The sequence below is a fragment of the Kitasatospora sp. NPDC086009 genome, assembly GCF_044540385.1.
In the GTDB taxonomy this organism is placed as follows: domain Bacteria; phylum Actinomycetota; class Actinomycetes; order Streptomycetales; family Streptomycetaceae; genus Kitasatospora.
Genome location: NZ_JBITSA010000004.1, coordinates 549,616 through 607,286, shown reverse-complemented (window position 1 = coordinate 607,286; position 57,671 = coordinate 549,616). Strand labels below are relative to the sequence as shown.

Below are 57,671 nucleotides of genomic sequence, written 5' to 3'. Positions count from 1 at the left end.
AAGGAACAGGTCAGCGATGCGGTGGCCCCACCGGGGTGGCCGAGCAGAATGCTCGTGTGCTCGTCCACGCCTTCCGGCGTCAGCTGGGCCCGCGCGTGGACGCGGTCCGGGCTGCCGAGCAGGAACTGCGCCAGCGCGACGGGGTAGACGCCGACATCGAGCAGGGCGCCGCCGCCCGCCGCAACGTCGCGAAGCCGATGCCCTCGGTCGACCTCGGCCCGCCAACCGAGTTCGGCGTGCAGGGATCGGACCTCACCGATCGCACCGTCGGCGAGCAGGTCGGCCGCCTTGCGCAGGGCGGGATTCAGGAGCATCCACATGGCTTCCATCAGGAACGTCCCGCGCTCGCGGGCGAGAGTGATCAGCCCCCGCGCCTGCGCGCTGTTCACGGTGAGAGGCTTCTCGCAGAGCACGGGCCGCCCGGCGTCCAGCAGCATCTCGACGGCCTGGTGGTGGTACCCGTGCGGCGTGGCCACGTACACCACGTCCACGTCCGGATCGTCCGCCAGGTCCCGCCACGATCCGTGAGCTCGCGGGATCGCGTGCCGGGCGGCGAACGCGCGCGCCGTCCCCGCGTCGCGGGAGGCGACAGCCGTGACCACCGCGCCCGGAGTCCGGCGAAGATCCTCGGTGAACGCCGTGGCGATCCCCCCGGTGGCCAGGATGCCCCAGCGGATGGGACGTTCATGAGCCGAGTCCACAGACCACCTCTTGTCTAGACCAATGATGCGTCGCGGCAGTACGGTACGGGAGGCTCCACGGACCGGCAACCATCACCCGGACCTGCCGTTCAGTACCCGCAACCCGCGCACCGCCCGCCTCAGCTCGCCATGGTCCACCCCGTGAGCCCGTCAGGCAGCTCCCGCGGCCCGGCGCCGGGCGGGCGTCGGTGCGCAGGTCGGCGTCCGCCCGCTGCCGGTGGCGTGCTCGGGTGGTGTCGCGCGTGGGGCGCCGGGGCGGTTGCCGACCTGGTCCGGTGCGCCGGTCCGGGTGTCAGCCCACGGGGTGGTTCGCCCAGAGCGCCGGATCGTTCACATTGTCCTTGGTCACCAGGGGCGCGGGGAGCTGGTCCTCCAGGCCGTTGGGCAGCTGGATGATGGTGGACTGGTGGTCGGTGGGACCGGTCTGGAAGGACTTGCCCTGGGCCGCGGCCCGGGCGTAGAAGAGGGCGTACTTGGCGTAGAGGTCAGCGGGCTGGGAGACCGTGGCGTCGATCTGACCCTCCCGGATGGCGGCGAGCTCGGTCGGGATGCCGTCGTTGGAGACGATGGTGATGTGGCCGCTCTGGCCCGCGGGCTTGAGTAAGCCCTTCTGGCGCAGGACGTCGAGGGTGGGCTGGAGGAACACCCCGCCGGCCTGCATGTAGATGCCGTTCAGGTCGGGGTGGGTGGCCAGCGTGGACTGGAGCTTCGCGGCGGCGACATCGCCCTTCCAGTCGGTCGGCAGCTCGATGACCTGGATCTTGGGGTAGTTCCGCTTCATGCAGGTGGCGAACGCCTCGGAACGGTCGTAGCCGTTGACCGAGTTGAGCGCGCCCTGGAGTTCGGCGACCTTGCCCTTGCCGCCGAGCTGCTTGCCGAGGAACTCGCAGGCCTTGGTGCCGTAGGCCTTGTTGTCGGTGCGCACCACCATGTAGACGTTGCCGTGTTCCGGCTCGGTGTCGACGCTGATCGCGTTGATGTTGGCGGCGAACAGCCCGGAGAGCGTGACATCGGTGGTCACGGTGTTCTGCGGCGCCATCACGATGGACTTGGGGCGGCGGCGCTGCAACGCCTGGATGTTGGCGGTGAACTTCGCCTCGTCGCCCTCGGAGTGGGTGAGCGGCAGGACGTCCAACTGCTGGGCGCCGATCTCCTGCTGGAGGTACTTCGCGTAAGCCTTCCAGAAGTCGGAGTCGGTGCGGGGGATGTCGATGCCGATCTGCTGGGCGGAGCCGCTCGGCCCGCCGGAGCTTCCGCAGGCGCCGAGGCACCCGGCGAGGAGCACGACGACGCCGCCCGTGCAGGCGGTCCGGGTGGTACGTGTCTTCATGTGGCGAAACGTCCTGGGTGGTAGGGGTCCGGCGGATCGGGGCGAGGCGCCGGGGGCCGGGATCTCGGCACGTCGCTGTCAGGCGGTGGTGCCGGGGCCCCGGAGGTCGGTGGTGGTTCCGGTGGCGAGCCAGTCCTCGACCGCCGCCACGTGCACGGTGCTGGCGCCGGCGGCGCGCAGGGCGTCGCGGTCGACCAGGGCCCGCCAGAGGGCCTCGTGCTCCAGGTGGGCCTGCTCGCGGGCGGGGGAGATCCGGGTGCCCGCGGGCGAGGACCGAGGGACGGCGCCGCGCACGATCCGCAGCCGCTGGGTGTGGGTGGAGAGGATGCCGAGCAGGGCGGACAGCACCGGATTGCCGACGGCGTCGGCGATGACGCGGTGGAACTCGATGTCCAGCTCGACGAACTCCTCGATGCCGATGTCCGTGGCGCTCCGGTCGAGGATCGCCCGGAGCGCCAACAGCTCGTCGTCGGTGAGCCGGCCGGCGGCGAGGGCGGTCACCTGGGGTTCGAGCAGCCGTCGGACCTGGAGGAGCTGCCGGGCGGTGCGGCCGTGGGAGACGTCGGCGGCGAAGGCCAGGGCTTCGAGGAGCAGGTGCGGCTCCAGCCCGGAGACGTAGGTGCCGTCGCCCTGTCGGGGGACCAGGATCCGCATCGCGGTGAGCGCTCGCACGGCCTCGCGCAGCGAGCTGCGGGACAGCCCGAGCTGGTCGGCCAGGTCGGCCTCGTTGGGCAGCCGGTCACCGGGCTGCAGGGCGCCGGAGACGATCATGCCCTTGATCTTCTCGATGGCCTCGTCCGTCACCCCGATGGTGATCGCCTCCTGCGTCCGGGTGTTCGCGCCTACGGGGGTCGGGCGAGGCCGCGGCGGCATGGCCGACCGGACCCGGTCCCGGCCGCGCCGCCGCGGCTCGCAGGCCGTACGACCCGTCACTCCTGCTTCTCGCCGGAGGCGAAGCGGGAGATGATCAGCGCGACGATGATGATCGCGCCGTTGAGGAACTGGTTCCACAGCGGCGGCACGCCCGCGAGGGTCATCACGTTGACCACGAGCTGGAGGGTCAGCACCCCGGTGAGCGCCCCGAACAGGGTGCCGCGCCCGCCGTTGAGGCTGACGCCGCCGATGACGGTGGCGGCGAAGACCTGGAAGATCCAGCCGTTGCCCTGGTCGGCGGAGATGGACCCGTAGTGTCCCGTGTAGAGGACGCCGGCGAAGGCGGCCACCAGACCGCCGAGGACCAGCACCGTCCAGGTGATCCGGTCGACCCGGATGCCGGCGGCACGGGCGGCCTCGGGGTTGCCGCCGATCGCGTACAGCGCGCGGCCGTGGCGCAGCCAGGCGAGCGCGCACCCGCCGGCGAGGAAGAGCAGGGCACAGATCCAGATCGCCGCCGGGACGCCCAACCAGCGGGCGCCGCCCAGGTAGGTGAACGAGCCGGGCAGGTTGACGATCGACTGGCCCTGGGAGACGGCGACCTGGAGCCCGCGGAGCAGGGTCAGCGCGCCCAGCGTGACGATGAAGCCGTTCAGGCGCAGCTTGAGGATCAGGAAGCCGTTGACCGCGCCGATGAGCGCGCCGACCGCCAGGCACAGCGGGACGGCCGTCCAGGAGGGGAACAGCCCCAGGCCGTTGAAGCGCGCGCCGTGGTCGGGCAGGACCAGCCAGACCGCGATGACCGGGGCCACACCGATCGTGGACTCCAGCGAGAGGTCCATCCGGCCGGCGATCAGGATCAGCGCCTCGGCCAGGACGAGCAGGCTCAGCTCGGTGGCCTGCTGACCGACGCCCAGGAGGTTGTCGGAGGTCAGGAAGGCCGGCGAGACGGCGAAGCCGATGACGCCCAGGACGAGCAGGACCGGCACCAGTGACAGGTCGCGGTAGCGGGCGAGGGTGAAGCGGCGGTCGGCGGGCGCGGTGACGGCACTCGCCGGGCGCGCGCGGACCTCAGTGGTGGGAGACATCGCGTTCCTTCGTGTCGGTCGGGCCGGCCAGGCCCTCCATGGCTGCGACCAGCTGTTCGTCGCTCCAGCCGTGTTCGAACTCGGCGACGACGCGGCCGTGGAACATGGCCAGGACCCGGTCGCAGACCCGCAGGTCGTCGAGTTCGTCGGACACGATCAGGGCGCTTCGCCCGGCGTCGGCGACCTGGCGGACGGTGCCGAGCAGGGATTCCTTGGACTTCACGTCGACGCCGTTGGTGGGCCGGACGGCGATGAGGACGTGCGGTTCGGTGGCCAGCGCCCGGGCGATGACCACCTTCTGCTGGTTGCCGCCGGACAGCGCGGACACGGGGGCGGCCGGCCCGGGCGTCTTGATGTCGAGTTCGTCGATCATCCGCCGGGCGAAGGCCCGGGTGCGCGAGGGCAGCACGGTGCCGAACGGGCCGAGCTGGTCGGTGACGGTCAGGGTGGCGTTCTCGGCGACGCTGCGCTGCGGAATGAGGCCCTGGAGGTGCCGGTCCTCGGGAACGAACCCGATGCCCGCGGCGAGGGCGGCGGGGACGCGCCCGGTGCGCACCGGGCGGCCGGCCACGGTGATGGTCCCGGCCTGGGGGCGGTGCAGGCCGGCCACGCTCTCGCCGAACCGGACGTTGCCGCTGGCGGCCGCGCCGGCCAGGCCCACGACCTCGCCGGCCCGCGCGGTCAGGGTCACGTCCTGGTAGGCGCCGGCCAGGGTCAGGCCGGTGACGGTCAGCAGCGGGGCGCGGTCGGTGCCCGTCCGGCCGGTCACCGACCAGGACGGCTCGCCGCCCCGGGCGCTCTCCCCGGTCATCGCCTCCACCAACGCCTGCCGGTCGAGTTCGGCGACCGGCGCGGTGACGATGTGGCGCGCGTCGCGGTAGACCGTGACGGTGGAGCAGAGGTCGTAGACCTCCTGCAGATGGTGGGAGATGAACAGGAAGGCGACGCCCTGCTCCTGGAGCGAGCGCAGCTTGTCGAAGAGCAGCTCGATGCCGCGGGCGTCGAGCTTGGCGGTGGGCTCGTCCAGGATGATGAAGCGGGCACCGAAGGACAGCGCCCGGGCGATCTCGACGAACTGGCGCTGTTCGACGGTCAGGTCCTCGGCGCGAGCGGTCGGGTCGACGTCGACGCCGTACTCGGCCAGCAGCTCGGCGGCGCGCCGGCGCAGCCGCTTCCAGCCGATCGGCCGCAGCGCGCCTCCGTCGTCGGGGCCGTGCCGGTTCAGGAACAGGTTCTCGGCGACGCTCAGCGCGGGGATGACGGTGGAGCGCTGGTACACGCAGGCGACCCTGGAGCGCCAGGCAGCGGTGTCACCGGGTGCCGGGGCGGGCTCGCCGCCGAACCGCAGGGTGCCGGTGTCCGGGCTCTGCAGGCCGGTGAGCACCGAGACGAGCGTGGACTTGCCCGCGCCGTTGCGGCCGACCAGGGCGTGCGACTCGCCGGGCGCGACCGAGATGCGGGCGTCGCTGAGGGCGACGGTGGCGCCGAAGCGCTTGCTGATCCCGTCGGCCTCGACGACGGGGCCCCGTCCGGGGCTGGGGTCCGCCATGGCGGGGTCCTTTCCGAGGGCTCCGGTGAACGGCGGCGGGTGGCCGCAGGCTCGGCCGGCACCGCCGTTCACCGGGGGCGGGGACTACTTGCCGACGTTGTTGCCCCAGAGGCTCTGGTCGTCGACGTTCTCCTTGGTGACCAGCGGGGCGGGGAGCTGGTCCTCCAGGCCGTTGGGCAGCTGGATGATGGTGGACTGGTGGTCGGTGGGACCGGGCTGGAAGGTCTTGCCCTCGGCCGAGGCCTGCGCGTAGTGCAGGGCGTACTTGGCGTAGAGGTCGGCCGGCTGGGAGACCGTCGCGTCGATGTCGCCCTTGCGGATCGCGTCGAACTCCTGCGGGATGCCGTCATTGGAGACGATCGCGATGTGACCGGGCTGGCCGACGGGCTTGAGCAGGCCCTTCTGCTGCAGCAGGGCCAGCGTCGGCTGCAGGAACACGCCGCCGGCCTGGAGGTAGACGCCGCCCAGGTCCGGGTGGGCGGCCAGGGTGGACTGGAGCTTCGCGGAGGCGACGTCACCCTTCCAGTCGGTGGCCAGCTCGATGACCTCGATGCCGGGGAACTTCTCCTTCATGCAGGCGGCGAACGCCTCGGAGCGGTCGCGTCCGTTGATGGAGCTCAGGGCGCCCTGGAGTTCGGCGACCTTGCCCTTGCCGTCGAGCTGCTTGCCGAGGAACTCGCAGGCCTTGGTGCCGTACGCCTTGTTGTCGGCGCGCACCACCATGTAGACGTTCCCCTTGTCGGGGCGGGTGTCGACGCTGATCACCGGGATCTTCCGGGCGGACAGCTGTTCCAGGGTGGAGGCGATCGCACCGGTGTCCTGAGGTGCCATCACCACGGCCTTGGCGCCGGTGTTCTGGAACACCTGGACGTTGGCGACCAGCTTGGTGACGTCGTTCTGGGAGTTGCTCACCGGCAGGGTGTTCAGGCCCTGGGCGGAGGCGTCCTGCTTGACGTACTGCGCGTAGGAGTTCCAGAAGTCGGAGTCCGCGCGCGGCAGGTCGACGCCGATCGCCGGCTTGCCGCCGGCGGAGGAGTCCGAGGCGCTACCGCGGTTGCAGGCAGTGGCGAACCCCGCCAGGACGACGACGGCGGCGAGCGTGGCCGCGGTTCCGGAGGAGCGGAACTTCATGGTGCAGATCTCCTTGGCTGGGATTGGCCGGGTCCTCCACGGGGGTGAGGGGAACCGGCGCGGCGGGAGGGGTGCGAAGCCCGTCCCGGTGAGGCGAGGCGGGAGGGGAAGCCGGCCGCCTTCTCCGGCCCTGGTCCGGGAGGGGAGCCGGTTCCTGGTCGCGGCGATCGGGGCGGCAGACGACACCGGAGCGCGCGTCCCGTAGTCATGGGATGCCTTGCGATACGGAGGACCTTATGAGCCTGACAGCTGACTGACAAGAGGAAACCTCGGATGATTCACAACCGTGACATCCGAGTTTCCCGGATGTGTCACGACGTACCGTCATATCGGCTCTGAGCTGCAAGGTTTGGAAGCTTCTGACGGGGCCTCACCCGGTGTCGCCAGGAAGACATCGGAGGACTTCTTGCGATATGCGAGGTCGCTCCGTATCGTCTGGGCATCACTGATTCATCCGATGTATCGGCCCGTGGAGAGCCACGGCCTCCGGAGTGACCTGGGAGAGACAGCATGAGGTTCCTGCGGATCGGGCCGGCGGGGAAAGAGGTTCCGGCGGTCCTGGGCGAGGACGGGCGGGTGTTCGCGCTCTCGGCCCTGACCGGTGACATCGACGGGGCGTTCCTCGCCTCGGGCGGGATCGACCGCGCCCGGGCGGCCCTGGCCGCCGGGGAGCTGACGCCCCTCGACCCGGCCGGCCTGCGGACCGGCGCCCCCGTCGCCCGCCCCGGCAAGGTCGTCTGCATCGGCCTCAACTACCGCGATCACGCCAAGGAGACCGGGGCGGCCGTCCCGGACCGTCCGGTGGTCTTCCTGAAGGACGCCTCCACCGTGGTCGGCCCCTACGACCGGGTGCTGATCCCCCGGGGCTCGACCAGGACCGACTGGGAGGTCGAACTCGCGGTCGTCATCGGCCGGGAGGCCCGTTACCTGGCGAGCCCGGCCGACGCGGCGGACCACATCGCCGGTTACGCGATCAGCAACGACGTCTCCGAGCGGGAGTTCCAACTCGACTACTCCGCCCAGTGGGACCTCGGGAAGTCCTGCGAGACGTTCAATCCACTGGGTCCGTGGCTGGTCACCCCGGACGAGGTCGGCGACGTGCGGGCGCTCGGCCTGCGCCTGGCCGTCAACGGCGAGGTGCGGCAGGACGGCGACACCAAGGACATGGTCTTCGACGTGCCCTACCTGGTCTGGTACCTGAGCCAGTACATGGTCCTGCGGCCCGGCGACGTCATCAACACCGGCACCCCGGCCGGCGTCGCGCTGGGCCTGCCCGGCACCCCCTACCTGCGCGCCGGCGACACGGTCGAACTCGGCATCGACGGCCTCGGCACGCAGCGCCAGACCTTCTCCCACGCGTGAAAGGCACCGAGTTGTCCGCAACCAGAGCGCGGATCACCGCCGTCGACACCTACGACATCCGCTTCCCCACCTCGCGGGAACTCGACGGGTCCGACGCCATGAATCCCGACCCCGACTACTCCGCCGCCTACGTCGTCCTGCGCACCGGCGCGGACGGCCACGAGGGCCACGGCTTCGCCTTCACCATCGGGCGCGGCAACGACGTCCAGGTCGCCGCGATCGACGCGCTGCGCGAACACGTCGTCGGACGCCCCGTCACCGGGCTGTGCGCGGACCCCGGCTCGCTGTACCGCGACCTGATCGGTGACAGCCAACTGCGCTGGCTCGGCCCCGAGAAGGGCGTGATGCACATGGCCGTCGGCGCCGTCGTCAACGCCGTGTGGGACCTCGCCGCCAAGCGCGAGGGCAAGCCGCTGTGGCAGCTGCTGGCCGACGCGGACCCGGCCTGGCTGGTCTCTCAGATCGACTTCCGCTACCTCACGGACGCGCTGACTCCCGAGGAGGCGCTGGAACTCCTGCGCAACGGCAAGCGCGGCGCACCGGCGCGGGCCACCGAGCTGCTGCGCCTCGGCTACCCCGCCTACACCACCTCGCCCGGCTGGCTCGGCTACAGCGACGAGAAGCTCACCCGCCTCGCCAAGCAGGCGGTCGCCGACGGCTTCACCCAGATCAAACTGAAGGTCGGCGCCGACCTGGCGGACGACACCCGCCGCTGCCGCGCCGCCCGCGAGGCGGTCGGGCCGGACATCCGGATGGCGATCGACGCCAACCAGCGCTGGAACGTCGACGAGGCGATCGAATGGACCAACGCCCTGGGCGAGTTCGACCCGTACTGGATCGAGGAGCCCACCAGTCCGGACGACGTGCTCGGCCACGCCGCCATCCGGCGGGGGGTCCACCCGATCAAGGTCGCCACCGGTGAGCACGTGCAGAACCGGATCATCTTCAAGCAGCTGCTCCAGTCCGGCGCCATCGACGTCCTCCAGCTGGACTCCGCCCGGGTGGCCGGCGTCAACGAGAACCTCGCCATCCTGCTGCTCGCCGCCAAGTTCGGCGTCCCGGTCTGCCCGCACGCCGGCGGCGTCGGACTGTGCGAACTCGTCCAGCACCTGTCGATGTTCGACTACGTCGCGCTGTCCGGCACGGACGAGGACCGGGTCATCGAGTTCGTCGACCACCTCCACCAGCACTTCCTCGATCCGGTGGTGATCGAGAACGGTCGCTACCGGGCCCCCACCACGCCCGGGTTCTCCGCGACGATGCACCGGGCCACCATCGACACCTACACCTACCCGGGCGGCGCGTTCTGGGCCGCGGAACCGTCGGAACCGTCGGAGCCGGCGGCGCAAGGGGGCCGGACATGACCACCGACCTCGACGGGCTCACCGCCCTGGTCACCGGCGGAGCCTCCGGCATCGGCCTGGCCACCGCCCGACTGCTCGGCGAGCGCGGAGCGGACGTCGCCGTCCTGGACCTCGACCCGACCGACGCCCGCCCCCCGCTGCGCGGCTTCACCGCCGACGTCGCCGACGACCGCTCGGTGCGCTCGGCCGTCCAGGCGGCGGCCCGGGCGCTCGGCGGGATCGACATCCTGGTCAACAACGCAGGCGTCGGCGCGGTCGGGACGCTGGAGGACAACCCCGACGAGCAGTGGCACCGCGTCCTGGACGTCAACGTGCTCGGCATCGTCCGCACCACCCGCGCCGCCCTGCCCCACCTGCGCCGCTCGCTGCACGCCTCCGTGGTCAACACCTGCTCCATCGCCGCCACCGCCGGCCTGCCGCGGCGCGCGCTCTACTCGGCGAGCAAGGGCGCCGTCCTCTCGCTCACCCTCGCGATGGCCGCCGACCACGTCCGCGAGGGCATCCGGGTCAACTGCGTCAACCCCGGTACCGTCGACACCCCGTGGGTCGCGCGACTGCTGGGCGCCGCCGACGACCCGGCCGCCGAACGCCTCGCGCTGAACGGCCGTCAGCCGACCGGACGTCTGGTGGCCGCCGAGGAGGTGGCCGCCGCCATCGCCTACCTCGCCTCCCCGGCGGCCGCCAGCGTCACCGGCACGGCCCTGGCGGTCGACGGCGGCATGGCCGGCCTGCGGCTGCGACCGGAGCCCCGCCCGTGAAGCCGCGCCGCCGCCCCCTCGGCCGCACGCCGGTCCAGGTCACCGAGCTCGGCTTCGGCGCCGCCGGAATCGGCAACCTGTTCACCGCGGTCGGCGACGACCGCGCGGAACAGGCCGTCACCGCCGCCTGGGAGTGCGGCGTACGGTACTTCGACACCGCCCCGCACTACGGTCTGGGCCTGTCCGAGCGCCGGCTCGGCGCCGTGCTGCGCACCCTGCCCCGGGGCGAGTACACGCTGTCCACGAAGGTCGGCCGGCTGCTGGAGCCGACCCCCGCCGGTGGGGGCGACGACCTGGCCGACGGCTTCGCCGTCCCCGCCACCCACCGCCGCGTCTGGGACTTCAGCGCCGGCGGCGTGCGCCGTTCCATCGAGGACAGCCTCCGACGCCTCGGCCTGGACCGGATCGACGTCGCCTACCTGCACGACCCCGACGACCACGCCGAGCAGGCGCTCGCCGAGGCCTACCCCGAGCTGGAACGCCTGCGCGCCGAAGGCGTCCTCGGGGCGATCGGGGTCGGTATGAACCAGGCCGAGATGCTGGCCCGGTTCACCCGTGAGACGGACCTCGACGTCGTCCTGCTGGCCGGCCGCTACAGTCTGCTCGACCAGCGCGGACTGGCCGAACTGCTGCCGCTGGCCCACCGGCGCGGCGTCGGCGTCGTCGTCGGTGGCGTCTTCAACTCGGGCCTGCTCGCCGACCCGCGCCCCGGCGCGACCTTCGACTACACCGCGGCCCCCGCCGAGCTGCTCGCCCGCGCCACCGCGCTCAAGGCCGTCTGCGCGGAGCACGGCGTACCGCTGCGCGCCGCCGCCCTGCGGTTCCCGTTCGGGCACCCGGCCGTCGCGAGCGTGCTGGTCGGCACCCGCAGCGCCGAGGAGGTCCGGGACGCCGCCGCGCTGCTCGACCACCCGGTTCCGGCGGCGCTCTGGGCGGACCTCAAGGAGCGTGGTCTACTGCCGGCGGACGTCCCCACCCCGGCGCGGGAGAGCTGATGCGCATCGCCCTGTTCATCACCTGCTTCAACGACACCCTGTACCCCGGCACCGGCCGGGCCGTGCTGACCGTCCTCGAACGCCTCGGGCACACCGTCGAGTTCCCGCGGGACCAGACCTGCTGCGGGCAGCTGCACTTCAACACCGGCTACCGCCCCGAGGCCGTACCGCTGGTGGCCCGCTTCGCCCGGGCCTTCGGCGACTACGACGCCGTGGTCACCCCCTCCGCCTCCTGCGCCGGCATGGTCCGCGACCACCATCCCCTGCTGGCCCGGGAGTACGGGAACCCCGGCCTCCAGCGGCAGGTCGAGGACCTGGTGCCCCGGGTGCACGAGTTCACCGAGCTGCTCACCGACGTCCTGGGCGTCACGGACGTCGGGGCCCGCTTCCCGCACCGGGTCGCCTACCACCCCACCTGTCACTCGCTGCGCGGCCTCCGGCTCGGGGACCGCCCCTCGCGCCTGCTGCGCGAGGTCGAGGACCTCGACCTGGTCGACCTCCCCGCGGCCGACTCGTGCTGCGGCTTCGGCGGCACCTTCGCCGTCAAGAACGCCGACACCTCGGCCGCGATGCTCGCCGACAAGGGCGACGCGGTGCTCGACAGCGGGGCCGAGGTGCTGTGCGCCGCCGACAACTCCTGTCTGATGCACATCGGGGGCGGACTGTCCCGCCGGCGCGCCGCCGTGCGCACCATGCACCTGGCCGAGATCCTCGCCGCCACCGAAGGAGCCGCGCCGTGAGCGACCACCGTGACCGCGGCGTCGTCTGGCTGGGCGCCCCCTCCTTCCCCGACGCCGCCCGCGGGGCGCTGAAGGACACCCAACTGCGCGCCAACCTCAGGCGTGCCACCGCCACCATCCGCGACAAGCGGCTCGCGGTCGCCTCCGAACTCGACGACTGGGAGCAGCTGCGGGACGCCGGCGCCGCGATCAAGAGGCGCACCTCGCGGCACCTGGACCGCTACCTGGTGCAGTTGGAGGCATCCGTCACCGCGGCGGGCGGCATCGTGCACTGGGCCGCCGACGCGGCCGAGGCCAACCGCATCGTCACCGAACTGGTGCTCGCGACCGGCGAGCGCGAGGTGGTGAAGGTGAAGTCGATGGCCACCCAGGAGATCGGGTTGAACGAACACCTGGCCGAAGCCGGCATCACCGCCTACGAGACCGACCTGGCCGAGCTGATCGTCCAACTCGGCGACGACCGGCCCTCGCACATCCTCGTCCCCGCGATCCACCGGAACCGCACCGAGATCCGCGACCTGTTCGCCGCCGAGATGCGCCACTGGGGGCGGCCCGCTCCCGAGGGCCTGACCGACGAACCGGCGGACCTCGCGGAGGCGGCCCGCCGCCATCTGCGGAGCAGGTTCCTCACCGCCAAGGTGGCCGTCTCGGGGGCCAACTTCGCCGTCGCCGACACCGGTACGGTCGTCGTCGTGGAGTCCGAGGGCAACGGCCGGATGTGCCTGACCCTCCCCGAGACGCTGATCACCGTCATGGGCCTCGAAAAGGTCGTCCCCACCTGGTCCGACCTGGAGGTCTTCCTCCAGCTGCTGCCGCGCTCCTCCACCGGCGAGCGGATGAACCCCTACACCTCCACCTGGACCGGCACCACCGACGGCGACGGCCCGCGGACCTTCCACCTGGTCCTGCTCGACAACGGCCGCACCGACACCCTCGCCGACCGGGTCGGACGGCAGGCCCTGGCGTGCATCCGCTGCTCCGCCTGCCTCAACGTCTGCCCGGTCTTCGAGCGCACCGGCGGCCACGCCTACGGCTCCGTCTACCCGGGCCCGATCGGTGCCGTCCTCACCCCCCAGCTCGTCGGCGTCGAGAACGCCGCGAGCCTGCCGTTCGCCTCCACCCTCTGCGGGGCCTGCTACGACGCCTGCCCCGTGAAGATCGACATCCCGGAGGTGCTCGTCCACCTGCGGGCCGAGGTCGTCGAGAGCGGGACGGGCGGTGCGGAGGCGCCGGCCATGAGGGCGGCCGCCGCCGTCCTCGACTCCCCACGACTGCTCGGCGCCACCCAGAAGGCCGCCGCCCTCGGTGGCCGGGCCCTCGCCCGCCACGGCCGCATCGGCCGGCTGCCGGGCCCGCTGCGCGGCTGGTCCGACACCCGCGACACCCCCGTGCCCCCGGCCGAGTCCTTCCGGACCTGGTGGCGCAAGAACCGGGAAGGCGAACGATGAGCAGCCGTGAAGCAGTCCTCGGCCGCATCCGGGCCGCCCTCGCCGACGTCCCCGCCGGCGAGGACCCGGACGACGTCCCGGTGCCCCGGGCCTACCGCCGCCGGCACACCGAACCGGGCGAGGACGTCGTCGCCCTGTTCGCCGAGCGGGTCGCCGACTACCGCGCCACCGTCACCCGCACCGACCGGGCGGGCCTGCCGGCCGCCATCGCCGCCGCCCTCACCGCCCGCGCCGCCGTCCGTCTGGCGCTGCCCGACGGCTTCCCCGTCGAGCTGCTGCCGCCCGGCGACTGGCAGTGGCACCCGGAACCGCTGGACGTTCCCGAGCTGGACGCCCTGGACGGCGCCGTCACCCTCGCCGCCGCCGGTATCGCCGTCACCGGGACCGTCGTCCTGGACACCGGCCCCGGCCAGGGCCGCCGTGCGCTCACCCTGATCCCCGACTACCACCTGTGCGTCATCCGGGCCGGCCAGATCGCCGACGACGTCCCCGAGGCCCTCGCCCGCCTCGATCCGACGCTCCCGCTGACCTTCGTCTCGGGCCCGTCCGCCACCAGCGACATCGAACTCGACCGGGTCGAGGGCGTGCACGGCCCCCGCACCCTGCACGTCGTCATCGTCGACCCCACCCGACCGGACCCGGAGCCGTCATGAGGATCGCCCTGCACACCCGCGTCCGCGAGGACCGGATCGAGGAGTACGAGGCCGCCCACCGCGCGGTGCCCGCCGAACTCACCGCCGCCATCCGCGCCGCCGGCGTCAACTCCTGGACCATCTGGCGCAGCGGCTGCGAGCTGTTCCACCTGCTCGAATGCGAGGACTACGCCCGGCTGCTCGGCGAACTGGAGCGCCTTCCGGTCAACGTCGCCTGGCAGGCGCGGATGGGCGAACTCCTCGACGTCGCGCACGACTACGGCGAGGGCGGTGCCGCGGCCGGGCTCCGGGCGGTGTGGGAGCTGTGACCGGCCCCGGGACCGTCGACGCGCACCACCACCTCTGGGACCTCGCGGCGAGGCCCCAGCCCTGGATCACCGGTGCGGCCCTCGCCCCGCTCGCCCGCTCCTTCCACGTCGAGGACCTGGCTCCGCGGGCCCGCGCCGCCGGTGTGAGCGCCACCGTCGTCGTCCAGACCGTCTGCGTCCCCGGGGAGACCTCCGAGCTGCTGGCCCTCGCCGCCGGCGGCGGCCTGGTCGCCGGCGTCGTCGGCTGGACCGACCTCACCGCCCCCGACGTCGCCGACGCGCTCGCCGCCCTGCGTGAACGACCCGGCGGCGACCGGCTGGTGGGCATCCGGCACCAGGTCCAGGAGGAGCCCGACCCGGGCTGGCTGCTGCGGCCCGACGTGCACCGCGGGCTCCGCGCGGTCGCCGGGGCGGGCCTCGCCTACGACCTGGTCGTCAGGCCGCACCAGCTGCCCGCCGCCACCGCCGCGGCCGCCCGGCTGCCCGGTCTGACGTTCGTCCTCGACCACCTGGGCAAGCCGCCGATCGCCACCGGGGCGCTCGAACCCTGGGCGGGGCACGTGCGCCGTCTGGCCGCCCTGCCCAACACCGTGTGCAAGCTGTCCGGCCTGGTCACCGAGGCCGCGCCCGGCCGCTGGGGGAGCGAGCACCTCGGGCCGTACGCCGACACCGTCCTCGACGCCTTCGGCCCGCGGCGGCTGCTCTTCGGTTCCGACTGGCCGGTGTGCACCCTTCGGGCCGGCTACTCCGACGTCGTGCGGACCGCCGAGCAGCTCGTGGCCGGGCTGAGCCCGGGCGAGCGGGACGCGGTGTTCCGGCGCAACGCGGTCCTGGTCTACGGCCTCGACGTACCCGTTCCGGGCGTCGCCGCCACCTGAACCGGGGCCCGCGCCGCCGCCGTGACACCGGCCGCCCGTGACACCGGCCGCAGGTGGCGCCCTGCCGCGGCCGACGGGCCCCGGGCCGGGAGGGGCGGGGTGACTATGCTGTGACGATCAGGACCAGGGAGGCGACACCGTGCCCGTCACCGACGAGGCGATCGAGAAGATCAAGGCCATGATCGTCAGCGGTGAGCTGCGGCCGGGCGCGCGGCTGCCCAAGGAGGCCGACCTCGCCGAGCGGCTCGGCCTGTCACGCAACTCCCTGCGCGAGGCGGTCAAGGCGCTCTCGCTGATCAGGGTGCTGGACGTGCGCCAGGGCGACGGCACGTACGTGACCAGCCTTGAGCCGCACCTGCTGCTGGACGCGCTCGGCTTCGTCCTCGACTTCCACCAGGACGACACGGTGCTGGACTTCCTGGAGGTCCGCCGCATCCTGGAGCCCGCCGCCGCGGCCATGGCCGCCCGGGTGATGTCCGAGCAGGACATCACCGCCCTGGGCGAGGTGCTGGAAGGCCTGCGCGACGACTCGGCGCTGGAGGAGCTGATCGACAACGACGTCGAGTTCCACCGCCGGATCGCGGCAGGCTCGGGCAACTCCGTGCTCTGCTCGCTCATCGACGGGCTGTCCGGCCCGACCGCGCGGGCCCGGACCTGGCGCGGCCTCACCGAGGAGGGCGCCGTCGCCCGGACCCGCGAGCAGCACCGCGCCATCTTCGACGCCATCGCCGGCCGTCGCCCCGACGTCGCGCACGCCTGGGCCACGATCCACGTGGCCGGCGTCGAGCAGTGGCTACGCAACATCCTCGGCGCCCCCGGGTCCGCACTCGGCTGACGGCCGCCCATCCGCCGGCCGCCGATCCTCCTGTCCGCCGATCCGCCGGCCGCCCCGCGCGGGTCCGTGCGACGGGCGTGTCCGTCCTGCGAACAGAGCCGTCCGCCACGGGCCTGTCACGGCTGCCGGCGAGTGCCTGGCGTCGTTCCGCTCCCGGTGGTGAACGGATCGCCCTTGCGCGGGTTCATCCGGATCGGGGTGGAGTCGAGCGGCTCGGGGGTCAGGGCGCGTCCGTCGAGGGCGGCGCTGCCGGTGGCGCCGTTCATGAACCCATCCTGGCCGGCGGCTTGGCCTACCTGACGGCCAGCCCGACCGTCCAGCTCGGAGGGCGGTGCCGGTGACCGACCGGACCCTCACCGCGGACCAGCCGACGCCCGACCTCAAAGAGCAGGACACCAGGAGCAGCCGAGGGTAGGACCGACGGGGCGAGTGGGCGCTGCCGACCCGTACGGTCCTCGCCGCGGACTCCGGGGTGGAGGACCTACTGGTCGAGCACCTCACGGCCGAGCACCGGGCGCCGCCACCGAATCGGCGACGAGCGAGTCCACGTCCTCCTGCACCCCCTCAAGCCGGAGGAGGCCGCCGTCGCCACGTGACGGGTCCCGCTGGTGCGGCACCGGGGGGAGGTAGGACGGGGCGCCCGTCCCGTCCTGCTGGAGCGAGACCGTCCGCGTAGGCGCGGGGATCGAGATGCCTTCCGTCCGGTACCGCTGGTGCAGGCGCTTGATGAACTCGTGCTTGATCCGGTACTGGTCGCTGAACTCGCCGACACCCAGGATCACCGTGAAGTTGATCCTTGAGTCCGCGAAGGTGTGGAAGCGGACGGCGGCCTCGTGGTCGGGCACGCCGCCGCTGATGTCAGCCATCACACTGTCGACGACGTCGAGGGTGACTCTCTCCACGTGCTCCAGGTCGCTGTCGTATCCGACCCCGACCTGGACCAGGATCGACAGCTTCTGCTCGGGCTGGGAGTAGTTCGTCATGTTCGTCCGCGCCAGGCGGCCGTTGGGGATGATCACCAGGTTGTTCGACAGGTTGCGCACCACGCTGTTGCGCCAGTTAATGTCGACGACGTACCCCTCCTCCCCGCTGGTGAGCCGGATGTAGTCACCCGGCTGGACCGTCTTGGAAGCGAGGATGTGCACACCCGCGAAGAGGTTGGCGAGGGTGTCCTGCAACGCCAGCGCGACCGCGAGACCGCCCACGCCGAGGGCGGTGACCAGCGGGGCGATGGACACCCCGAGGGTCTCCAGGGCCACGAGGACGCCCATCGACAGCACCACGATCCGGGTGATGTTGACGAAGATGGACGCGGATGCCGCGACACCCGTTCGAGAGGCGGCCACGGACTGCACCAGCCCGGCCACCACCCGGGCCGCGCTGAGCGTCGCGATGACGATGAACACGGCCATCAGCGACTGATCGACCAGTCCCCCGGTCCGCGCGGTGAGCGGAAGCGCCGAAGCGGCCACCGCGACCCCGGCGAGCACGGCCGCCCAGGGAACGATGGTGCGCAGCGCGTCGACGATGACGTCGTCACCGCTCCATTTGGTCCTGGTCGCGTGTTTGCCCAGCCATTTCATCAGGGCCCGCAGCAGGAGACCGGCCGTGCAGCCGGAGGCCAGCGTGATGCCGGCCACCATCCAGTCGTGCAGGACCAGGTCCCGGGTCACCGCGCCGCTTCCACAGCGTGGGGAGGGAGGGAACGGGCCGTGGCCGGCCGCTGTATGTGTTGTGTCGTCACCTTGTTGCCTGTCAGATTGTTCTGTTCATAGCCGCGTCGGAGCGGATGTACGCATTCCGAACGGACTGCCATCCTGCCCCATGGGCAGGCCGCCGCTACGAGCAGCCCGCCGTGCAGCCGGTCGACCGCACCCTGCCCGCCCCACGAACGGCCGACGATCACCAGAACCGAGCGCCGGTCGGGCCCGCGGGCTCCCCCGCGCCATGGGGAACGATCGGTGGAAGGTCGCTACGCCGCCGCCAGCTCGAGCGCTCGGCCCGCCGGGGATGACCCGCCCGCCGCTCCGCGGCGGTGCTGCGCCCCCAGGGCGTGCGTGCCGGTGTGCGGCCGCCGCCGCGGGGCCATCCCCGCGGGCGCGGCGAGCAGCCGGCTGCTCATGGTGGTGTCTCCTGTGGTCAGTTCGCGTCCTCGGCAAGCACCAGGACCAACTCCTCCCGTCTGACGCCGCCCTCCCGAGCCGCACGTCCGAGAGTCCGAGCCGGGGAAGGGGCGTCACCGATGGAGAGGTTCACCCGCAGCAGTTCCTCCACGCCCGCGCCGACCAGGTCGCGGCGGGCCCGCAGCAAGCTGTTGATCGCAGGCTCGACGGTGTTGCGCTTCGTCGTCACAGGTGGGAGACCAGCATCCATACGGCAATGGCGAGGAACGCGATCCCGACCACACGCTGCATCAGGTAACCCCTGCGCGTGGGCTCACTGGCATCAGGGTCCTTCACCCACCCCCGCTGGAGCCGCCGGTTCATCCCCCACAGGAGCTGTGGCCGCAGCGCCTGAAGAAGCCCCATCGCGAACACCGCGCACGCCACAATGATGAACATCCGTCCTCCTCGTCTGGCCACCGCGGGCGTTCCTCTCATCTGACACCCGCTCATCCAGCGGCTGCCCTCGGTGCCTCGCATGAAACAGGGTCTGCAACCCGCAGTGCGCCACCACCCGCCGGGCTGCTGATCGTGACGTTGACGCGCCGCCACGTCGACGACACGCAGCTGCTCTACTCCGAGTTCGCGGACTACGACCTCGGCCAGGCCGTCGCGCACCTGACCCTCCAGGCCCAGGCCCTGGGACTGGCCGCCCGCCAGTTCAGGGCCTTCGACCTGGAGGGCCTGACCGAGGAACTGCGCCCGGACCCGGGATGGGCGGTGGTCTCCATGATCGCGGTCGGCGGGGCCGCCGGCGCACCGTCGGAGCCTCGTGCCCGGCGCAGCGCCGGTGATCTGCGTTCCGCCCCCTGGGCGTTGCCGCGGTAGCGCGGTGACCGGGGGCGTCCCAGTCCGGACGGCTGGTGCGAAGGGCTTGGGTAGGTGTCCCGGTTCGTCGCGGAGCTGGTCGGCGACGTGCCGGATCCGGGGCCGGGCACGCGGGAGGCCCGTCAGTTCGCGGTCCGCTCCCCGCCGGAACCGGTGAGGTCGGCCACCACCAGCCCGGCCGCCCGCACCGGGTCCCCGCCGGCGCGGGTGAGAAGCGGTGCCACGTCGTAGTCCGCGTCGGCCCCCTCCCGGTGGGTCGCTCGCAGGGTCAGTCGCATCCGGTGCACCGACTCGTAGCGCGGTGAGCTGAGCGCCGCGCCGATGCCGGGGCGCAGCCGCTCCAGCTCCGTCACGACCATCCAGGCGTCGTCCTCCATCCGGGCCCGCCGCACCGGGTCGCAGGCCGCGACGGCCCGGTCGGTCTCGGGCGAGTCGGGCTCGCAGCCGGCCAGAGCCGGCAGGAGTTCGGGAACGCCCAGGATCTCCGCCGCGTCGAGGGTGAAGGAGTGGGACCAGCCGTCGCATTCCAGCAGTCCCGCGATCAGCGGGACGGCCCGGGGGTCGTGCCGTCTGGCGAGCCCACGCGCGCCCTCCTCCCGGACCTCGCCGCACTCGTCGGTGGCGCACCTCCACAGGGCGTCCCTGATGGCGGTCGTGTCCTGCTCCAGTTGGAATCCCAACGTGAAGGCCGCCCAGTTGCGGACGTCGGGGTCCTGGTCCCGCATGAGCCGGATCAGCGCCTGGACATCTGGCCCGTCGGGCAGTCCGCTGTTGACGAAGGTGAATTCCGAGGCGACCAGAGTCCGCAGGTCGGCGTCCTCGTGCCGGGAGAGCCTGACCAGCACGGGAACGGCGCGCCGGTCCCGCGTCCGGCCCAGGCCGCAGGCGAGGGACGACAGCACGCGGGTCTCCGTCTCCGCCTCGGCCAGCGCCATCAACGCGGTCGCCGCCTCGCTCCGCACGGACTCGTGCGTGTCGGCCGCGTTTCCCAGCAGATCGCAGCCCACCTTCCGCTCCAGGGCATCGGCCGACCCCAGCAGCCCCGACCCGCAGCGCAACGCGGTCTCCCCGTTCTCCTCCTGCGCCGTCTCCAGGACCAGCGCCCAGTAAGCGTGCTCGTCGCGGTCGGCCTCCGAGTCCCGCGCCAATCGCGCCGCCGCCACCAACCGTCCCGCCGGCCCCACCACGTTGTCCATGTCCGCATTCTGGCCCGACGGCCCGGTGCCGGGCACCGGATTTCTTCACCGGAGGGTCTGTCAGGACCCACACCGCCACCCCGGCCGCCCGCTTCGGCAGGAGGCGCCGGCCGGCGCGTGAGGGTTGTCACGGTCGGTGGATCAGTGTCGGCGACGGGTGCGGCGGGCGGTGAGGAGGAGCGGGGTGCCGGCGGCGGTCGCCGTGTCGGTGACGCGCCCGGCGCCCACGTCCGCCTGCGTCACCCTGCTCCCCTTGGTTTCTACTCACCCTGGACGCCGGCGGAGGCGAGGTGCGGCGAGTGAGGGATCGGCAGGCGTGCCCTCCGGAAGCGAGGGCAGGCGGGCAACCGACATCACAGACCCGGCCCTCCCGTGGGCTCGCGGGCAGGCGTCGGCACAGGGGTTGCCGAGTAAGTCCGGGGGGGGTCAGGAGTCGGGGAGGTCGAGGGTGGCGAGGGCTCCGCCGTCGGGGGCGTTCGCGAAGGTCAGCCGGGCGTTGAGGACGAGCGCCTGCCCGGTGGCGATGGTGAGGCCGAGGCCGTGTCCTTGGCCTCGTTCGGCGGCCCCGGTGCGGAAGCGCTGCGGCCCGTCGGCGAGGAGGGCGTCGGGGAAGCCCGGTCCGTGATCGCGTACGGTGATCCGGCTGCCGGTGACGGTGACCTCGACGGGGGCGGTGCCGTGCCGGTGGGCGTTGGCGAGAAGGTTGGTGAGGATCCGCTCCACGCGGCGCGGGTCGGTGCGGACGGTGGCGGGCCTCGTCAGCCGGAGGCGGACATCGCCGTCGTCCCTCTCACTCACCTCGGCGACGAGATCGCCCAGGGGGACCTCGTCGAGTCGGGCGCTCTCGGCGCCGGCGTCGAGGCGGGAGACCTCCAGCAGGTCCTCGACCAGGGCGCGCAGGGCGCGGACCTGTGTGCGGACCAGGCCGGCGGCCTCGTCGTCCTCGGGCAGCAGACCGGCAGCCGTGACCAGGCCCATCAGCGGGGTACGCAGTTCGTGGGCGACGTCGGCGGTGAAGCGCTTCTCCGCGGCGAGCCGGCCCTGGAGTGCCCCGGCCATCTCGTCCACGGCCGTGGACATCTCGGTGATCTCGTCCCGGGCGCGGCCCCGGCGGCCGATCCGAGCGTCGAGGTCGCCGTCCGCGATCCGGCGGGCGGTCCGGGACCCGTGGCGCAGGCGCCGGTTCATCCGTTCCGCCGCCAGCACGGTGAGGGGGACGACAACGGCCAGGGCGGCGAGGGCTGCCTTGACGATGCTGCGGTCCAGCAGCTGGAGGCTGCGCACGGTGGCGCTCATGTCGCTCCGCACGGTGAGCACCTGGCCGTCGCCGACCGGGACGGCTGCCCACATCCAGTACCAGTTCGGTGCTTTGACGTCGTACCACAGGGTGTACTCCCCCGGAGCCTTCGGGCCTTCGAGGGCCTGGGCCAGCGGCTGGGGCAGGCCGGTCCGGGGTTCGAGGGAGGCGTTGTCGGGACGGCGGCCGGTGCGGGAGAGCTCCTGCTCGGCGGCGCCCAGTCGCGCGATCGCCTGGTCGCGCCCGGTCCGCTCGCCGCGCTCCGCGGTCGCCCGGTGGACGAGCACGCCGATCACCACCGCGACCGCGGCGCAGGCGAGCACGACCAGGGCGGTGATCTTCCAGCGCAGGGAACGCGGGTCCAGGGGGCGCGGGCCGGTGCGTGGTGCGGTCATCGCGTCAGCTCCGCAGGAGTTTGTAGCCGAAACCCCGGACGGTCTCGATCCGCTCGGCGCCGATCTTCTTGCGCAGCCGTACCACGCACAGGTCGACCACCCGGGTGTCGCCCTCCCAGCCGTAGTCCCACACCTCGCGCAGCAGGCGGCGGCGGTCCAGGACCGTGCCGGGACTCTCCGCGAAGACCAGCAGCAGGCGCAGTTCGGTGGGCGTGAGGGCAACGGCACGCCCGTCCAGACGGACGTCCAGGCCGCGCGGGTCGATGGTCAGGCCGCCGAAGGTGAGCAGGTCCGGCACGTCCTCCGCGGGGCGGTCCCCGTGGCGGCTGCCCGGCCCGCCCGGCGCGATCGGCTCCTGCCGAACGGGCTCCGCGGCCGGGCGCTGGTGGAACGTGGCGCGGCGCAGCAGGGAGCGGATGCGGGCGACGAGGACGGGGACGTCCACCGGCTTGACCACGTAATCGTCGGCCCCGGCCTCCAGGCCGGCCACGACGTCGAGGGCGTCGCCGCGGGCGGACATCATCAGGACGGGGGTGAGGGTCTCCTCGCGCACGCGCCGGCACAGGCTGATGCCGTCGAGGCCGGGCAGCATGACGTCCAGGATCAGGACGTCGTGTGCGCCGGCCCGCACGGCGTCCAGGCCGTCCAGGCCGTCGCCAGTGACGTCGACCCGGTAGCCGTAGCGTTCCAGGGCCAGCTGGACCGAGCGGCGGATGACCGCGTCGTCCTCGACGAGGAGCACGTGGACCGCTTCGGGTACTCGGGTGGCGGACAAGAGCTCTCCGGTGTCGTCGCCTGGGGGTCGGGTCATCATTCCAGCACGTCCGGGGCCGGTCCCCGTCGCCGGGGACCGGCGGGGGGGGAGCGCGCCGCTGGGGGCGGTGGCGGGTGGCCGGGGTGGTCACAGCTTCAGGGACGCCGCGACGGGGAGGTGGTCGCTGCCGGTGTCCGGCAGGGTCCACGCGGAGCGCGCGGTGATGCCCTTCACCAGGATCTGGTCGATGCGCACCACCGGGAACGGCGCGGGCCAGGTGAAGCCGAAGCCGTCGCCGGCTTCCTGCTGGGCCGAGCGCAGCGGCCCGGTGAGCGGGTGCAGCGCGGAGTCGTCGAAGGAGCCGTTGAGGTCGCCCACGACGACGATTCTCGTGAGCGGCTCGCTGTGTACGGCCGCGGCGAGTTTGGCCGCCGCTTCGTTGCGGGCGGCGGTGGTGAATCCGGCGTCCGGGCGTACCCGGACCGAGGCGAGGTGCGCCGTGTAGAGGGCGAGGGGGCCCTTGGGAGTGAGGACGGTGGCGCGCAGGGCCCGGGTCCAGGGCATGATCTCCACCGGCTCCACGTCCTGGAGCGGGTACTTGCTCCACAGTGCGATGCCGCCGTGCACCTCGGAGTGGGCGTAGGTGGCGGCCAGCTCGCGCCGGTAGGTCTCCTGCGCCCGGCCCGCCAGTTCCTCCACCGCCACGACGTCGGCTCCGGAGCCGGCCAGGGCGCGTGCCGTTCGGCGTGGGTCGGGGTTGTCCTCGTTCACGTTGTGGCTGACAACGGTGAAGTCCCCGCCGCCCGCGCGCTTGTCGACCAGGGCCGGTGCGAACAGAACGCTCCAGACGAGAGCGGGCAGCAGGACGGCCACCGCTGCGAGGGCCGAGCGCCGTAGTGCCGCGAGGAGGAGAAGCAGCGCGATGCCCAGGCCTGACCAGGGCAGCACGGTCTGCCAGAGGCTGACCAGGTTGAGCGGGCCGCCCGGCAGCCAGGGGCCCAGGACCATCACGGCGGCGAGCACGGCGGCGGCCCCCGCGATCAGCCACCCGCGCCGCCCCACAGCACGACGGGCCGGACGCGGCGAGCGCGTCGGACGTGCCGGGCGCGTCGGGCACGTCGGGCGGCGAAGGACGCGGTCGCGAAGGACGCGGTAGAGAGGGACGTGGCGGAGAGGGACGTGGTGGCGGACCGTCCGACCACGGGGCCCATGCCCACCGTCGTCGCCGGGCCCGCGGGCCGACGTGGCGCTGTCCACGGGCGGGGGTGTCGTCGCGGCCGTTCCGGTGCGCGCGCTCATGCCCACTCCTGCCGACCGCCGTCGAGAGCCGGCAGGACACCGGGCAGCTTCTGCCGCAGGGCGTCGACGAGCCGCCCGCTGCGCTCCAGGGCGGCCCGCAGGCCGTCGGCGGGAGTGGTACCGGCACGCTGGCCGAGCACCACGCCGTAAACGAGCCGGCGCCCCGAGCCGTCCGTGCCGTCAGCGACCTCCAGCGCCCACATCAGGTTCCCGCCCGCCGAGGTGGTCGAACCGGTCTTGAGGCCCACCACCCCGGGCAGGTCGAGCAGCCTGTTGGTGTTGCGCAGCGGTGCGGCGCGGCCCGGGAGCGTGGTGTCGCGCAGGGCCACCGTGGCCCGCAGCGCCGGGTCCTTCATCGCCTCGCGAGCCAGTTTGAGCTGGTCGGCGGCGGTGGACACGGTCGTGGCCTCAAGTCCGCTGGCCCCGGTGTAGGTGGTACCGGTCATCCCCAGCCGGGCCGCCTGCGCGTTCATCCGGGCAACGAACGCGTCCTCACTGCCCGCGTCCCACCGGGCCAGCAGCCGGGCCACGTTGTTGGCGGAGGGCAACAGCATCACCTCCAGCAACTTGCGCTGGGTCAGGCGCTGCCCGGCGGTGACGGGGGCGGTGGACTCGTCCGTCGCCTCCGCCTCCTCGGCGGCCCGCGCGTCGACCGTGATCGTCGGCCCGTCCTCGCCGTCCTGGAGCGGGTGGTCCCTGAGAACGACGTACGCCGTCATCACCTTGGTGACACTCGCGATCGGCACCGGCTGCTGCGGCCCTCTGACACCGAGCACACCGACCTTCGCCGCCGCGACAGCCGACTGCCCTTCCTGCGGCCAGGGCAGGCCCAGCGCCGCGATCGCCTCCGGTACCGGCAGCTCCAGCGTCCCGCCGGCCCGGTTGCCGTTGCCGACGGCCGCGTCGCCGCCCTGCCGGGCAGCCAGCGCGCCACCACCGGCGCCGGCCCCGGCGAGCAGGACAACGGCCAAGGCCCACAGCGCCCCACGACGGACCGGGGCAAGCCGACCGGGCGAGGAACGCCGCTCCCGGTCCCGGTCACTGTTCCGGTCTCGGTCTCGGTCTTCGGATGGTGTGGGAACTGACACGACAACGGCCTCCCGGAGCCAGAGGGACAAGGTCCCGGGGCCGCGGCCACCGGGTGTACCCACAGACTCCGCGACCGGCGCTTCGGCCCGGTCGTAGCGCGGCTTCCGCCATCACGCAGTCGTGTATCAACCATGTACCGGACCACCGGCGCCCCAGACCGGGCAGGAGCCCTGCAAAGCCGGACAGCCCGACCCGCCGGGCCGGACCCCGGCGGGGGGGTGCCCCCAGGCGGTGCCCCGCCGGGCCGATCACCTGACAGCGCACCTACGCCGATCGCCCTTTCGTGACACCGACCCTTGGTACAGCCCTGCCACCGGGGGAATCGCGGGTAGTCTCACGGCCCGGCGTCACGAAGTCCCGACTCGCGCCGGGCCAGGCGGCCGGGGCCGGGGCGGGCGGCGAGGTGGGGGGTGCGTCGGCCCGCCGCTCAGCCGGGTGGTCAGGCCGCTGACCCGTAGGTAGCGAGCCGGCGGGCGAGGTCCGCGGTGACGTCGCCGTTCTCCAGGGCCGTGGCGAGCGTGGCGGGCAGCGGGCCATCGGATGGCGTGGTGCCGTCGGCCCCCGGGTGTCGGCGACACCCGGGGGCCCGTTGAACCAGGCACGGACGAAGTCGGCGACGGCGGCGGGGCCGGCAGCGCGCCGTCGTCGGCGAAGGCCTCGTCGGCGTGCTCGTGGCGGCCGTGGCGGCCGTGGCCGTCGTAGTCGCTGCCGAGCCAGCCGGTGATCTGGCGCCGGGCGAGCGCCGTTCGTACGGGCTCGTCCTCGTCGTCCTGGTCGTCCTCGCCCAGGTCGATGAACGCCTCCCGCAGCATCGCCTCTCCGTCGTCGGTGACGTAGTCGGTGGAGCGGTGCGGGCCGGTGTCGTAGCCGGCCTCGCGGACCGCTCGGATCACGGCGTCGAGGTACGGATCGTGCGGCAGGTGCTCTGTCGTCCGCGGCACTCCCCCAGGTACTCCCTCTGCTCTCGTCACGACGGTGCCCTGCGTGAGCGTCAACCCTCGGCCGCGGTTCGGGAACTGGCCGCCAGCGCCTCGCCGGCCCGCCGCTCCTGCGATGCCGGCCGGGGAGGTGTCGACGGTCACGTGATCCCCAGGCCAGGGTGACGCGATTCCCCAGGCGCCCGGGGGCAGTGGCGGATGAGCGCCCGGGCTGTCCGGCGTGCTCGGATCGGCGCGGCTTCATGGCGCCCGGCATCGCCTGTCCGCCGCCCGACAACTCTAATTCGGATAGTTCATCCGTTTCTATGCTACCGTCCCAGCAAGCGGATGAACTATCCGGATATCGGAGTGGAGGGGCACATGGCGAAGACAGCTGTGGTCACAGCGGGGACGGCCGGCATCGGGCTGGAGACGGCCCTGGGACTGGCCGACGCCGGGTTCTCGGTCACCGTGGTCGGCCGCGAGGCCGACCGCGGCGCCCGGGCGGTCGGCCGAATCAACGCAACGAACCCGGCGCATCCCGGACGGTTCCTGGCCGCCGACCTCGGCTCGCTCGACCAGGTGCGCGCGCTCGCCGATCGGATCGCCGCCGAGCACGCCGCCTCCGGTGACCCGCTGACCGTGCTGGTCAACAACGTCGGCGCGATGTTCCCGCAGCGACGGACCCTGGACGGCATCGAAGCGTCGTTCCTCGTCAACCACCTCTCGCCGTACCTGCTGACGGAACTGCTGCTGCCCACGCTGACAGTCGGGGCGCCGAGCAGGATCGTGAACGTGACCTCGGGCGCGGTCGGGCTCGCGAAGAAGGCCTTCGACGCCGTCGAGCCGCCCGGCGGCTACTACGGCTTCCACTGGTACGGCCGCGCCAAGCTCGCCAACCTCGCCTACACGCTCGACCTGGCGAACCGACTGAAGGGCACGGCCACCTCCGTCTTCGCCGCCGACCCGGGAGGCGCCGCGACCGACATGACCAACGGCACCATGACCGACCCGAAGATCGTCTCACCGGCCCTGCGACTGCTGTGGCCGCTGGTGCGCCGCAAGTTCGACCGCTCCACCTCGGGCCCGGCGTCCGTGGCCGCCCGGTCCTCGATCGTCGCCGCCACCGACGAAGCCCTCGCGGGCCGGACCGGTATCGTCATCGGGGCCCAGGCGCGCCCGGTGACGCCGCTGCGCGCAGCCACCGACCCCCGCATCGCCCAGGACGTGCGCCGGCTCAGTGAACGGTACGCACCCCTCACCGCCGCCTGACCCGCCAGGCGGTGCGGGTGCCGGCGGCGGACCCGGCGCCATCCGGATGGAGAATCCGGTTAGCATGTCCCCCATGACGATGCCCCTGCGCAAGGACGCGGCACGCAACTGGGACCGGATCGTCGCGGTCGCCCGTGTACTGGTCGACCAGGGCACACCCTTGCAGCTGAACGACGTCGCCGGCCGCGCCGGACTCGGAGTCGGCACCGTCTACCGGCACTTCGCCACCCCCGAGGCGCTACTGGAGACCGTCGCCGCTCCCTGCCTGGAAGCCCTGGCCGACCACGGCCGGCAGGCTCTGGCCGGCACCGACCCCTGGCACGCCCTCGAAGGTTTCCTGTTCCGCACCGTCGAAGCGCAGGTCACCGACGCGTCCCTCGCCCCGGTCACCGCGGCAGCCACCGACACCCTGCCGCGCACCACGGAACTCAAGGAGACGCTTCGGTCGGTCGGCACCGCACTCCTCGACCGGGCTCGCGATGCCGGAGCGGTCCGACCTGACCTGGCCGCCACCGATCTCGTCCCGCTCATGTGCGGCATCGCCCACGCCGTCACCGTCCACGGCGGAGAACCCGCCGCCCGGATCGACACCGCCCACCGCTACCTGGCCACGCTCCTCGAAGGACTGCACGCCACGCCACAGCACGCGTGAGAACACCGCCCGCGCACCGACCGGGATGATCCGTACCGGGGTGATCCGCACCTGCTGCCACCACCTGTGCGGCGCACCGGACTGCGATCGCCGTCCCCCTGGGGACATCGTGACCACGAGGGTGGGGAGCTCCGTGACGCGCGGAAACGGTCGAAGTCGGGGAACTCCGTGACCGCCGACAAGGGTGCAACGCACCCGCCGCAACACGGCCTGCCAGCCATCCAGCAGAGGTAGAGGCCCGGTTCAGGGGTGCAACACGCAGTCTCGCGTCGCACCCCGCGACACGTCAGGGGCCGAGACACAGGAAAGCAGCAGCCACCACAGACCGCACCGCCAGGCCCAGGAGGCAGACAGCCCGACAGCGGACATCAGGCGGCGGGCGCCGGCGGCCCCCGCCGCCGGCGCCCGGTGTCCGGCCCGTCCGGGTCGGGTCAGCAGGTGCCGACGCGGCCGTTCAGCCGGGACCAGACCGCGGTCCACGGACCGTCGTCGTGGGGACGATAGATGACCAGGTTCCCGTCGTTCTGCAGGCGCAGCCAGTTGACAGGCGGGTTGCAGCCGAGAGCGGTTCCGGAGGCCCACAGGGCGCGCATGGAGCGGTCGTAGACGACGAGGTTGCCGTCCGACTGCATGATGACCCTGCCCGGCGTGGTGTTGGCGGTCCCGGTGGTCCAGACCGCGTGGCCGCCCTCGTCGTACTGCACGAGGTTGCCGTCGTTCTGGTAGACGAGCCGCTGATCGCCGTTACCGGAGACCAGCGAGTCGCCGGGGAGCAGACAGGTGCGCCAGTCCATGTGGTCCCAGCCACGCGGGTTCCGCGTGCACTTCCACTCCTGGTCGACGGCGTCGGCCGACGCGCTGGTGGCGGTGGTGAGGCCGATGCCGCCGGCCAGGGCGGTCGCGGCGATTGCGAGTGCGACGAGCCGTTCGGACGTCCTGCGGATGGTCATGGCGTTCCTCCTCGCCCCGGAGCGTTCCCGACCGCTCCCGGGCCTACAGTTCATGGCGGCGCGGTACCCCTCCCCGCCCCACCGATGGTCCGGAGCCCCGTTCAGCGGCCCCGTACCTGACAACGCTCCGCACACGACCAGCGGTTCAGACACCCGGACGACGAAGCGGTCACCCGGACGAGCACACGTCGAACCTCCGGGGACAGGGCGGTCATCCCCTCCAAGCTGATCGGCTGGTGCTTCCGGCCCGGCAGCAGCACTACCCGGCCCTCCCGAGGCTGCTGTTCGTCCTGGCCGACACCCGCGAGCGGGCCGCCCGCCAGCGCGTACGCGACCTCAAGGCCGATGCCGACGGCCACCCGATGGTGCGGCGGATGCCGACCGGCGTGAAGGCCGGCGCTGCCCGCCTGGCCGACCTCGAGGACCCAGTGCGGGGCCTGGGATCTGTAGTCCTGCCCGCCGGCCCGGCCCGCGCCATGCCGGGCCGGGCCGGGCCCGGACTCCGGGGCGCCGTCAAGGTGCCCGGCCCCGGCCTCACGAGATTCGTCAAGGTGTCCGGCGCCGTCTCCACGGTGGGAGGCCGGCCATCGAGGAGTCCACCACGTCTCCTGTGCCATCGAACCTTGATCGATTGCCCTCGAAGATGGACGGACTGCTGTTTGTGTCTCCGAGGGTTGACCGCGCGGGTCAGCGGCTTTTTCGCACGTAGGCCACGATGCCGGGCGTCGTTGTCCGAGCGTGCAGACGACGACAGATGCGGTGAGAACACGACACCTGTCCGAGCGGCGCCCGGTGCCGTCCGGAGTAACCATGGCCTTATGGACGCCCCCGAGTCGCCGTTCGAGGGCGACGCGACCGCCAAGCCGAGGAGTGGCCCATGACCGGTCAGGTGCTGGCGAGCTGGAGCGAGGGCCCGGCCAGGCGAGCGATCATGGACTACCTCCACGAGGCGACGACACCGGGGACGGCGTTCGTCGAGCCGGCCGACCGGATCGCCACGTTCGACAACGACGGCACGCTGTGGGTCGAGCAGCCGCTGCCACCGCAGTTCGACTTCGTGTTCCGCGCCTGGGAGGAGGAGGCGAAGGCCGACCCGTCGCTCGCGGAGCGGCAGCCGTACAAGGCGCTGATCGAGCGGGAGCGGGCGTTCTTCGAGGGCGTGGCGACGCAGGAACCCGAGACGGTGGCGACCCTGCTGGAGGCGTTCGCCCGGTCGTGGGCGGGCACGACGCCCGAAGAGTTCGACGCGCGGGTGCGGGAGTGGACCAGGACGGTGCGGGACCCGCAATTCGGTGTCCCGTACGTGGAGCTGGTCTACCGGCCGATGCTGGAGCTGTTCGACCTCCTGCGGGAATGCGGGTTCCGGGTGTTCGTCTGCTCGGGCGGCGGCCGCGACTTCATGCGCGTGTTCTCCGAGGAGACCTGGGGAATCCTCAAGGAGGACGTCATCGGCTCGGCGGCCGCCTACACCTACACCGGCGGCGGGCTCGTCCGCTCCCCCGAGCTGCTGGGCGGCCTGGACCTGGGGCCGGGCAAACCCGAGCACATCTTCGCCCACACCGGCCGGCTGCCCGCCTTCGCGGGCGGCAACGCCGACGTCGACATCGAGATGCTCACCAGCGCCGCGTTCGCACTGCTCGTCCGCCACGACGACGACCAGCGCGAGCACGCCTACACCAAGGGCGCCGAGGCCTCACTCACCACGGCCGAGCGGCTCGGCTGGACCGTGGTGAGCATGAAGAGCGACTGGACGACCCTGTTCTGACCAGGAGGACGCGGTGGACGACCTGACCGCCGTCGACATACTCGTCAACCCGGACGAGACAACCATGCGGCACGCCCACGCCTGGAACGCCCGGATGCGCCAGAGCGTCCCGGACGGCTTCGCCCTGGACGCCTCCCACCAACCCCACATCACCACCCTCCAGCGCTACGTCCGGACAACCGACCTGGACGACGCCTACCAGGCGGTCCACCGAACCCTGGCCGCGACCGACACGCGCACCCTGTCCTACCGGGCCGTCGCCATCAGGCACGCCGACTGGGGCGTGCCCGGACAGGGCCTCGCGGTCATCCTCCTGCGCCCCGGCCCCCAGGTCCTCGACTTCCAGGCCGCGCTGCTGGCCGCGATCACCCCCTTCACCGAGTCCGGCGGCACGGCCGCTGCCTTCGTCACCGACCCCGGCGAGGGCATCAGCCAGAGCACCCTCGACTGGGTCGCCGGCTACGTCCCCCACCAGATCGGGCCCGACCGGTACACCGCTCACATCACCGTAGGCTTCGCCACCCTCGACGACCTCAAAACCATCGAGGCCGAGCCGTTCGACGCCTTCACCGTCCGCCCAGCCACCGTCGCCGTCTACCAGCTCGGAAACAGCGGAGCCGCCCGCAAGCTCCTCCGGAGCTGGCCCACACCGACCTGACCGGCCGCACTGCGGATGTCGCCCAGCCCGACCCGGCCCAGGCGCTCACAGAGAGAAACGACACGTGAGTCCCACGCCGCCGATACGTGGCCGTCTACGGCGCGGCGCTGCCGATCTCCGGCTCGGACCGGTCCGGTCCGGTCCGGTCCGGTGACGGGTACCGCACCCGGCCGGCCCTCGGAGTGCAGACCTCCTGGCTGAAGGGTGCCCGCCAGGGCAGTCCTTCCTCCGGCCTGGTGGTGTCCGTCCGGTCCGGCAGCGACCCGAGCCGGTACGTGGTGGTGGACGGTCCGGCGCTGCCGATCTCCGGCGCCGAGTGGACGGCCAACGGCTACGAAACCCGCTCGCCGATGGGCGTTCCAGCCCCTGCCGGATAGCCTCACCTGCGACTCTTCCTCCAAGCAACCGCTGGCAGGAAGCCGCATCCCACTGACGCCGCGCCCGAACATCCCAGCGGGCCGGCTCGACGGGCGCGCCGATACTGCACCCTGCGCGGTGCCCGAGGCCGTCTCGAACGACCGTCCCGCCGCTACCGGGCGAGCAGGGCACTGACGGTCTTGCCGCCGCCCTCCCGACGTACGACAGCGGTCGCACGGGCAAGACGGTTGACCATGGGCCAGCCGAAACCCCCGGCGCCGCCGTCGAGGTCCGGGGTCCGCATGCGCGGCAGCCGCGAGCTGCGGTCGTGCACGGCCACCTCCACACCGTCCGCCTGCGCGGTCAGGTCCAGAGTGAACGTGCCGCCGCCATGGCGCAGGGCATTGGTGACGAGCTCCGAGACGACGAGAAGCACCGTCTCCGCAGCCTCGGGCGCGGACGCCGGGACGAGGCCGTCGAGGAACCCGCGCGCTCTCTCGCGCGCGGCCGCGACACACGAGCCCGAACCGAGGGCCGCGACCTCAACGCTCACCATGCCCATCATTCACCTACTTCCTGCGTCGCCAACCCCGCTCCATCCTGCCCGAACCTTGTGCCCCGCCAGGAGAGCGCCAACCCCGCCACGATCAACCCGCTGCCCACGCCGGTCCCCCGCGTCCGCCCCTTCCATGCGCGTGAACGGTTTGCTCGTTGCGCCTGCTGACGTTGCGGACCGGGGCCGGGCGCTGAACGAGGCCGACCTGCTGTGGGCGATCGGCATCGAGGAGGAGCCGGAGTCGGTGGCCGCGAAGGCCGCGGCCGAGGCGAAGCCGAGGGGTCCCGCACCGGCCGCTTCCGGCAGGGCGTCGCCGCGCTCGCCCGGGTCGTGGAGCGGGAGCGGCATCCCCCGGGTGCCCCGCCCGCGCGGGGAGCCGGTGGAGGCCGTAAAGGCCGGCCCCGGGGGTGGGGAGGTGGTGGTGTCGCGCCTCGCGGTGGGCGCCGGGCTCAATCACCCAGAAGGCCCGGCGGGAGGCCCCCCCGGGCAGCTCGCCGAACAGGGCGGGGAGTGGCCGTGGAAGCGGGCGCTGCTGGGGGTCCCCGGGCACCCCCGCAACTCCCGCAAAGCCGGCGCCATCGCCACCCGCCTGCCCCTCGCCGCCGCCTCCACAGCCCGCGACCGCGCAACCGCCGGGCAAGGGACCGGCAACCGCCAGAGCCGCCACCCAGGCTGGGGCTCGACGACCGCTGACCCGCGGCCCCCCACTTCCCCGGCGCCGCCGGAAGGGCCGCGCCATCTCCGCCTCCCGGCGGCCCCACGCATGCCCCCACCCGCAACGGGCACACGTCCGAACAGGCCCCACCACCTCGGCGGAACAGGAGAGACGATGAGCATAAGACCCGAACTCGAACCGGTGCTGCGCGGCATCGCCGAAGCCGTCCACGACCGCGACGACCACGTCCTGCGCCGCCTGCTGGCCCGCCTCGCCGAACAAGCCACGATCGACGACCTCTACGCCCTGCGCGACGCACTCCCCCGCCTGCACACCTCCACGAGCGCCACCCACTGACCCCATCACCCGGCCGGTGGGTCCGCCCCGCGCGCCTGGCCGCCGGAGGTCAGCCGGCGCCCACCGGCTGACCAAGGTGTGTACGTCTCAGGTGCCGGCGGCCGCCTGCCGCAGACGCTGTCGGCCGCCGGCTCCAGGGTACGGACAGCGCGGCGGCCGGCTGGGGCTCTCTCGGAACTTCGACAGTACGGCCTGACCCGCAGAATCAGCTGAGCCAAAAGGGAGAAGAACGGTGGGCACGCGAACGCCGTGGGTGCACCAACTGAGGGACTGCCGGATGTCCAGGATGTCGAGGCCCTGGCCGAGGAGGAGAGTCGGCCCCCCGGTCCTGGCCCTCAGACGTGAGCAGCAGGCGCACGGGGGCCCTGTTGGTGTGGCTGTCCATGGGGTATGTGACGGTGGTGCGCCAGGAAGCGAAGCCGCCGACGCGCCGGCCGGGAGGGACGGACAGGTCGTCTGGTAGCCACCTCGCCGGCCCTCGGGAGGGCATGCGAAAGCCTCGGAGCGGTGGGCCTCGGGACCCGGCAATCCCGTGGTGCAATGCGACCCGCGGGCCCGGAGCGAATCCTTCGCCCACCGGGGCCGGGGTCCTGAGCGTCGTCGAGCAGTGAGGAGTCACCGTGACCGCAAGGAAGCCGGAGGAGGACGACGGGTGCTCGCCCCGTCCTGCTGAGGGCGGGAGCCCTCTGGGCAGGGCGATGACTCTGGCGGGGATGTTGGAGGCTGCGGAGGCCGCGGCGCCCGTGGAGTCCCTGGACGTGGTCGCGCGCATCCTCAAGGAGCGCCTCGGGGCATCGTCCGTGTCCTTCCTGATCATCGACTTCACCGGCAGCTCAGTCGTGCGACTGGGCGCCGCGGGCAGCGTCAAGACCGGCGAGCCGGCCCAGCGCATCCCCGTGCGGGGCACCCCGTACGACGACGTGATCCGCAGCCAACGCCCGAGCGTGGAGCAAACAGGTGCCGCAGAGCTGGCGCGGATCATCGTCCCGGTGACCAACCGCGGGGACGCCATCGGGCTCCTCGAACTGTTCCTGCCCGCCGCACCGAACCCCGAGGTGATGCGGGAGATCGGCGAGAGCGCGCACGCGCTGGCGTACATCATCATCGCCAACCGGTCCTTCACCGACGTGTACCAGTGGGGCCGACGCACCGTCCCACTGAGCTTGGCCGCCGAGATCCAGCACCGGCTGCTTCCGGCGTCGCTGGCGTGCGAGGCCGCGCAGTTCGCGGTCGCGGGGGCACTGGAGCCCGCCGACCACGTCGGCGGCGACACCTTCGACTACGTGATCGACCGGGACACCGTCCAGTTGTCCGTGACCGACGCCATGGGCCACGACGTCGGCGCCGCGCTGCTGGCCACCCTCGTGGTGGGCGCCCTGCGCCGGGCCCGACGGGCGGGTGCCGGCCTCGACGAACAGGCGCGCCAGGCCGACCAGGCCATGCGGGACCACAGCCGCCAGGGCTACGTCACCGGCCAGCTCCTGCGCATCAGCCTGCTCGACGGCACCACCGAGTTCGTCAACGCCGGGCACCCCTGGCCGCTGCGGCTGCGCGACGGAGAAGTGCGGGAGATCGTCCCGAAAATCGATCCGCCGTTCGGCCTCGGACTGCGGGCCGCCCCCACCAACACCTACCGGGTGCAGTCCCTGGACCTGCGGCCCGGGGACCGGCTGGTGATGCTGACGGACGGCATGCTGGAGCGCAACGCCCAGAACCTCCACCTTCCGGACCTGATCGTCCGCACCCGCGCCCTGCACCCCCGGGAAGCCGCCCGCACCCTCATCGGGGCGATCCTCGACGCCGGCCACGGCCACCTGGACGACGACGCGACCGTCATGTGCCTGGACTGGCACGGCCCCCGCAACACCCAGCGCGACGCCGCCACCGGCGCCGACCTCACCGACGCCTCAGAACCCGCAGAAACGAAACGACCCGCACCCCGACCATGACCCCGGACGTGCGCTGAGGCCCAGGCCATTCCGGCAGCGGCCCGGCCGGCGCGTGAACCGCACCGGGACAGCCACCGCTACGGGGCGCCCGGGCTCGACTCGACCGTCCCAGCCGGTGTCGGGGCCGTCCTCCTGGTCGCAGTCGTGGTCGGTGCCGACCAGGACGCCGTCCTCGACGAGCCCACCGTGATCCGCCAGCAGCGGTCGACGCTGGGGATCGACGCTGGGGATCCGCTGCACCGCGGCGGCCAGCCCGGCCGGGCGGTGAGCCATCGGGTGGACGTGGAAGGGGACCGTGGTGCGGGGGCGCAGCGCCCGCACCACGGTCCGGGAAGAAGATCGCGTCGGGGATGAAGGACGTGTCGGAGGCGTCGATCATCGTGCCCTCGCGCGGGCGGTCGGTCAGGAAGGGCACAGGGGACTCATCTCGTCGAGGTTGCTGGGGCAGGGTGCGCGGGCTGGGGGCGCGGAGGCGGTCGGTGATCGCGGCGGCCATCTCGCAGGCGACCTCCGGTGCTTCGCGCAAGCCGACCTGAAGGGGCAGGATGCGCGGCCGGTGGGCGTCGAGGACCCTCCGGTACGCCGCCTCGTACCGGGGAAGGAACAGCAGGCGCTCGATCGCGGCGGGGTCGCCGCCTCCCCGGCCGCGAGCGATCGCACGCCTGACATGCCTCCTGACCCAGGGTCTGTTGGAGTCCCGCCTCGACGTCCAGCGCGGTGCCGAGTTCCGCGGGCATGGCTTCGCTCCGGTACCGAAGCCGGCCCATGCGTCCGATGCGGTACCGCTCGTCATACCGGCGGAGGGTGCCTATTCCTCGCGTGCCGTATTCCCTGGGTGCGCTCAAGGTGACGGTCGAGGGACCAGGGAATACGGCACCCACGTCGTGTGCTGCTCGGGCTGACACCCTTTCAGGGGATTGACCTGCTGGCCAGCAGACGACCGGACAGGTGGCGCGGTACATCTGATGGCGCGAGAGACCATCACGTCGATCCGGAGGTCCACGTGCACTTTCAGCGACCCGCTGTACGCCGAACCATCGCGGTGGCCATCACGTCAGGACTGGCACTCCTGGCGCCCGCGCCTGCCACGGCTGCCCCGAAGCCGCCGCCGCAGCAACAGGAATACGCGTACGTCACCAGCCTCGACGGGCACGTGTACCCGATCGACACGAGGACCAACAAGGTCCAGGGGCTCGGGACCACCGCCGTCGGTGGCGGCCCCGACCAGGTGGCGATCACCCCTGACAACACCCGTCTCTACGTGACCAACGCCTTCAAGTACGTGTCGGCGATCAACATCGGCAAGAAGAGCGTCACGGACATCCCCTTCGACAAGGACGAGCTCTCTCCCGACATCCTCTACGGGGAAGCGATGGCCCCGGACGGCAAGCACGTCTACGTGGCCGTCCAGAACCCCGTCGACGGGGACAAGGTGTCGGTGATCGACACCGCCACCAACCAGGCCTCCGCCACCATCAACGTCAGCAGGCCCGACCAGGTGGCGATCGATCCCGGCGGCAAGCGCCTCTACGTGGCCGACAGCAAGGGCAGCCTGTCCGTCATCAACACCGCCGACAACCAGCTCATCGCCACCATCCGCCTCACCGAAGCGGCCAACGGCATGGCGATCAGCCCGGACGGCAAGCGCCTCTACGCGACCGGCAACAGCGGCAACGTCTCGGTCATCAACCTCGCGAAGCAGAAGATCGTCCGCACCATCACCGGCGCCGGCACGGGCGGGCTAGCGATCAGCCCCAACGGCAAGCGGGCCTACGTGGTCGGCGTCGACAACAAGATCATTCAGGGCAAGGTGTCCGTGATCAACCTGAAGACCAACAAGGTCACCAAGACCATCCCGATCGGCGACATCCCGCCGTCCACCGGGTCGGGCAGGTACTTCCGTCCGTCGGAGGTGGGCCTCACCCCCGACGGAAAGAGCGCCTATGTGGTGGGCTCCTACGGCAACGGGACACCCGAGGGGACGGTGTTCGCGATCAACACGGCGACCGACGCGGTGACTTCCATCACCGTCGGCGCGGGCGACACCATGGGGGTAGCCGTCGGCCGGCTGTGACGGCGGCACGAGCGCTCCGTCATCGAGGCCACCCACCGGATCAACGCGGATCCGGAGTCGAAGACCCGCGTCCTCGTCCTCACCACTTTCGACGACGACGAGTACGACTATGGCCCGCTCCGCGCCGGAGCGAGAGGCTCCTCGTCAAGGACATGCCGCTGAAGACCATCCCGACGGGATCAGGGTTGTCACCGCCGGAGACGCCCTCATAGCTCCGAGCGTCACCCGCCGTCTCATCGAGGAGTTCGCGGCACGGCCCGAACCCGCCGCCCCTAGCCGCCGCCCCTACCCGCCGGGCCGTGGTCGACGGCATCACCGACCGGGAACGCGTGACGGCTGCCGGACCAGCGTGATCGTGCTCGGTGGTGCTGGCACCGATCGCGGCTTTGTCACCCGATCGGTGGCCGCTCTGGACATGCTCAGTGGTTCCGAGGTCCAGGTTCGCCTCGGGGCGCCGTTGGCCCCCAAGGCCGAGGCCGCGTCAGCGGCGCGCCATACCCTCCGAAGGCGCCGCCAGAAACTGCCTGGCCCGTGGCCTCGACGCCGATGGCCCACACACCAGCAGGGGTGGGCCATCGGGTCCCGGGCCGTATCCGGGGCTGTCAGGCGGTGGCCCTGCCGAACAGGTGGTTGGCAGGAGCGTCCGGGTCGTCGCCGTAGAAGAACTCCGAGACCGCCTGGTGGAACTCGGTGCGGTCCAGCGCGCCGGAGCCGTCCCGGTCCAAGGCGGCGAAGACCTCGGCGCAGTCCTCGCCGGGAACGCCTGAGATCGAGTTGAACATCAGCTGGAACTCCGCCTGCTCGATCTTGCCGTTTCCGTTGAGGTCGACGAGGTCGAAGAAGCAGTTGGTGACCGGCTCGATCTGTTCCGGGAACCGGGCAGGGTCGGTCAGGACCCGCTTGAAGCCTTCGGTCATCTCCCGCAGATCGACCTTTCCGTCACCGTCCTGGTCCATCGGGGCGATCACGTTCGTCCAGAACTCGTCCATCCCGTCGGTGAGCCGGCGGGCGGTCGCGGAGTCGGGCGCGGTGCCCCGGGCGGCGATGTAGCGCTCGCTCATCGCACGGACGTCCTGCCGGGTGATGAACCCGTCGCCGTCGGTGTCGGCGCCCCTGAACCACTGGCCGTACTTGAGGTCTCGAAGTGCACTCATGACTGCGCACAGTATTCATTCGGTTACCCAATCGCAAACGGGTGAGTGGGGTATCCCGGCGGGCCGGCCAGTGGCCGCGCGCTTGACGACGGCGAACCCGGGACACGCGCCGACGGGGTCGGGAGTTCTTCGTGTCAACGTTCGAGGTGTGGCGGCATGAAGGCGAGCACCTCCGGAAGAGGGCCGTCGTAGACCTCGACGTCGACCAGCGCGCTGTGCGCACTCGGCCCCTGGGACAGGCGCGAGCAGCCTCGATCCGCGGTGAGGGAGTTCGGATTGCCGTGGCGGTCCAGGGTTCCGCTCAGGCCCGGCCGGACCGGATCCCACCACGCTCCCGTGGACAGCTGGACGACGCCTGGCATGACGTCGTCCGACAGGACTGCGCCCGCCAGGCAACTGCCCCGATCGTTGTGGACCCGCACGATCATGCCGCTTTCGATGCCGCGGGACGCGGCGTCCAGCGGATTGATCGTCACGGGCTCACGACCAAGGATCTTCGACTTGAGGCTGTGGCCGCCGTTGTCGTACTGGCTGTGCAGACGCGAGGCCGGCTGATTCGAAATCAGGTGCAGGGGGAATCGGTCCGACAGGCCGCCACGGAGCCACTCCACCGGTTCGAACCACGCCGGATGCCCGGTGCAGTCGTCGTAGCCGAACGAGTCGATCTCCTCGGAGAAGATCTCGATCCGACCCGACGGCGTCGTCAGGGGGAACCGCTGCGGATCTGAGCGCAGCGCCTCGAAGCTGCCGGGGAACGGTCCGCTCAGCGCCGGCAGCTCAGCGGTGGAGCTTCGCCAGAAGTCGTCGAAGTTTGGCAAGGCGGTGTCGTCGCCGAGGTTGGCCCTCGTCTGCTCGTAGAGGTGCCGGACCCATTCGATCTCGGAGCGCGACTTCGTGAACTCCTGCTCGTATCCGAGCCGGGAGGCCAGGGCGGTGAAGATGTGGTGGTCCGTGCGCGACTCACCCTCCGGCTCGCGGACCTTCGGCATCGCGACGAGGTGAGGGTCGGAGAACCCGGCGGCGAAGTCGTCGCGCTCGAGGCTGGTGGCGACGGGAAGGACGATGTCGGCGAACTTGGCCGTGGTGTTCCACCAGGCTTCGTGCACCACCACCGTGTCAGGAATCTGCCAGGCGCGCGCCAGCCGGTGGAGATCCTGGTGGTGGTGGAACGGGTTGCCTCCGCACCAGTAGATCAGGCGAAGCTCGGGCAGGGTGAGGCGCCGGCCGTCGTAGTCGATGGTCTTGCCCGGATGCAGCAGGGTGTCGGCGATCCGTGCGACGGGGATGAACTCCGCAACAGGGTTGGGACCCTGGGGAATCGACGCCACGGAGGGCCGGCCGGGGGCGACACCGGTCGCGTCCATCGTCGCGTAGCCCGCGCCCCAGCCGCAGCCGGGCCGCCCCATCGAGCCCGCCATGGCAGCCAGCACGACCGACATCCAGACTGGCTGTTCGCCGTGGTCCGCCCGCTGTATCGCGTAGTTGACCATGATGAGGGAAGGTTGCGTGGTGAGGCGGCGCGCGAGGTCGGTGATCGTGTCGCGGCTGATGCCCGTGATCGTCGCCGCCCAGTCAGCGTCCTTCGGGACGCCGTCCAGGTCGCCGACCAGGTAGGAGGCGAAGCGGTCGAACCCGACGCAGCACCGGCGCAGGAAGTCTTCGTCGTGCCATCCGTTGACCAGCATCGTGTGGGCGATGCCGAGCATCGCGGCGGTGTCGGTGTTGGGAATGACGGGTAGCCACTCGGCGTCGAGGAAACCTGCGGTGTCGCTGCGGATGGGGCTGACGTTCACGAACCGCACCCCGGCCGCTCGGCACTTCCGTTGCAGCTCCTGCGTCTGGTGCCGGGCCAGCCCGCCCGGGTTGACCTGGCTGTTCTTCAGGGCCAGCCCTCCGAACGCCACCACCAGCTCACAGTTCTCGGCGATCTCGTCCCACATCGGCATCCGGGACTGGTAGCTCCACGGGGCCCCGCCGATCACATGGGGAAGGATGACCTCCAGAGCCGCAGTGCTGTACGTGTTGCGCGAGTCGGTGTATCCCCCGCCCAACGCCAGGAACCGGTGGAGCTGACCTTGCGCGTTGTGGAAGGCCCCCGCACTCGCCCAGCCGTACGATCCGCCGAACACCGCGCTGTCTCCGTGCTGGGCACGCACCCGACTCAGTTCCTCGCTCACCAGGGTGATCGCGTCGTCCCAACTCACCTCCACGAAGGCGTCCGTGCCCCTGGCCGTGTCGTGGACGCGCGGCAGACCGTTCAGCCAGCCCCTGCGGACCGCTGGGCGCAACACGCGAGCGCTGTCGTCGGCGGCCGTCACCATCCCGGGGCCGATGGGCGACGGCGCCGGGTCATCGCTCCTCGGCTCGATGCGCGCCAACCGGCCAGAATCGACCACCGCGATGAAACTGCCCCAGTGCGTCGCAACCGACATGCGTCGTTCCACCGTGCATCAACTCCAGCCCTGATGTTTGCCCGGCTCCCGGACAGCGGTTGCCTACGCCGCCGGGCTCCACTTCCCTCGGCGGGCCGCAGAACACAGGCTCCCCCTGCGGCCCGCCGCCCAACCCTGTAGGTGACGAGCCTTCCAAGGGCCGCACGGCAGCGCCCACCGACGCCCGGCAGGTGGCCAGCCCGTTCGGGCCAGCGGGTCAGCAGGAGGGAAGTCGAGAGCGCGAGAACGCAGGTGCGGCCCCTCATCCCCCGGGGCAGCCAGGAAGAACATCACCGGGTTCGCCTCGTCCGCGGACTTCCGGGACGCGACGAGGAGCAGGCCGACGGCCACGCCGGCCAGCTCTGCGACCCGGCTTTCGGGCACGCCCTCACGGACCGCTCGCTGCACCATCGGGTGGACCCGCACGGAGCGGTGCCGGTCCGCCGGGTCGTGGTCTAGCAGGCTCCAGCGGTGTGACGATGCTCCCGCTACCTCCCGACGATGCCCTCGGTGCCGGTGGTGTGCTGCGCGGGCTCACGCGACCGGCAGGTCACGGACGGCGGGACGGTGGTCGTGCTGACCCGCCGCGACCGACTGCCCCATCCGGTCCGCCCGCTGACCACCTGGCGCGCCTCCAGGCCGTCGACCCGAGCTACCTGCCGCGCTCGGCGCGCTCGCCAACGTCCCGCCGCTCCGGGCCGCCCACGAGCCGCGGAGGGGCGAGCTGACCATTCCGTTCCTCGGTCCCGAACGGGCCGCCTGGCAGTACCCGTTCGGCGGCCTGCGCGGGCCGGCGCCAGCCTGGCGGCGGGCAGCGACCGGCCGGCGGCCGTCGCTCGAGCGCCGGGCGCGTCCGCCGGGGTGGCGGACGCACCCGGCGCTCCGGGCATCCCCCGGCATTCCCGGCGCACCCCCGGCGTCCCCGCCCGCGCCGGGGAGCCGGACGGCGGAGCGGTCCCGCCCTACGCCTCCGCCTCCCGCAACCAGTCCGGCGTGCGGAAGCCGCCGCCGCCGTACATGGGGAGCCGGACGGTATCGCCGTAGCGGGCGAGCTGGGCCCAGGGGCGGTTGAGGCCGGCCGAACCGTGGCGGCGGACGCGGGTGACGGCGTCCAGGTCGAGGACGTCGACCAGGATCTCCTCGCCGGGGCCGGCCTGCTGGCGGACGATGCCCTCCGGGTCCACGACGACGCTGGCGCCGACGCCGGCCGGGTCGGCGGCGTTGACGTTGACCACGTACACCTGGTTGGTCCAGGCGTTGGCGCGGGCGCAGACCAGCTCCATCTCCCGGTCGCGGGTGGTGGTGAGGGTGGGCTGGATGACGATCTCCGCGCCCAGCCAGGCGAGTTGGCGGTAGGTCTCGGGGAACGAGCCGTCGTAGCAGACGGCCAGGCCCACCCGGCCGGTACCGGGGATGTCGAAGACGGTGAACTCGTGGCCCGGGGCGGCGCGTTCGTACGGCTGCCAGGGGAAGACCTTGCGGTAGCGGGCCGCGATCTCGCCCTGCGGGGAGACGGCGATGGCGGTGTTGTAGACGAGCCCGTCCGCCGGATCCCGTTCGAAGAGGCTGCCGGGGACGAGCCAGAGGCCGGTCTCCACGGCGAGCGCGCAGATCCGGTCGGTGAGCGGGCCGGGGACGGTGACGGCGGCCCGCTCCATCCAGTCCGCGGGTGCCGGCCGCAGGAGCGGGCCTTCGGCCGCGAGCAGCAGTTCGGGAACGACGACGAGCTGGACGTGCGGGAAGAGCGCCCGCGTCGTGCGGACCTGGTCGGCGAAGCGCTGCCAGCTTGCTTCGAGGTCGTGGGGGACGGGCGAGGTCTGCAGGGCGGCGATGGCGAGCGTGCGCATGGTGTTCAGTCCTCCGTGGAGTCGGATGGGTGGTCGGCGTCGGTGGCAGAGAGGCGGGCGGTGGCAGAGGGGCGGGCGGTGGTAGAGAGACGGCCCGTGGCAGTGGCCGGGGCGGGGACATCGGTGTCGGTGACGGTGAGTCGGGCTACGGCCGTGCGGCCGTCGCGGAAGAAGCGGGGCAGCCGGGCGCGCACGACCAGCATGGCGACCACTCCCCCGGCGATGGAGCCGACGCCCAGCAGGAAGACCCCGCCGACGCCGTGGAAGGAGGTGCTGCCGTATCCCGGGTCGAACATGTCGGCGGCGCTGCGGGCGAAGGCCGCGAGCATCAGCAGCCCGCCGAACAGGGGCAGGACGCCTCGCAGCAGCAGGTCCCGCGGGGAGTCGCGGAGTCGGCCGCGGAAGTACCAGACGCAGGCCAGTGCGGTGGTGCCGTAGTAGCAGGCGATGAGCAGGCCGACGCAGAGGATGGCGTCGCCGAGGAAGTGGCTCGACACCAGGGTGAGCAGGACGAGCAGGCCGGCCGCTGTCGCGCCGAAGAAGACGGTGCCGAAGCCCGGCGTCAGGTGACGGGGGTGGATGCGGGCGAAGGCGCGCGGCAAGGCGCCGTGAGCCGCCATCGAGAGCGTGCCCCGCGAGGTGCCGACCAGGCAGGTGAGCAGCGCGGAGGCGGCCGAGACGCAGACGGCCAGTTGCATCACCCGGGCGAGCGCGTCACCGAGGACGGGTGGGGCGAGGGTGGCGAGGACGTCGGCGGCGTTGTCGGGGTTGCCGAGCCCGAGGCCGTCGGTGCCGGAGCCCGCGAAGGAGAGTGCGGCGAAGGCGGTGAACAGGTACGTCCCCAGCAGGACGAGGGTGGAGATCACGGCGGCCTGGCCGGGGACCCGGCCGCTGTCCCGGGTCTCCTCGTTGGTGGTGATCAGGGCGTCCCAGCCCCAGTAGATGAACAGGCAGAGCAGCACGGCCTGGGCGAACGGCCCGAAGCCGTCGAAGCCGAGCGGGTCGAGCCAGGCCAGTGACGGGGTGGCGGCGCCGGGCCGGGTGAGGGCGACGGCTCCGAAGCCGAGCAGCGCGATCAACTGGAGCCCGAGCAGCGCGTACTGGACGGCGGCCGCGACGCGCAGGCCGCGGTGGGCGATCGCGGTGAGACCGGCCAGTAGCAGGACGGCGGTCGTGGTGACGGTCGCGCCGTCGTCGGCGAGCGCGTGCAGACCGAGCAGAGCCAGCAGGTAGCCGGCGCTGACCTTGGCGAGAGCGGTCATCGCGATGACGGTGGCGGCCTGAGCGACCCAGCCCCCGGCGAGCCAGCCGGCGGCCGGCCCGAAGGCGCGGGTGGTCCAGACGAAGGTGGTGCCGCAGTCCGGCATCTCCCGGTTGAGCTCACGGAACGCGAAGGCGGTGAGCAGGATCGGCAGGAAGCCGAGCAGCAGCGCGGCCGGGGCGAGGTCTCCGGCGACGAGCGTCACGAAGCCCAGGGTGACGGCGATGCTGTAGGCCGGGGCGACGGAGGAGAGGCCGAGCGCGATCGAGGCGGCGAGGCCGACCGAGCCGGCCCGCAGGCCCTTTCCGGCGGGGGTGGGTGGTGGGCCCGGTCTGACGTCGGTAGCACGGGGGTCGGGTGTCACGGCGGGCTCCTGGGGCGGTGGGGGGCACAGGGAGTTGTTAAACGCAGATTTAAGAGACAGCTGCTGTATCAGTCAAGAGCTGAGGAGGTATTGTTAAATTGAGATGCAACAGAACCAATGGAGGGAGAGGGAGTGGCGGCCAAGAAGGGCAGCGGCAAGGAGGCTCGCCGGGCCGAGCTGGGGGCGGCGGTGCAGCGAGCCCTGATGGTGCGGGGCCTGGAAGGACTGCGGCTGCGCGACATCGCGGAGGAGGCCGGGGTCACGCCGGCCGCCGTGCTCTACTACGGCGACCTCGACGGCCTGGTCCACGAGACCTACCAGCAGGCCATCGAGCGTTACAGCCGTGGGCGCGAGGAGGCGGCGGACGGCTTCGCCGACGCCCGCGACAAGCTCAGGGCCTGCATCGACAACGGCGTCGCCACCGGCCCGGACGACGCGCTGACCAGGCTGCTCTTCGAGTACTGGCCACGCTGCCTGCGTGACGCGAAGGCCGCCGCACTGGACAGCGCCCTGACGGAACGTCAAATTGCCGTCTATTCGGCAATTCTGGTCCTCGGCGAGGCGCAGGGCCACTTCGTCCTCCCGGACCCACCGCGCCTGCTGGCGGCCAACTTCGTGGCGATGGAGGACGGTTACCAGATGGAGGTGCTCGCCGGTCGGCGCACCCGCACCGAGGTGATCAGCGCACTGAACTCCTACGCCCGCGCCGTCACCGGCCACGACCCGGGCGTTCGGGCCTGAGGGGATCCCGGCGCCGCGCGCGCAGCGCTCGGAGGCCGGCGTTGTCGGTTCCGTCTCGGTCGAGGACTCCGGTGTGCCGGAGCCGGAGGCAGAGTCACGGTGCCGTCGATCGGGGCGCCCTCGCGGGTGCAGCACGGGCGGGTTCGATCGTGCCGGTGTGGCGGCCCGCGCCGACCGCGGACGTGCTCGCGGCGGACTACCAGCAGCTCCTCTCGGCGCTGACCGAACGCCGCACGGTCGAACGGCGGGTGATGACGTACCAGGAGGTCGTCCTCGTACTCGGGCTGGAGCTGTGCCCGGCAAGAAGAAGCCGACGGTCGGGGCCATCGCCGCGGATGAGGCGGGGTCGCGGCACGGTCACCCCTTTCGCCCGCCTCTCCGGCTCGCCGACCCGCGCCGGCCTGAAGGCGGTGGCCGGCCCCGACGACCGGAACGCGGTGTTCCGGCCACCAGCCGCAGCGTTCAAGTCGGTTGTGAAGAGAGTAAGTTCAAACGGACCTCGCCGCCGAAGCTCCGATGCCAGACTTGCCGACGCCTCGTCAGGGGTACGCGGCACATTCATCGCCGCTCCGGGACGGGGGACAGGCCGGGGCAGGCGTCCATGCTTGTGGGAGGGGAACAGTGGCACCTCGGGAATCCCTGCTCAAAGTCTACGGAGACCGGTCGTACCGGCACGTGACGATGGCCCGGCACCAGGGCACGACCATCGCGTTCGCGATGGACGCGGCGCGCCGGATCGTCTACTCCGTCCTCGACCTGTCCGGCCAGCAGACCAAGGGGGAGATCGACTCCGCGTACTGGAGCGAGAACCCCGCCGAACTCGCCTTCCCCCGTGAGCTGGCCGAGGTGGGGTACGCCGTCGTCGGGGCGACGGCGATGCCCACGGTCAAGCGGGGCGGAGCCGAGGCGAGCCCCGATGACCGGCCGACGGCCGCTGAGACCGACTCCTTCCTCTCCAGCACCGCGCGACTGACGGCGGACGCGCCGTTCCACGTGGTCTCCGACGGCACCTACGTGGTGGTGCTGCGGCAGTCGATCGGCGCGACGCACACCGACGCGGTGCACAAGCTGACCGGCGGCGGCTGCTCGGGGGACGCCACCCGCGGCGACTACGTGCTCAGCGGGGCGAAGAAGGTGCCGCTGGTGCGCGACACCCTGCTGGTCGACCGGTTCCTGCTGGTGGACGGCAAGCTCAAGCCGGTCCTGGAGGTGCGCTTCAAGCGCAGCCGGCACGCCACCCGTCCCGAGTCGGCCAAGGACAGCCTGGGCACCGAGGACATGGAGGGCCGCCCCTTCCACGAGCCGACCCAGGAGCTGTCCTTCGTCCGGAACCTGACCCGCGGCCGGTTCGCCGCCGTGCTGGTGCCCACCGCGGTCAGCAACGTGCGGCGCTGGCAGCTGTTCGCCCACAACGACGCCACCGGGCGGGTCGACTGCTTCAACGTCGAGCAGGGCGCCCAGGGCCTGTTCAACACCCTCGGCACCCGCTTCTACACCAGCCCGGATCCGCTCTACCGGGACTCGGTGTTCGAACGCAGCCCGGGCACCTGTCCGTTCACCGGGCGCGAGCTGGTCCCGGTCACGGGCGCCGAGGGGCACGCGGAGACGGCGCTGCGGCTGACCGGTACCGGCCCCTGCGTCGACCTCGGCGACCCGGCGGCGCTGCGCTTCGGCGGCAAGCCCTACTCGGTCGAGGCCTGGATCAAGCCGAACTCCTACGACGGCCCGGTGCTCTGCCGGAAGGGGGAGTACCGGCTGAGCGTGGACCCCACCGGTTCGGTGGTGCTCACCCACACCGGGGCGCCGTCCCCGCTCACCTCCACCGATACCGTCCCCACCGACACCTACACCCACGTCGCCGCCACCTTCGACGGCACCACCGCGAAGCTGTACGTCAACGGCAATCCGGCGGGCAGCGGCGCGCTGCCCTTCACCCCGGCCACCGGCGTGAGCACCCTGGTCGGCAAGGACGGTGCGGGCGACCACTTCGACGGCGACCTCGACGAGCTTCGGATCTGGAACCGGGTGCGCTCCCAGGCCGAGCTCACCGCGGGCATGGGCCACCGGCTGATCGGCAACGAGCCGGGCCTGGTGGCCTACTACCGCTTCGACGAGGGTGCCGGCACCACCGCCTACGACCAGACGGACAACGCCCTGCACGGGACGCTCAGCGCCGACGCGCAGTGGACCGGCTCGGACGCCCCGGTCGGCGACCACCCCGGGGTGCGGCGCGACAGCTTCACCCTCAAGGGGCGCACGGTCGAGTCCGGCATGTCGGCCGTGCTCTACCACCAGCAGGAGAACGTCGTCGCCGGGTACCGCCCCGATCCCAAGCCCGCCAAGCGGCAGGCCCGGGTGATGCTGGCCTTCGCCGCCAAGGACGGCCAGGACCCGTACACGGCCGCCCTGGACTTCGCCGTCGGCCGCGACGGCCGGCTGGCCCAGGCCCCGGACGTGCTGGACCCGGCGGTGCTCAAGCGGCCGGTGAAGGGCCAGGACTCGGAGCAGATCAGCGCCCTGCAGCAGACGATCAAGCGGCTGGAGCCGGAGATCGCCGACCTGCGGTCGAAGATCGCCCAGCTGGCCGGCGTAGCCGGCAAGGCGGCCGACCACCAGGCGGAACACGACCGCCTGCGGCCGGGGTTCGACGACCTCGAGAGGCGCTACCTGGCCGAGAGGGACCAGGTGACCGCCTACAACTACAACCTGGGGCTCAAGACCGAGCGGGTGGCGCCGAGCGGCTACCGGTGGCGGTGGCTGTTCGCCGCCAGCAATCCGGGCAGCAACGGCGTCGTGGTCTTCACGGAGGACAAGCCGGCCGACCCGCAGTCGAGGGCGGTCTGGCGGCTGGCGGCCGTCGGCCAGAGCCAGGACGGCAGGCCCTGTTACTGGCTGGTCTCCAGCAACACGGCCGGGCAGCGACTGCACGTCGTCGGCGACTCGACGGAGGAGAACGCCAAGCTGGACGCGGCCGCCCACGACCCGGCCAACGCCGCCATGCAGTTCATGCTCCTCACCGACAACAACGACGTCACCGCCACGCGCGAGGTCCGCCTCGTCAACCGGAAGAGCCGGCTTGCGATCGGCTCGCCCTCCGCCGTCCCGTACGCCCTCCTGTGTCAGTCGAGCGAGTGCCTCACCGCGGAATCGGGCCTGTTCCTCCTGGTCAACCTCGGCCTGACGTCGGGGCTGGACAAGCAGTACGGCCCGGCCAAGGCGGCGATGGACGAGCTGCGCAGGAAGCTCCAGGAGGCGATCACCGCCCAGCAGCGCACCGCCGAACTGCAGCTCAGGCTCACTGCCCGACAGGTCGAACTGCAAGCCGCTCAGGGCCGGTTGGCCGCACTGTCGACCGGCCTGCAGGGCGATGACGACCTGACGCTGGCCATGCCGCTGATCGCGGTGGACGCCACCGGCCTGAGCGTGTCCGGCAGCCTGCTCGAATTCGCCCGGGGCACCGACCGGCCGACGCTGTTGGACAGCGGCACCGGCAACCTCGTGCTGTACTTCCGCGGGGTCAACGAGCAGTTCTTCGCGGTGTACTACGACACCGCCGTCATCCGGGGCGCCCGGACGCTGGCCGGGGACGGCGGCACGCTCGCCTTCCTCGCCCGCGACCCGGCCGTCGCCCTGGACCCATGCACCATCCAGGTCAGCGACGGTGACGCGCCCGGCCGCTGCGACCTGACCGTCACCGTCGGGACGGACACCGAGACCTGGAGGTCCCTGCCGCGCAAGGCCGAGCTGATGGCGGCCGCGTTGGCCGGGAACCCCGGCCGGCCGGTGACGCTGGGCACGGTCGCACGGGTGACGGGCAGCACGGTGGAGTTCACCGCCGCCACCACCGTCGCCGTCCCGTCCAGGGCCCACCTGCTCATCGGCGGCACCAACCACGCCGCGTCCGCCGACGCCCCGATCGGCGCCAAGACCCTCACCCTCACCTCGGCGAACACCGCGATCAAGCCCGGTGACAAGGTCAGCCTCGTCGCCTACGACTGGAGCCGGGCCCGGTCCAGCCGGCCCGGGGTCCTGCTGTCCGCCGGGTCCCGGTTGATCGGACTGACCACGGGCGGGGTCGACTCCGTGCCCAACGGCACGGCCAAGCCGTCCGTCACCGGCCGCGGCTGCCGTTGGCGCGCCGAGATGCCCGGCCGCGCCTTCCTGTTCGACGGCAAGGAGCAGTACCTGACGCTCCCCGCCGCGAAGCACCAGGCCGTCACCCCGGGCGGGGACCTGAGCCTGGAGGCGTGGGTCCACCCCGAGACCGGACAGGGCCGGCTCGTCCACGGCAAGACGGACGGGGCGTCCTACTCGCTGGCGCTCGGTGCCGCTGGTCTCCCCGTGTGGCAGTTCCTCGGCAACTCCAAGGTCGAGCTGACCGCCTCGCTCGACCTGTCGAACCGCGACTTCACCGTCGAGCTGTGGGCCAAGCGGGACAATGCCCGCAGCGTCCGGGAGCCACTGCTGACCCACGGCCTCCCGGGGGGCGGCCGGGACCGGACGCTGCACCTGCACTTCGAGCCGGACAACACCTTCGGTTTCGCGCTGTTCGACGACGACCTGACCACCGCTCAGGCGTACTCCGACCTGGAGTGGCACCACTGGGCCGCGGTATACAGGAACGCCACCCGCGAGCAGATCCTCTACCGGGACGGCGTGGAGGTCGCCCGGCGCACCGCCACCGGAGCCTATGCCGGCAACGGCCCGCTGGTCCTGGGCCACCAGCAGTTCACCGGTGCCCACCTCTACGGCCAGATCGACGAGGTCCGCGTCTTCGGGCGGGTCCGCACCCCGGAGGAGATCACCGCCCAGCGCTACCAGCGGCTGTCCGGACTGGAGCCCGGCCTGCTGGGCCACTGGAACTTCGAGGGCTCCAACGACACGGCCTCCCCGATCAAGGGCTACCAGGTGGTCGCGCGGGTCGGCGGCCAGGTGGTGCGTTCGGCCGAGCGCTTCCCGTGCAACGAGTGGGGGCACGTCGCCGCGACCTTCACCCAGTCCTGGGCGGTGCGCCTGGACGGCGGCGAGGGCCTGTCGGTGGCCTCGCAGGACTCGCTGAACATCCTGGAGGACCTCACCATCGAGGCGTTCGTCCAGGTCGAACAGCTGGGCAAGCCCATGGTCCTGGTCGCCAAGGGAGCGGCGGTCGACGGCGGCCGTGACGGAGTCCCGTACCAGCTGGGCATCCGGGCCGACGGCCGGGTGGAGTTCGCCTTCGCCGACGCCGACGGCAAGGCCAACCGGTACACCACCGGCCAGGCCGTCAAGCCCGGCACCTTCCACCGCCTCACCGTGGTGCGCGAGCGCCTCAGCCCCGAGGTCCGCACCACCGCGACGCTGACCGAGAGCAGCCCGCCGGTGCAGCAGATCCGCCTCTACTTCGACGGCGTGTCGGCCGGCACCACCCTGTACAGCGGCCCCGGTCCGCAGTCCAACACCAGCCCGCTGGAGATGGGCCGGGGACTGCGCGGCGTCCTGTGCGAGGTGCGGCTGTGGAACACCGCGCGCACCGCCCCGCAGCTCGGACTGCCGGTCGGACCGCGCGACAAGGGCCTGCTGGCCTGCTGGCCCTTCAACGAGAACACCGGCAACGTCACCCACGACGTCGGCGGCTCCTTCCCGGCGAAGCTGCGCGGCGCCCGCTGGACCCGCGACCCCGACCCCAGGGCCAGCGCCCTGCGCCTCTACCGCAACGGCGAGGCGCTGTCCGAGGGCCCGGTGACCGCCCAGGACAGCGACGCCTGGGGCGATGCCCAGCTCACCCTGGGCGGTCGCCTGGTGGGCGGCAAGCCCAGCGAACAGCTGACCGGCACCCTGGAGGAGGTGCGGATCTGGCGCACCGTCCGCACCCGGGAGCAGATCTCCGACAACCTGTTCACCCGCCTGCGCGGCGACAAGCAGGACCTGCTCGGCTACTGGCCGTTCGACCGGGACTCCACTGCCGCCGGCGCCGCCTCCGTGCGCGACGAAGGCCTGCGCGGCAACGACCTGGACTTCTCCCCGAAGCGGCCGCGCGTCCTGCTCTCCACCGCACCCATCTCCGCCGACACCGCGCAGGTCCGCTCGGCCCTCGCCGACGTGCGCACCCCCTTCCACAGCACCGTCGCCGGCTCCCCCGGCGCCACCGAGTACGCCGACCTCCAGTACGACGCCCGGGGCCAGGCGCTCGGCGTGCTCAAGCGCTGCTACGGCTTCGTCCGCGACGGCCGCTGGCACCTGATCACCGGCTACAAGGTGGGCGACCTGGTCACCGAATGGGTCGGCCAGGCCCAGTTCGACCCGCAGCTCATGGGCTACGTCGAGGGCGCCCCGCCGGTGCCGTCGGAGAACCTCACCGACAAGTCCGACGGCTACGCCGCCGCCTCCTCGGTGGAGTTCGGCGAGGCCGAGCAGGTGGTGCAGGCCCTGTCCTCCAGCCGGACCCGGAGCGTCGACACCGCCTTCAACTTCTCCTTCGGCGGCGAGACCGACGCCGGCACCATGACCGTCACCGCGCCCCTCGGCGTCGGCACCGCGACCCCCGCGGCCAACTTCCAGCTGAAGCTCGCCGCGACGGGCAGCCTCGAGTACTCCAACACCTGGAGCGAGGACACCAGGATCAGCCAGGGCAGGAACACCGCCCGAAAGACGAAGCTCGCGCTGAGCGGCTACGTCGAGGACCCCGCCAAGGTGCTCAACCCCGCCGTCGGCCGCCGCTACGTGCCCGCCAACACCGGCATGGCGCTGGTCCAGTCGCAGACCGCCGACATCTTCGCGCTGCGCCTGGCCCACACCGGCGCCCTGGTCGCCTACCGGATGATGCCCAACCCCGACATCCCGCCGGACTGGAACGTCATCCACTTCCCGATCAACCCCCGCTACACCAAGCAGGGCACCCTGGACGGCACGGTCGGCTTCAACGACAACGGCAAGGTCCTCGACCCCGACTACCCGACGGCCAAGGACTACGGCGAGTACAGCTACTTCAAGCCGCGGGACGCCTACGCGCTCAAGCGCCGCGTCACCCGCGACCAGCAGCGGCTGCAGGCCTACTACGAGTCGATCTCCACCGAGGTCGGCCACCACACGAGCGACGACCAGGCCAAGGAACAGGCCAAGACGGCCCTTCGCTCGATGGGCGTGTCCGTCGGCCCGGACGGCCGCCGCACCACCGCCGGCAGCAAGACCGCCACCGGCTTCTCGCACCGGGACCTGGTCAACACCTACGTGTGGACGGCCCAGGGCGGCTTCTTCGCCGAGACCACCGAGGCCACCGACGCCGTCAGCGAGACGACCTCCGGCTCCTACACCTACAGCAGCAAATTCGGCGGCTCCTTCGACTTCAGCTTCGGCGTCCTCGGCATCGGCTTCACCGCCCACCTGGACGCCTCCAGGGGCGGCGGCTTCAGCGTCACCCGGGCCAGGAGCAGGGACACCTCCCGCAGCTTCGGCCTCGACGTCCAGTGCGCGCCGTCCGGGGACCTCCAGCGCCGGGACAAGGACGGCAAGCCCGTTTACGACGCGGCCGGAAAGCCCGTCCTGGTGCCGGGCAAGGTGGACGCCTACCGCTTCCTCAGCTTCTACCTCGGCGAGAACAGCGCCAACTTCGACGACTTCTACCACAAGGTCGTCGACCCGGTCTGGCTGTCGAACAGCGACGCGCCCGGCGCCGCGGCCCTGCGGCAGACCCGCCAGAACTCCGCCAAGCCCCCGTGCTGGCGCGTCCTGCACCGGGTCACCTACGTCAGCCGGGTGCTCGCACCCGTCCCGCCGCCCACCGCGCCGCCGCTGGAGAGGGCGATGCGCGCCGAGAACATCGACAGCAACTACGAGCTGATCAAGCGCCTCGAACCCCACGTCCGCCCCGCCGCCACCAGCAGCGCCGGCCTGGCCGCCGCCACCCGCGAAGCCCTCGCCACCCAGCTGCCCGAACTCGTCCCCCACGCGCCCGAGATCATCGACTACCTCACCCGCTACTTCGGAGTAGAGAACTGACACCCGCCCGGCCCTCTGGCAACACCGGAGGGCCGGGCACCCTCCCTGACGCAGGGCGAGGTGACCGACCGGAGTCGGCCACCTCGGACCGCACCGGACACCGCCGACCTGGGGACCTGGGGCCCTGGGGACCTGGCTGGTCAGCGTGGCCCTCACCCGGCCTTCGCCTGGCCCGCCAGCCGGCCGCAGAACGGCGCCGCCCCTGGAAACGTTCGCCGCCCACAACGAAGTCGACTCCAGCTCGACTCCGTCGCGGGTATCGCAACATCCGCGCCAGGGTTCTCAGCCCAGCCGGAGTGCCGGAACCCTCCCCTTCCGGCCCCGGACGGCCACCGGGTTCGACGAACCGCAAGCCGGCACCCCGCCACGCCGTCGGCAAGACCGTCGAACGCGAACCCACGCTCAAGCCCACGGGAGCGGTGCGGCGCAGAGCGCGGCGATGGCGGTCATGGTGTGGTGGTCGAGGTGGGTCAAGCGGCGGGCGGTTTGGTGGTCGGCTTCGGCTTCGGCTTCGGTGGGTTCTAGGCCGGCGCGGCGCAAGGCAGTGAGGACGATCTTCCTCCGGGTGTCCGGGGCGGTGGTGGTCTGTGCGGCGCGGGCCCGGTACTCCTGTTCGCGGCGCCAGCGCCGGACGGTCAGGCCCGGCGCAGTTCCTGGACCCATCCGAGCAGCCGGAGGTCGGTGCCGCGGACGGCGACCAGCCGCGGGTCGCTGTGCCAGCTCTCCACGACCACCGCGCCGCCCTGGGCACTGCGGGTGGCGGTCGGCGCGCCCAGACCCGGGCGAGCGGCGAGACGCAAGTGCGCTCGGCGGCGAGCGCCAGGCGCCGCTGCTCGGGTCCGTCGCCCGGCGCGGCCGGCGACAGCGCGAGGGGGCCGCGGCCGTCGGGCGAGGGGGGTCGGGCACGGCGGCCGGTACCGCCCCGGCCGTGTCGAAGGCGTCTCCCGAACCGGACGGCGTTTCGCCCCGGGGCGTTTCGCCGGCCCCGGCGGCGGGTTGCCCCGCCTCCCGGGCCTGGGTCGGGTGCGCGGCGAGCAGCCTCTCGGCCAGCTCACGGCGGCGCGCCATCACGCCGGACGCGGCGTGGAGAACGTCGGCGAGGGATTGGCGGCCAAGGGCCGCGTCACCGTCGCGGGCCGCCCGGTCGAGCTGGAGGAGCAGCAGCCGGTCGGCGCGCGCCAGCCGCTCGCCGAGGGCGAGGAGCTCGACCGCCGCCGGGTCGTCGGCCAGGCCGTCGGGCAGCCCCGTTTCGCCCCGAGGCGTTTCGGCGGCCGTGGCGAGGGCCTTGCCCCGCTTCTCCTTCTCCCGGGCGCGGTCCGCCTTCGACGAGCACGCCTTGGAGCAGTACTTCGGCCGGCGGCCCTTGCCCGCCCACGCCAGCTCCGCGGCGCATACCGCGTCCACCGGCCCGCCCAACAGCATCGGCTGGACCGCCGCCTCTTGCCCCGGGGAGAAACTCATGCCCGGATGCCAGCCCCACGACCACCACCCTTTCCCCTCAGGGTGAAACTGCCGGACAGTAGGGGCCTGCGCGCGGCGGGCGATGCGCAGCATGCCGGGCCGGGGGGGTAGACCGCGGGCGGCCGGGGGCTGGGCGCGCCGTCCGCGACCGGCCAGCGGTGGCAGTGGCCCTGCGCGCCCTGCGCACGAGCGCGGTGAGAGCAGCCGCAGCCTGCGGTTCCGGTGGGATCGCCGAGATGGGCCCACACCGGGGTCTCGGACGGAGCGTGCGGCGGGCGGTCGCTGAACTCGGTCCTGCACGAGCGGGCCGCCGCAGCGCGGCGGCCCGCTGAGCTGATGTCACCTACGCGATCCCGCCCGTCAAGGGCGGCCCGCGGCCCGGAGATCACAGTGTCCGGGCGCGGTGGCGGGGTGTCAGGCGAGGGCGAGGCTGATCTGGTCGCCGAAGACGACCCAGTTCTGTCCGCGGTCGTTGCTGTCGCAGGGCTTGGTGGAGATGTTGGGGGTGTTCCAGGCGTTGGCGAGGCAGTAGGCGGGGGCAAAGGTGAGGGAGATCTTCTGACCGGTCACGGTCCAGTACTGGCCCTGGTCCTTGGAGTCGCACGGCTTCACCGAGACGTCCTGCGCGTTCCAGGTGTTGGCGAGGCAGTAGGCGGGGGCCTTGGCGAGGGAGATCTTCTGCCCCGCGAGAGTCCAGTGCTGGCCCTGGTCGTTCGAGTTGCAGGGCTTCGTGGAGGTGCTCGGAGTGCTCCAGGTGTTGGCGAGGCAGTAGAGGCTGGGGGTGCGCGGTGTCGGGTCGGCGGCGCCTGCCCCGCCGGCGGGCAGGAGAGAGGCGGCGAGGGCCAGCGTGGCGAGGGCGAGCGTCCTGCGGAGTGCGACTGCCATGGGTGGGTTCCCGTTCTCGCTGTTTGCCGTGCGGCTTCGCGTACGGCAGCGGGGTGCTTTTCCGGACAGGTCGAGATCTTGGCAATTGCCAGCGCCACTTGCTGACGAACAACCGTTTCTGCAGACCTGCGTTCATCCGAACGGGTGGCCGACCGGCCGAGCCGGGAAGCCCCACAGCGATCCGGCTGAACCCGGAGCGGCAACTCGCCGGCCGGCACGACGACGGCCGGCGGAACAACCCGTTCACGACACCGGCCGTCCTGCGGCAACCCGCCCGGCCCGGCCGTGAACGCCGCCTCCGGGAGCGGTTCACCTGCCATGACGCGCTCACCCCCTCACTGCCGGCCAAGCCGCTGCCGCCGCTCGCCCCGTAGGACGGTGGCCCGCTCACCGAGGGCCGCTCGCCGAGGGCCGCGGCTCCGGCGAGCGGGCCACGAGGTCATCACGGCGACGGCGAGCTGCGCGCCCGCCTGCGCCCGCCTGTGGACGCCCACGGCCGCCGGGAGCACACCGGAGCCGTCCACCGCCGAGCAGCTCGCCCCAGCCGTCGTCGCCACCATTCGCCGCCACCACGCCGAGCACCGTCCTGGGCGACGCCGAGCACGACCTGCCGACCCTGTGCTCCGTCATCGAGAACGCCCTCGCCCTCGCCGGGACGTAGCCAACCCGGGAACGAGCCGGCGACGGGTCGGCCCCGGGTCGGTCAGCTCCCGCCGGGCGGTGCGCCGGGGCCTGGTGGACAGCCTGGTGCTGGTGGACAGCCGGGTTGGGGCACCGGCCCCGGCACGCCGGCCAGCCCCTACGGTGCCCCGCCGCCACCGCCTCCCCCGGCCCAGTCCACGAACCGATTCGGACGCGGGTACCTGCTCGGCGGCTGCCTCGGCGTCCTCCTGGTCGTCGGCGTCGTCGTCGCCATCGTGGTGGCGGTCGGCAACGGTTCCGACAAGCCGAACTCCCCCGCCTCCTCCGGGGCACCGCTCAGCGACTCCAACAACACCGACCATCCGCCCGCAGATCAGGAGAGCATCCGCTAGATGCGATCCTCCCGTGTCCTTTGCGCCGGTCCGCGCTGCCTTCGACGAGTCGCACCTGATCGCCGACGCCGGGCTGGTGCGCGGCCCGTGACCGCAGCGGTTGAGCTCAGTGGCCGATCGGCCGTCTGCCGCCCCTGGCGCGCCTGCCTTGCGGCCCGAGGGCTTGGCGCTCGCGCCGTCCGCACGACAGCTGACGCTCGCACGGCACCCCGTCGGCGCTACGGCTGACGGTCGTGCGCTGCCCCGTCGGCGCTACGGCTGACGTCGGCCCAGGCGTCCAGTTCGCGCAGGCGTGCGGTGAGAGCCTCGCGGAGGCCGTCCTCGGCCGCGCGCCCGAGGGCGAGGCGCAGAGGAGGCTGCTTGGCGTCGACGGCGGCCATGACGGCCGCGGCGACCCGGGCGGGATCGGCGAACGCCTCGGGCGGCAGTTCGCCGAGCGAGCTCTGGACGGCGCGCACGGTCGCGTCGTAGTCGGCGGTGGGTTCGGCGAAGACCAGGTGGGACAGGAAGCCGGTCCCCAGATATCCGGGCTCGATCATGGTGACCTTGATGTTCAGGGGCGCGAGCTCGGCCGCCAGGGCGTCGGAGAGTCCTTCGAGCGCGTACTTGCCGGCCGCGAGCAGTCCGACACCCGGGTGCGCCGACTGTCCGTAGACCGAGGAGCCCTGGAGGACGTGGCCCGAGCGCTGCCTGCGCAGCACGGGCAGTGTCGCGCGCAGCACGTTCAGCGGCCCGAACACGTTGGTGTCGAAGATGGCCCTGGACTGCGCGTCGGTCGCCTCCTCGACAGCGCCGAACAGTCCGTAGCCCGCGTTGTTGGCGACCACGTCGATTCGTCCGAACGCGGAAACGGTCTGCTCGACGGCGCGGTGGGCCGCTTCCTCGTCCCGGACGTCGAGTTGGAGGGCGACGGCCTGTCCGGGGTACCGCCCGACGAGGTCGCTGATCGATTCCGTGCGGCGGGCGGTGGCCGCGACACGGTCGCCACGGTCGAGGGCGGTGAGTGCGAGTGCGCGGCCGAGGCCCTGGGAGGAGCCGGTGATGAACCAGGTGCGGGTGGTGTCCGAGGTCTGCTCGTTCTTCGTCATGGTTATGACCATATTGAGTTAGCACATAACGCACAAGCCTCAATGTGTTCTGGTGTCTATGTGCCTGATGAGTGGCGCCTCTCCGGTCTCGGGTATCGTTGCCCTATGGCCATGGATACGCCCCGGACGATTCTCAGTCCCTCGGCGGCTGCTGAGACTGTCCTCGCCTTTGTCAACACGCGGGCGATCGACGGCAGTCGAGAGCAGCTCGGGGATGGGGCGGCCTTCGCGCAGT

The 57,671-nt window shown here is 72.3% G+C and carries 47 protein-coding genes and 2 pseudogenes (2 of these 49 only partly in view); 24 read left to right on the top strand and 25 right to left on the bottom strand.

What is annotated here, in order from left to right:
* The 6 genes from ACIF6L_RS14560 to ACIF6L_RS14535 form a co-directional block, all read right to left on the bottom strand.
* A protein-coding gene (locus ACIF6L_RS14560) for a Gfo/Idh/MocA family protein (protein WP_396491121.1) crosses the window boundary here: on the bottom strand, positions 1-701 show its 5' portion. The gene continues 307 nt to the left of window position 1, outside the view; 701 of the gene's 1,008 nt are visible here — the first part of the coding sequence; it begins with the start codon at positions 699-701; its stop codon lies beyond the left edge, outside the window.
* A 292-nt stretch (positions 702-993) separates the two neighbouring features.
* A complete protein-coding gene (locus ACIF6L_RS14555) occupies positions 994-2,031 on the bottom strand; it encodes a sugar ABC transporter substrate-binding protein (RefSeq protein ID WP_359809418.1) in 1,038 nt (345 codons plus the stop codon).
* Between the two features lie 78 nt (positions 2,032-2,109).
* Positions 2,110-2,841: a FadR/GntR family transcriptional regulator gene (locus tag ACIF6L_RS14550; RefSeq protein ID WP_396491131.1), complete on the bottom strand. Its 732-nt coding sequence runs from the start codon at positions 2,839-2,841 to the stop codon at positions 2,110-2,112.
* A gap of 119 nt (positions 2,842-2,960) precedes the next feature.
* The gene (locus tag ACIF6L_RS14545) at positions 2,961-3,992 is read right to left on the bottom strand and encodes an ABC transporter permease (RefSeq protein WP_359809420.1); all 1,032 of its coding nucleotides are present in this window, start codon (positions 3,990-3,992) and stop codon (positions 2,961-2,963) included.
* Positions 3,976-5,541 (bottom strand): sugar ABC transporter ATP-binding protein, encoded by a 1,566-nt coding sequence (locus tag ACIF6L_RS14540; protein ID WP_396491120.1) that lies wholly within the window; start codon positions 5,539-5,541, stop codon positions 3,976-3,978. Before ACIF6L_RS14540 ends, ACIF6L_RS14545 begins: the two co-directional genes overlap by 17 nt.
* Positions 5,542-5,625: 84 nt before the next feature.
* Positions 5,626-6,672 carry a sugar ABC transporter substrate-binding protein gene (locus ACIF6L_RS14535; RefSeq protein WP_352294446.1) on the bottom strand — a complete coding sequence of 349 codons (1,047 nt, stop codon included), beginning with the start codon at positions 6,670-6,672 and terminating at the stop codon, positions 5,626-5,628.
* A gap of 510 nt (positions 6,673-7,182) precedes the next feature.
* Between ACIF6L_RS14535 and ACIF6L_RS14530 the strand changes: the two genes are divergently transcribed.
* The 10 genes from ACIF6L_RS14530 to ACIF6L_RS14485 all read left to right on the top strand — a co-directional run bounded on the left by ACIF6L_RS14530 (position 7,183) and on the right by ACIF6L_RS14485 (position 16,013).
* Positions 7,183-8,034: a fumarylacetoacetate hydrolase family protein gene (locus tag ACIF6L_RS14530; protein WP_359809424.1), complete on the top strand. Its 852-nt coding sequence runs from the start codon at positions 7,183-7,185 to the stop codon at positions 8,032-8,034.
* 11 nt (positions 8,035-8,045) lie between these two features.
* Positions 8,046-9,398, top strand: coding sequence for an L-fuconate dehydratase (locus tag ACIF6L_RS14525; protein WP_396491119.1), 1,353 nt, complete (start codon positions 8,046-8,048; stop codon positions 9,396-9,398).
* Entirely contained in the window at positions 9,395-10,156 is a 762-nt protein-coding gene (locus ACIF6L_RS14520) for an SDR family NAD(P)-dependent oxidoreductase (RefSeq protein WP_396491118.1), read from the top strand. Before ACIF6L_RS14525 ends, ACIF6L_RS14520 begins: the two co-directional genes overlap by 4 nt.
* Entirely contained in the window at positions 10,153-11,151 is a 999-nt protein-coding gene (locus ACIF6L_RS14515) for an aldo/keto reductase (protein WP_396491117.1), read from the top strand. The genes ACIF6L_RS14520 and ACIF6L_RS14515 overlap by 4 nt, the downstream gene beginning before the upstream one ends.
* On the top strand, positions 11,151-11,891 hold the full coding sequence (locus ACIF6L_RS14510; protein ID WP_396491116.1) for a (Fe-S)-binding protein: 741 nt from the start codon (positions 11,151-11,153) through the stop codon (positions 11,889-11,891). The genes ACIF6L_RS14515 and ACIF6L_RS14510 overlap by 1 nt, the downstream gene beginning before the upstream one ends.
* Positions 11,888-13,339: a LutB/LldF family L-lactate oxidation iron-sulfur protein gene (locus ACIF6L_RS14505; protein WP_396491115.1), complete on the top strand. Its 1,452-nt coding sequence runs from the start codon at positions 11,888-11,890 to the stop codon at positions 13,337-13,339. Before ACIF6L_RS14510 ends, ACIF6L_RS14505 begins: the two co-directional genes overlap by 4 nt.
* Positions 13,336-13,992 (top strand): lactate utilization protein C, encoded by a 657-nt coding sequence (locus tag ACIF6L_RS14500; RefSeq protein ID WP_396491114.1) that lies wholly within the window; start codon positions 13,336-13,338, stop codon positions 13,990-13,992. The genes ACIF6L_RS14505 and ACIF6L_RS14500 overlap by 4 nt, the downstream gene beginning before the upstream one ends.
* Entirely contained in the window at positions 13,989-14,300 is a 312-nt protein-coding gene (locus tag ACIF6L_RS14495) for an L-rhamnose mutarotase (protein WP_329485071.1), read from the top strand. Before ACIF6L_RS14500 ends, ACIF6L_RS14495 begins: the two co-directional genes overlap by 4 nt.
* Positions 14,297-15,178 (top strand): amidohydrolase family protein, encoded by an 882-nt coding sequence (locus ACIF6L_RS14490; protein ID WP_396491113.1) that lies wholly within the window; start codon positions 14,297-14,299, stop codon positions 15,176-15,178. The genes ACIF6L_RS14495 and ACIF6L_RS14490 overlap by 4 nt, the downstream gene beginning before the upstream one ends.
* Positions 15,179-15,317: 139 nt before the next feature.
* Positions 15,318-16,013, top strand: a complete 696-nt coding sequence (locus ACIF6L_RS14485; protein ID WP_329485073.1) for a FadR/GntR family transcriptional regulator — start codon at positions 15,318-15,320, stop codon at positions 16,011-16,013.
* 116 nt (positions 16,014-16,129) lie between these two features.
* On the opposite strand, the gene ACIF6L_RS14480 is transcribed toward ACIF6L_RS14485, so the two are convergent.
* From ACIF6L_RS14480 to ACIF6L_RS14465, 4 genes are all read right to left on the bottom strand, one after another.
* A complete protein-coding gene (locus ACIF6L_RS14480) occupies positions 16,130-16,279 on the bottom strand; it encodes a hypothetical protein (RefSeq protein ID WP_396491112.1) in 150 nt (49 codons plus the stop codon).
* Between the two features lie 231 nt (positions 16,280-16,510).
* Positions 16,511-17,686 carry a mechanosensitive ion channel family protein gene (locus tag ACIF6L_RS14475; RefSeq protein WP_396491111.1) on the bottom strand — a complete coding sequence of 392 codons (1,176 nt, stop codon included), beginning with the start codon at positions 17,684-17,686 and terminating at the stop codon, positions 16,511-16,513.
* A 466-nt stretch (positions 17,687-18,152) separates the two neighbouring features.
* Positions 18,153-18,365 carry a hypothetical protein gene (locus ACIF6L_RS14470; RefSeq protein WP_396491110.1) on the bottom strand — a complete coding sequence of 71 codons (213 nt, stop codon included), beginning with the start codon at positions 18,363-18,365 and terminating at the stop codon, positions 18,153-18,155.
* Positions 18,362-18,574: a DUF6199 family natural product biosynthesis protein gene (locus ACIF6L_RS14465; RefSeq protein ID WP_396491109.1), complete on the bottom strand. Its 213-nt coding sequence runs from the start codon at positions 18,572-18,574 to the stop codon at positions 18,362-18,364. The genes ACIF6L_RS14470 and ACIF6L_RS14465 overlap by 4 nt, the downstream gene beginning before the upstream one ends.
* Before the next feature lie 132 nt (positions 18,575-18,706).
* Between ACIF6L_RS14465 and ACIF6L_RS14460 the strand changes: the two genes are divergently transcribed.
* A complete protein-coding gene (locus ACIF6L_RS14460; protein ID WP_396491108.1) occupies positions 18,707-19,003 on the top strand; it encodes a hypothetical protein in 297 nt (98 codons plus the stop codon).
* A 122-nt stretch (positions 19,004-19,125) separates the two neighbouring features.
* Here ACIF6L_RS14460 and ACIF6L_RS14455 read toward each other — a convergent pair whose 3' ends face one another.
* From ACIF6L_RS14455 to ACIF6L_RS14430, 6 genes are all read right to left on the bottom strand, one after another.
* Positions 19,126-20,199 carry a HEAT repeat domain-containing protein gene (locus tag ACIF6L_RS14455; protein ID WP_396491107.1) on the bottom strand — a complete coding sequence of 358 codons (1,074 nt, stop codon included), beginning with the start codon at positions 20,197-20,199 and terminating at the stop codon, positions 19,126-19,128.
* Positions 20,200-20,625: 426 nt separating this feature from the next.
* The gene (locus ACIF6L_RS14450; RefSeq protein ID WP_396491106.1) at positions 20,626-21,891 is read right to left on the bottom strand and encodes a sensor histidine kinase; all 1,266 of its coding nucleotides are present in this window, start codon (positions 21,889-21,891) and stop codon (positions 20,626-20,628) included.
* 4 nt (positions 21,892-21,895) lie between these two features.
* The gene (locus ACIF6L_RS14445; RefSeq protein WP_396491105.1) at positions 21,896-22,702 is read right to left on the bottom strand and encodes a response regulator transcription factor; all 807 of its coding nucleotides are present in this window, start codon (positions 22,700-22,702) and stop codon (positions 21,896-21,898) included.
* A gap of 90 nt (positions 22,703-22,792) precedes the next feature.
* Positions 22,793-23,707 carry an endonuclease/exonuclease/phosphatase family protein gene (locus ACIF6L_RS14440; protein ID WP_329485092.1) on the bottom strand — a complete coding sequence of 305 codons (915 nt, stop codon included), beginning with the start codon at positions 23,705-23,707 and terminating at the stop codon, positions 22,793-22,795.
* A gap of 233 nt (positions 23,708-23,940) precedes the next feature.
* Positions 23,941-24,915: a D-alanyl-D-alanine carboxypeptidase family protein gene (locus ACIF6L_RS14435; RefSeq protein WP_396491104.1), complete on the bottom strand. Its 975-nt coding sequence runs from the start codon at positions 24,913-24,915 to the stop codon at positions 23,941-23,943.
* Between the two features lie 465 nt (positions 24,916-25,380).
* The gene (locus ACIF6L_RS14430) at positions 25,381-25,974 is read right to left on the bottom strand and encodes a hypothetical protein (protein WP_396491103.1); all 594 of its coding nucleotides are present in this window, start codon (positions 25,972-25,974) and stop codon (positions 25,381-25,383) included.
* Between the two features lie 357 nt (positions 25,975-26,331).
* Here ACIF6L_RS14430 and ACIF6L_RS14425 point away from each other — a divergent pair, with 357 nt between their 5' ends.
* Together ACIF6L_RS14425 and ACIF6L_RS14420 are read left to right on the top strand one after the other, a co-directional pair.
* Positions 26,332-27,222 carry an SDR family NAD(P)-dependent oxidoreductase gene (locus tag ACIF6L_RS14425; protein ID WP_396491102.1) on the top strand — a complete coding sequence of 297 codons (891 nt, stop codon included), beginning with the start codon at positions 26,332-26,334 and terminating at the stop codon, positions 27,220-27,222.
* 73 nt (positions 27,223-27,295) lie between these two features.
* Positions 27,296-27,874 (top strand): TetR/AcrR family transcriptional regulator, encoded by a 579-nt coding sequence (locus ACIF6L_RS14420; RefSeq protein ID WP_396491101.1) that lies wholly within the window; start codon positions 27,296-27,298, stop codon positions 27,872-27,874.
* Positions 27,875-28,305: 431 nt separating this feature from the next.
* On the opposite strand, the gene ACIF6L_RS14415 is transcribed toward ACIF6L_RS14420, so the two are convergent.
* A complete protein-coding gene (locus ACIF6L_RS14415; protein WP_396491100.1) occupies positions 28,306-28,824 on the bottom strand; it encodes a hypothetical protein in 519 nt (172 codons plus the stop codon).
* Between the two features lie 877 nt (positions 28,825-29,701).
* On the opposite strand from ACIF6L_RS14415, the gene ACIF6L_RS14410 reads away from it, so the two are divergent.
* From ACIF6L_RS14410 to ACIF6L_RS14400, 3 genes are all read left to right on the top strand, one after another.
* Positions 29,702-30,589 (top strand): HAD family hydrolase, encoded by an 888-nt coding sequence (locus ACIF6L_RS14410; protein ID WP_396491099.1) that lies wholly within the window; start codon positions 29,702-29,704, stop codon positions 30,587-30,589.
* 13 nt (positions 30,590-30,602) lie between these two features.
* Complete coding sequence (locus tag ACIF6L_RS14405; RefSeq protein ID WP_396491098.1) at positions 30,603-31,247, top strand: hypothetical protein; 645 nt, start codon at positions 30,603-30,605, stop codon at positions 31,245-31,247.
* A gap of 86 nt (positions 31,248-31,333) precedes the next feature.
* On the top strand, positions 31,334-31,624 hold the full coding sequence (locus tag ACIF6L_RS14400) for a hypothetical protein (protein WP_396491097.1): 291 nt from the start codon (positions 31,334-31,336) through the stop codon (positions 31,622-31,624).
* A gap of 152 nt (positions 31,625-31,776) precedes the next feature.
* Here the strand turns inward: ACIF6L_RS14400 and ACIF6L_RS14395 are convergent, their stop codons facing one another.
* On the bottom strand, positions 31,777-32,166 hold the full coding sequence (locus tag ACIF6L_RS14395) for an ATP-binding protein (RefSeq protein WP_329491968.1): 390 nt from the start codon (positions 32,164-32,166) through the stop codon (positions 31,777-31,779).
* 823 nt (positions 32,167-32,989) lie between these two features.
* Between ACIF6L_RS14395 and ACIF6L_RS14390 the strand changes: the two genes are divergently transcribed.
* The 4 genes and pseudogenes from ACIF6L_RS14390 to ACIF6L_RS14375 all read left to right on the top strand — a co-directional run.
* Complete coding sequence (locus ACIF6L_RS14390) at positions 32,990-33,172, top strand: hypothetical protein (RefSeq protein ID WP_396491096.1); 183 nt, start codon at positions 32,990-32,992, stop codon at positions 33,170-33,172.
* Between the two features lie 698 nt (positions 33,173-33,870).
* Entirely contained in the window at positions 33,871-35,121 is a 1,251-nt protein-coding gene (locus ACIF6L_RS14385; protein ID WP_396491130.1) for a PP2C family protein-serine/threonine phosphatase, read from the top strand.
* 1,042 nt (positions 35,122-36,163) lie between these two features.
* Complete coding sequence (locus tag ACIF6L_RS14380; protein WP_396491095.1) at positions 36,164-37,195, top strand: YncE family protein; 1,032 nt, start codon at positions 36,164-36,166, stop codon at positions 37,193-37,195.
* Between the two features lie 21 nt (positions 37,196-37,216).
* Positions 37,217-37,484 (top strand): annotated as a pseudogene (locus tag ACIF6L_RS14375) (DNA-binding response regulator); the annotation flags it as partial.
* Between the two features lie 313 nt (positions 37,485-37,797).
* Here ACIF6L_RS14375 and ACIF6L_RS14370 read toward each other — a convergent pair.
* Together ACIF6L_RS14370 and ACIF6L_RS14365 are read right to left on the bottom strand one after the other, a co-directional pair.
* Positions 37,798-38,349, bottom strand: coding sequence for an EF-hand domain-containing protein (locus ACIF6L_RS14370; protein ID WP_396491094.1), 552 nt, complete (start codon positions 38,347-38,349; stop codon positions 37,798-37,800).
* Between the two features lie 134 nt (positions 38,350-38,483).
* Complete coding sequence (locus ACIF6L_RS14365; RefSeq protein WP_396491093.1) at positions 38,484-40,781, bottom strand: molybdopterin-dependent oxidoreductase; 2,298 nt, start codon at positions 40,779-40,781, stop codon at positions 38,484-38,486.
* Positions 40,782-41,439: 658 nt separating this feature from the next.
* Between ACIF6L_RS14365 and ACIF6L_RS14360 the strand changes: the two are divergent.
* Positions 41,440-41,612, top strand: a pseudogene (locus tag ACIF6L_RS14360) (amidohydrolase); the annotation flags it as partial.
* A 131-nt stretch (positions 41,613-41,743) separates the two neighbouring features.
* Here ACIF6L_RS14360 and ACIF6L_RS14355 read toward each other — a convergent pair.
* Positions 41,744-42,628 carry a carbon-nitrogen hydrolase family protein gene (locus tag ACIF6L_RS14355; RefSeq protein WP_396491092.1) on the bottom strand — a complete coding sequence of 295 codons (885 nt, stop codon included), beginning with the start codon at positions 42,626-42,628 and terminating at the stop codon, positions 41,744-41,746.
* 5 nt (positions 42,629-42,633) lie between these two features.
* A complete protein-coding gene (locus ACIF6L_RS14350) occupies positions 42,634-44,253 on the bottom strand; it encodes an APC family permease (RefSeq protein ID WP_396491091.1) in 1,620 nt (539 codons plus the stop codon).
* Between the two features lie 132 nt (positions 44,254-44,385).
* Here ACIF6L_RS14350 and ACIF6L_RS14345 point away from each other — a divergent pair, with 132 nt between their 5' ends.
* Both ACIF6L_RS14345 and ACIF6L_RS14340 read left to right on the top strand, forming a co-directional pair.
* Positions 44,386-44,994, top strand: a complete 609-nt coding sequence (locus tag ACIF6L_RS14345) for a TetR/AcrR family transcriptional regulator (protein WP_396491090.1) — start codon at positions 44,386-44,388, stop codon at positions 44,992-44,994.
* Positions 44,995-45,675: 681 nt separating this feature from the next.
* Positions 45,676-52,968 carry a LamG-like jellyroll fold domain-containing protein gene (locus ACIF6L_RS14340; RefSeq protein WP_396491129.1) on the top strand — a complete coding sequence of 2,431 codons (7,293 nt, stop codon included), beginning with the start codon at positions 45,676-45,678 and terminating at the stop codon, positions 52,966-52,968.
* 402 nt (positions 52,969-53,370) lie between these two features.
* Here ACIF6L_RS14340 and ACIF6L_RS14335 read toward each other — a convergent pair whose 3' ends face one another.
* From ACIF6L_RS14335 to ACIF6L_RS14325, 3 genes are all read right to left on the bottom strand, one after another.
* The gene (locus ACIF6L_RS14335) at positions 53,371-54,429 is read right to left on the bottom strand and encodes a hypothetical protein (RefSeq protein WP_396491089.1); all 1,059 of its coding nucleotides are present in this window, start codon (positions 54,427-54,429) and stop codon (positions 53,371-53,373) included.
* A gap of 414 nt (positions 54,430-54,843) precedes the next feature.
* On the bottom strand, positions 54,844-55,314 hold the full coding sequence (locus tag ACIF6L_RS14330; RefSeq protein ID WP_396491088.1) for a ricin-type beta-trefoil lectin domain protein: 471 nt from the start codon (positions 55,312-55,314) through the stop codon (positions 54,844-54,846).
* 1,252 nt (positions 55,315-56,566) lie between these two features.
* Positions 56,567-57,436 (bottom strand): SDR family NAD(P)-dependent oxidoreductase, encoded by an 870-nt coding sequence (locus ACIF6L_RS14325; protein WP_396491087.1) that lies wholly within the window; start codon positions 57,434-57,436, stop codon positions 56,567-56,569.
* 105 nt (positions 57,437-57,541) lie between these two features.
* Here ACIF6L_RS14325 and ACIF6L_RS14320 point away from each other — a divergent pair, with 105 nt between their 5' ends.
* Positions 57,542-57,671, top strand: the 5' end (the start) of a protein-coding gene (locus ACIF6L_RS14320) for a CGNR zinc finger domain-containing protein (RefSeq protein WP_396491086.1). 446 nt of this gene lie beyond the right edge of the window; the window shows 130 of its 576 coding nt (coding positions 1-130); its start codon is at positions 57,542-57,544; its stop codon lies beyond the right edge, outside the window.

Excerpts from the sequence above, each read along its gene's own strand:
- ACIF6L_RS14450 (WP_396491106.1), bottom strand. The coding sequence starts at position 21,891 with ATGACCGCACCACGCACCGGCCCGCGCCCCCTGGACCCGCGTTCCCTG.
- ACIF6L_RS14340 (WP_396491129.1), top strand. The coding sequence starts at position 45,676 with ATGGCCCGGCACCAGGGCACGACCATCGCGTTCGCGATGGACGCGGCG.
- ACIF6L_RS14500 (WP_396491114.1), top strand. The coding sequence starts at position 13,336 with ATGAGCAGCCGTGAAGCAGTCCTCGGCCGCATCCGGGCCGCCCTCGCC.
- ACIF6L_RS14385 (WP_396491130.1), top strand. The coding sequence starts at position 33,871 with ATGACTCTGGCGGGGATGTTGGAGGCTGCGGAGGCCGCGGCGCCCGTG.
- ACIF6L_RS14390 (WP_396491096.1), top strand. The coding sequence starts at position 32,990 with ATGAGCATAAGACCCGAACTCGAACCGGTGCTGCGCGGCATCGCCGAA.
- ACIF6L_RS14455 (WP_396491107.1), bottom strand. The coding sequence starts at position 20,199 with ATGGACAACGTGGTGGGGCCGGCGGGACGGTTGGTGGCGGCGGCGCGA.
- ACIF6L_RS14495 (WP_329485071.1), top strand. The coding sequence starts at position 13,989 with ATGAGGATCGCCCTGCACACCCGCGTCCGCGAGGACCGGATCGAGGAG.
- ACIF6L_RS14365 (WP_396491093.1), bottom strand. The coding sequence starts at position 40,781 with ATGTCGGTTGCGACGCACTGGGGCAGTTTCATCGCGGTGGTCGATTCT.
- ACIF6L_RS14540 (WP_396491120.1), bottom strand. The coding sequence starts at position 5,541 with ATGGCGGACCCCAGCCCCGGACGGGGCCCCGTCGTCGAGGCCGACGGG.
- ACIF6L_RS14545 (WP_359809420.1), bottom strand. The coding sequence starts at position 3,992 with ATGTCTCCCACCACTGAGGTCCGCGCGCGCCCGGCGAGTGCCGTCACC.
- ACIF6L_RS14520 (WP_396491118.1), top strand. The coding sequence starts at position 9,395 with ATGACCACCGACCTCGACGGGCTCACCGCCCTGGTCACCGGCGGAGCC.
- ACIF6L_RS14325 (WP_396491087.1), bottom strand. The coding sequence starts at position 57,436 with ATGACGAAGAACGAGCAGACCTCGGACACCACCCGCACCTGGTTCATC.
- ACIF6L_RS14415 (WP_396491100.1), bottom strand. The coding sequence starts at position 28,824 with ATGACCATCCGCAGGACGTCCGAACGGCTCGTCGCACTCGCAATCGCC.
- ACIF6L_RS14480 (WP_396491112.1), bottom strand. The coding sequence starts at position 16,279 with ATGAACGGCGCCACCGGCAGCGCCGCCCTCGACGGACGCGCCCTGACC.
- ACIF6L_RS14510 (WP_396491116.1), top strand. The coding sequence starts at position 11,151 with ATGCGCATCGCCCTGTTCATCACCTGCTTCAACGACACCCTGTACCCC.
- ACIF6L_RS14420 (WP_396491101.1), top strand. The coding sequence starts at position 27,296 with ATGACGATGCCCCTGCGCAAGGACGCGGCACGCAACTGGGACCGGATC.
- ACIF6L_RS14330 (WP_396491088.1), bottom strand. The coding sequence starts at position 55,314 with ATGGCAGTCGCACTCCGCAGGACGCTCGCCCTCGCCACGCTGGCCCTC.
- ACIF6L_RS14535 (WP_352294446.1), bottom strand. The coding sequence starts at position 6,672 with ATGAAGTTCCGCTCCTCCGGAACCGCGGCCACGCTCGCCGCCGTCGTC.
- ACIF6L_RS14530 (WP_359809424.1), top strand. The coding sequence starts at position 7,183 with ATGAGGTTCCTGCGGATCGGGCCGGCGGGGAAAGAGGTTCCGGCGGTC.
- ACIF6L_RS14555 (WP_359809418.1), bottom strand. The coding sequence starts at position 2,031 with ATGAAGACACGTACCACCCGGACCGCCTGCACGGGCGGCGTCGTCGTG.
- ACIF6L_RS14410 (WP_396491099.1), top strand. The coding sequence starts at position 29,702 with ATGACCGGTCAGGTGCTGGCGAGCTGGAGCGAGGGCCCGGCCAGGCGA.
- ACIF6L_RS14425 (WP_396491102.1), top strand. The coding sequence starts at position 26,332 with ATGGCGAAGACAGCTGTGGTCACAGCGGGGACGGCCGGCATCGGGCTG.
- ACIF6L_RS14465 (WP_396491109.1), bottom strand. The coding sequence starts at position 18,574 with ATGTTCATCATTGTGGCGTGCGCGGTGTTCGCGATGGGGCTTCTTCAG.
- ACIF6L_RS14445 (WP_396491105.1), bottom strand. The coding sequence starts at position 22,702 with ATGACCCGACCCCCAGGCGACGACACCGGAGAGCTCTTGTCCGCCACC.
- ACIF6L_RS14355 (WP_396491092.1), bottom strand. The coding sequence starts at position 42,628 with ATGCGCACGCTCGCCATCGCCGCCCTGCAGACCTCGCCCGTCCCCCAC.
- ACIF6L_RS14370 (WP_396491094.1), bottom strand. The coding sequence starts at position 38,349 with ATGAGTGCACTTCGAGACCTCAAGTACGGCCAGTGGTTCAGGGGCGCC.
- ACIF6L_RS14335 (WP_396491089.1), bottom strand. The coding sequence starts at position 54,429 with ATGAGTTTCTCCCCGGGGCAAGAGGCGGCGGTCCAGCCGATGCTGTTG.
- ACIF6L_RS14395 (WP_329491968.1), bottom strand. The coding sequence starts at position 32,166 with ATGGGCATGGTGAGCGTTGAGGTCGCGGCCCTCGGTTCGGGCTCGTGT.